The organism is Bacillus cereus group sp. BfR-BA-01522 (assembly GCF_022662635.1).
GTDB lineage: Bacteria > Bacillota > Bacilli > Bacillales > Bacillaceae_G > Bacillus_A > Bacillus_A cytotoxicus.
The window spans coordinates 1-48,569 of the sequence record NZ_JAKUDY010000022.1 but is presented as its reverse complement, the minus strand read 5'-3'; the positions used below and the strand labels follow the sequence as shown (position 1 = coordinate 48,569).

Sequence of the window (48,569 nt, the reverse complement as noted above, 5' to 3'; positions counted from 1 at the left end):
CCGCCAGCGTTCATCCTGAGCCAGGATCAAACTCTCCAATAAAGTTTGTCTAGCATCATAAATAAAAATTGACGTTTCACGTTGTTTGTTTCGTTCAGTTTTCAAAGAACTTGTTTGTCGCAGAAGCGACTTTACCAATATAACATTCCGTTACATTTTCGTCAACAACTTTTTTTATTTAAAAATTGTTTTCTTTTTTGTTTCTCGCGTTGTCTCTCGTGACAACGAATATAAATATATCAGTTCGCTTATTAAAATGCAATAGTTTTTTTAATAAAATTTTTAACCTAATAAAAAAGTATAAAATCAATACCAATCCACTATATAAAAATACCTTTCTCATTTCTTTTTAAATCTTAAGATAAGAGATCTTACTCTCTATAAATAGTAGGATTAAAAAAAGCTTTGGAGAAATCTCCAAAGCTTAGTCTTGTTTATGACGCATTGTAGGGAATAACAATACATCACGGATAGATGGTGAATTTGTTAATAGCATAACAAGGCGATCAATACCAATACCTAATCCACCAGTAGGAGGCATACCATATTCAAGAGCTTCGATATAATCATCGTCCATCATATGCGCCTCATCATTTCCTTGTTCACGCTCTTTTAATTGAGCTTCAAAACGTTCTTTCTGATCGATTGGATCATTTAATTCAGTAAATGCATTTGCATGTTCGCGTGCAACAATGAATAGTTCAAAACGATCTGTAAATCGTGAATCCTCATCGTTCTTTTTCGCAAGAGGCGAAATTTCTACTGGATGCCCGTAGATAAATGTAGGTTGAATTAACTTTTCTTCTACTTTTTGTTCAAAGAATTCGTTAATGATGTGACCAACTTCCATTGTATCTTTAATTTCTACATCATGTTCTTTCGCTAATGCACGCGCTTCTTCCACGCTCATTGGTTTCCAGAAGTCCACTCCACAATATTGTTTAATTGCATCTACCATATGAAGACGCGTCCATTCTGGTTCTAAATTAATTTCATGTTCACCATATTGGATTGTTGTTGTACCCAACACTCGCTTCGCAATATGAGCAATCATATTTTCTGTTAGTTTCATAATATCTTTATAGTCAGCATACGCTTCATATAATTCAATCATTGTAAATTCTGGATTATGACGTGTTGATACACCTTCATTACGGAAAACACGGCCAATTTCATATACTTTTTCTAGGCCGCCTACAATAAGACGTTTTAAATGCAACTCAATTGCAATACGCATATATAATTCCATATCTAATGCATTATGATGCGTAATGAACGGACGAGCAGATGCACCACCTGCAATTGTATGCATCATTGGTGTTTCTACCTCAAGATAGCCATTATCATCCAGATATCTTCTCATTTCACGGATGATTTTACTGCGAGTAACAAATGTTTCGCGACTCTCCATACTTGTGATTAGATCTAAGTAACGTTGACGATAACGTTGCTCAATATCTTTCAATCCATGGTATTTATCCGGAAGTGGACGAAGAGATTTCGTTAATAAAGTAAATGATGTTGCTTTTACAGAAAGTTCTCCAACATTTGTTTTGAAAACTTTCCCTTCAATTCCGACTAAGTCACCTAAATCAGCCGTTTTAAACAATTCATATTCTTCATCTCCAACGGCATCCTTACGAACGTAAATTTGAACTTGTCCATGTAAATCTTGAATATGCGCAAAACCAGCTTTCCCTTTACCGCGCTTTGTCATAATGCGCCCAGCAATAGAAACAGAAATTGCTTTTTCCTCTAATTCTTCTTTAGAGAACTCTCCATACAAGTTCAGTAACTCTTTTGATGAATGTGTACGTTCAAAACGTTTACCAAATGGATCGATACCTTGTTCACGTAAGTTATGTAGTTTCTCACGACGAACAAGTAATTGGTCGTTTAATTCTTCATGGTTCATGTTATCCATGGTATTGATATCACTCCAGCTCTATTTAATTTTACAATATATACAGTATATCATTTTCTATCCAACTAGAAAAACTGCCAGTAAGTAACTGACAGTTCTTCTTTCTTTCACGTAATTATAGGAAGCAAAAGACAGAATGTCAATCATTCCCTCTCGCTTCTCAACTGATATGAATATTTTCTTGTTTCGCTTCTACCTCTTCTACAAATGCACCTAATAGTGAAGCAAGATCTTCACGAGTATTACAAGCATTGATCCCATTGCGCACTCTCGCATTTCCGCGAACACCTTTTAAATACCAAGCTGCATGCTTCCTCATTTCGCGTACTGCAATATGCTCATTCTTTAAATCGATGAGACGATCTAAATGTAGCATACATACATCAACTTTCTCACGCGCTGTTGGTTCTGGCATTAATTCTCCAGTTTCTAAATACTTCACAGTACGATAAATCATCCACGGATTTCCAAGCGCTGCACGCCCAATCATAACCCCATCTACACCAATTTCATCTAGCATACGCTTAGCATCTTGCGGAGTTTCCACATCACCATTACCGATAACAGGAATATTCACCGCTTGTTTCACTTGTTTAATAATATCCCAATCTGCTTTACCCTCGTACATTTGAACACGCGTGCGTCCATGAACTGCTACAGCTTGACCTCCCGCACGTTCAACCGCTCTAGCATTTTCAATTGCGAAGATATGATCTTCATCCCAGCCAATACGCATTTTAACCGTAACTGGTTTTTCCACCGCATCAACAACTGCTGCTACCATTTCATATATTTTATTTGGGTCTAAAAGCCACTTTGCTCCCGCATCACATTTTGTAATTTTCGGAACTGGACACCCCATATTAATATCAATAATATCCGCCGTTGTATTTTGATCTACATATTTTGCAGCCTCAACAAGCGTCTCTTTCTCGCCGCCAAAAATTTGTAGACTTAGCGGCTTTTCTCTCTCATCAATATATAACATATCTAATGTTCTTTTATTATTAAATAAAATGGCCTTGTCACTTACCATTTCAGCACATACCAATCCCGCACCAAATTCCTTAACTGTTAAACGGAATGCAGAATTGCATACTCCCGCCATCGGTGCTAGTACCACTGGGTTCTTCATCTCAATGTTTGCAATCTTTAACACTCGACTAGCCCCTTTCATTATCCTTACTTTGGCATTAACTCATCTATTGAAATGTTCAATGTCTTTGCAACTTCTACAACAAAATCTTGAGAAGGTGATCTATTCCCTCTCTCAACTTCTCCTAAAACTGATACAGATACCCCTAATTCCTTCGCAAAGCTTTCTTGCGTATAACCTTTCAACTTCCGAAAAGCACGAATGCGTCTTCCCCATTTTTCTGCTTCCATACCGTTACTCCCTCTCGCCTTTTCATTTCTTCTACTTGTGAACGTGAAATATTTTGTTCTATATCTTGATTAATTTCTAACAACGGAACGATAACAAAAGCTCTTTCAAACATCCGCGGATGCGGAACAATAAGATTCTCTGTTTCAATATTGTCTTGATTATAAAGTAGAATGTCAAGGTCGATGGTCCTTGGACCCCATCTTATCTCCCTTTTTCTTCCTAATTCATTCTCAATCTTTTGTGTTACTGTTAATAGTTCTTGCGGCAATAAATTGGTAGAAATTTTTATGACTATATTTAAAAAGCGATTTTGATCTGTATATCCCACTGGGTCTGTTTCATAGACTGAAGAAACATCTTCCACTTGAACATTAGAATTCTTATCCAATAAATCAACCGCTTGCGTTAAGTACGTATAGCGATCACCAATATTCGATCCTAAAGCAATATAAACTGTATTTTTCATGTTCGTTCTCTCGTTATTTCTACCGCTACAGAACGATAATGTCCTGGTATGGGAGGATCAGGTTTGATAACTTTTACTGTGCAACGCATCACACTTCCATACTGTTCCAATATATTTGCAGCTATATTTTCCGCTATACTTTCCACAAGTTTATATGTTCGTTCTTCTACAATCTGTCTACACAATTCAAACAGCTTTCCATAATTGACAGAATGCTCTAAGTTGTCACTTTCACCAGCTTTTTTTAAATCTAGTTCTACCGTTAAATCTACCTTAAATCTTTGTCCTAATTTATTCTCTTCCGGAAACACCCCGTGATAGCCGTAAAATTCCATATCATGAATATAAATTTTATCCAATCACTTTCCCCCCTTGCCAATCATTGCATCCATCATCTTTGCCATACGGGCCATTTCTTTCACATCATGAACACGAATCATTTCACAACCTTTAGCAATCCCAAGGCAAACTGATGCTCCCGTTCCTTCAATACGCTCTTCTACCGGTAAATCTAAAACATGTCCGATAAAAGACTTCCTTGAAGTTGCAAGAAGAACCGGATACCCTAATACATTCAATTGCTCTAAATTACGCATAACTTCTAAATTTTGTTCAGGTGTTTTAGCAAAACCAATACCTGGATCTAAAATAATGTTTTCATCACGTACGCCTGCATTTTTCGCAATCTTAACACTCTCATATAAATCTGCAATCATATCGGACATTACATTACGATAATTTGTATGATCGCGATTGTGCATTAAAATAATCGGTACATCATAATGAGCTGCTACTTCTGCGATTTTCGGCTCCGCTTTCGCTCCCCAAATATCATTAATAATGTGAGCTCCAGCTTCAATAGCCTGCTTTGCTACCTCTGCTTTATAAGTATCAATAGAAATAGGCACATTCACTTTCTTCGAAACAGCTTGTATAACGGGTAATACACGTGCTAATTCCTCTTCTACTGAAACTTTTGCAAAGCCTGGGCGCGTTGATTCTCCACCTATATCAATTAAATCCGCACCAGAACTCACCATTTCCTTCGCATGGCGAACAGCTGTTTCTAATTCATTATAACTTCCGCCATCAGAGAATGAATCTGGTGTTACATTCAAAATCCCCATGACTAATGTTTTTTCATTTAAATTTAATGTATATTCACCACAGCGCAAATCATAGTTCCATTTCAAGTTCTATATCTCCCCTCTACAATTCATTTCGGCTCCAAAGATTCTCTCTATGCATCTCATATACACCAATTAATTTTTTTGTAATCTCTCCCTCTTTCCCCGGGAAATCTCTTCCTTCTATATGGAGAAGCGGCACAATTTCTTGAATCGAATTTGTTACAAACACTTCTTCCGCTGTAAGTAATTCTTCTTTTGTAAATAAGCCTTCTTTTACTTTTATATTTAACATTTGGGCAACTTTTATAATAAATGCACGAGTAATTCCATTTAGAATTCCTGTATGAAGAGAAGGCGTATATAAAGCTCCTTCTTTTACAAAGAAAATATTTGAAACAATTCCTTCTGCTACGTAACCTTCCTTCGTAAAGAAGATTCCTTCTCTATTCGTTGCATTGCCAATTTCACGTTTTCCTAAAATATTATTTAAATAATGATGCGATTTCAAACGGAAATTTCCCTCTGGTGTATTTCGCACCTGTTTTAAAATAACCCCTTCCTTTTCTACTACTATATCTGGAGGGGTTAAAGGTTTGATAAATACAATGACAGATGGATTTTTGTATACGCCTGTTTGTAATCCTATTTCATCTATACCAGCTGATACATTAAAACGAATATAAGCATGCTTTAATTCGTTCCTTAAAAGCAACTCTTTAAGGATAGTAAGCATATCTCCTTTCTTCATATCCCATTCGATTTGCAGAGCAGCAAGAGCATCCATTAAACGTTCATAATGATCATCTAATAGAAACGGATGCCCATTATAAATGCGAAATGTCTCAAAAACACCAAGTCCATACAGGTACCCGTGATCATACGGAGAGATTTTCGCTTCCGTATCTTCTACATATGTACCATTCACATAAATTAACATGACACTGCACTCGAGCTATATTTCTGAATAAAGTTTTCCAATAGCTCTTTTCCATGAGAAGTCATTATCGATTCCGGATGAAACTGCACGCCTTCAATCGGCAATGTCTTGTGACGAAGCGCCATAATCTCTCCTTCTTCTGTCCAAGAAGTTACTTCTAAACATTCAGGCAATGTCTCTTTCTTTACAATTAAAGAATGATAACGAGTTGCTGTAAATGGATTGGGAATATCAGAAAAGATTGTTTTTTCATCATGATACATTTGTGAAGTTTTCCCATGCATGAAACGTTCCGCACGAACGACTTCTCCTCCAAATACTTGTGCAATTGATTGATGTCCTAAACACACACCGAAAATAGGAATTTTCCCAGCAAAATGTTTAATAACTGCCATACTAATACCAGCTTCATTCGGACTACAAGGACCAGGTGAAATCATTAAAAAATCAGGTTTCATATTCTCAATATCCGCAATGGTAATTTCATCATTACGCTTTACGACAAGTTTTTGTCCAAGCTCTCCAAGAAACTGCACTAAATTAAATGTAAAAGAATCATAATTATCGATCATTAATATCATTTCTCTCACCTAACCGTTTCTTCACTACGTTCTTTCGCACGCCATAAAGCGATTGCTTTTTTCAACGATTCTTTATACTCATTCTTCGGACTTGAATCAATGACAATTCCCGCTCCAGCTTGTACATATGCTTGACCATCTTTTGCAAGCAACGTTCGAATCACAATATTTAATTCCATATCTCCAGAGTACCCTATCCAACCTATTGATCCTGTATAAATACCGCGTCTTACAGGTTCTAACTCTTCTATAATTTCCATTGTACGTATTTTAGGCGCTCCCGTAATGGTACCACCAGGAAATACAGCTCTTACTAAATCAAAAGCATCCTTATCTTCACTCACTAAACCGCGAACATTCGAAACAATATGCATAACATGCGAGTATTTTTCAATTACCATAAATTCATCCACTTCAACTGTCCCATACTCACAAACTCTTCCTAAATCATTCCGTTCTAAGTCAACAAGCATTACATGTTCTGCACGTTCTTTTTCATTTTCAATGAGCTCCTTCGCTAATCTTTCATCTTCTTGTTCATTATCCCCGCGAGAACGTGTTCCTGCAATCGGTCTTGTACTCACCTTATTTCCTTGTTTTTTAATTAATAATTCCGGTGAGCCGCTCACAATTTGAAAATCCCCAAGTTCTAAGTACCCCATGTATGGGGATGGATTGATTTCCCTTAAGCTTGTATAAATTTCAAAAGGGTGTGTTTGCAGTGTTTTTTCTTGTCTTGTAGAAAGGTTCACTTGAAACACATCTCCTGCTCCAATATACTCTTGAATACGCTCAACCGCATGTATAAATCCTTCTTCTGTGAAAGCTACAACTTCTTTTTCGTTTGCCTGGCTTTCAAATGGAATTTTCACTTGAGGGGCTTCCTTCATCCAAAGTTCTTCCCAATCTCTCAAGCGTTGTTCTGCATTTTCACGTTCCTCTACATAATGCGTAATAATCCATAATACCTTTTCATGATGATCGTATACAAACACATCATCAAATAATAGAAAGAATATGTCAGGTATATCCACATCATCCTTTGCAATTGAAGGCAATTTCTCAATGTAACGAATACAATCATAACTAAAATATCCGATTGCCCCCCCTTGAAATGGCGGATAATCTGGATTGTGATCTGTTTTCCATTGCTCCATATATTTTTGCATTAAATTTAATGGATTCCCATATTCTATTGTTTCCTTACCATTTTCACTTATATGCAACGTTTCATTCTTCCCACGAATGACCGCTACAGGATCGAGTCCTACAATACTATAGCGACCTCCGCGCCCACTTTCTAACAAAATATGTTGCGTCTTGTACTGAGAGAGAAACTTATATTGCTTAAAGAAATCAAAATGATATGGAATAGAGAGCGCCAAAGATTTCCTTTGCTGCATATCAACACCCCATCTTCTTTTATCCCACTCCCCTAGTCTGATTATCTCAAATCACCAATAACTGATATGAAACACTCATCCATGAGAGCTAATGAAAATAAAATAACTTTACTACTTATTTTACATGAAGTTTTCTAGTCATTCACTCTTTTCCTATTTCCAAAAGAAAAAAGCATCCCTTTTCAGGAATGCTTTTTTCTAGCAACACAAATTATGATTCAAATTGGTAAAGAGGGGTACTTAAATAGCGTTCACCGTTACTTGGAATGACCACAAGAACCTTTTTCCCTTTACCAAGTTTTTTCGCAACTTCTGTTGCAGCATAAATAACAGCACCTGAAGAAATACCGACTAAAATCCCTTCTTCACGAGCTACTTTTCTTGCATATTCAAATGCTTGTTCTGTCTTCACTTGAATGATATCATCATATATTTCTACGTCCAATGTTTCCGGAACAAATCCAGCTCCAATTCCTTGGATTTTATGTGGACCTGGTTTTCCACCCGATAGTACAGGAGAGTCTGCTGGCTCGACTGCATAAATTTTAATGTCTTTATACGTTTCTTTTAATACTTCCCCAGCACCAGTAATTGTGCCGCCAGTACCAATTCCTGCGATAAATGCATCTAATTGGTCACCCATCTGCTCAACAATTTCTGGACCTGTTGTTAAACGATGAATTTCTGGGTTTGCTGGATTTTGGAATTGTTGTGGCATGAAATAACCGTTCTCTTTTGCTAATTCCGTCGCCTTACGAATTGCGCCACCCATTCCTTCTGAACCTGGAGTTAGTACCAATTCTGCCCCGTAAGCTCGAAGTAAATTACGGCGTTCCATACTCATTGTCTCCGGCATTACTAAAATTGCTTTATATCCTTTTGCAGCTGCCACCATCGCTAAGCCAATCCCTGTGTTACCACTTGTTGGCTCAATGATTGTATCGCCTTCTTTTAATAAACCTTTTTTCTCAGCAGCTTCGATCATAGATAATGCAATACGATCTTTCACGCTACTTCCAGGATTCATAAATTCTAATTTTAAATATATATCTGCACTGTCTTGCTCTACGATGCGGTTCAACTTAACGATCGGCGTTTTCCCGATTAATTCTGAAACTGATTGTGCCACTCGCATTCCTGTCACTCCTAACACCTAGTATTTTTATTGGTTTTCTCCACATTAATATCTTGTCAGAAAATTCTTCATTTGTCAATCTATTTAAACAACATGTTATCTCTATATATTACTCATATTATAGTGTTTCAATTAACTGTTTAATATCATCTTTAGAAAATTTATATCGCTCATTGCAAAAATGACAATGTACTTCAGTTTCCTCTTCTTCCCCACGTATTTGTTCTAATTCTGCCTTACCTAAACTAATCAGCACACTTTCAATACGCTCTCGTGAACATGTACAATTAAATTGTACGTCCATCGTTTCTAACACTTTTACGTTTTCTTCTCCTAATATCTCATTTAAAATCCCTTCAGGAGAAAGTCCTTTTTCAATCATTGTTGAAACAGGAGGGATTTTTTGTAGACGCTCTTCAATAAATGAAATTGTCTCTTCTTGCGCTCCCGGCATAATTTGCAAAATGAAACCGCCCGCTGCTAATATACTATCATCACCATTCACAAGAACACCAACCCCTACTGAAGAAGGAGTTTGTTCAGAGACAGCAAAATAATACGTAAAATCTTCTCCTAGTTCACCTGATACAATCGGAGACTGTCCAATAAACGGTTCACGCATACCGATATCTTTAATTACTGTTACATTCCCTTCTGTACCTACCGCTTGATATACTCTCAATTTCCCTTGTTCTGTTGATTCAAAATCAACATGTGGATTTGTTACATATCCGCGCACATCACCATTCGCATGCGCATCGATGACAATCGGACCAATTGGGCCATTCCCCTCTACTTTAATTGTTAATTTTTGCTCCCCTTTTAACATGGCCCCCATCATTGCACCAGCTGTCAAAGAACGCCCAAGTGCAGCAGAAGCTGTTCTCCATGTATCATGTCGTCTTTGCGCTTCACTGACCATATTTGTTGTACGCACACTATATGCACGGACTTCCCCATCAAACGCTAACGCTTTTACTAAATAATCTTTCATAATTTATTCACCTTTCTCATGTTGTAAAATTGCATTACGCTCATATAACATGTATAAACCTTTTAATGTTAAAAATGGATCGACAATATCAATTACATTAGATTCTTCAGCAATCAATTTTGCTAATCCTCCTGTCGCAATTACAGTAGGTTCTTGCTTAGCTTCTTCTTTCATACGCTTCACAATACCTTCTACTTGTCCAACATACCCATAAAGAATTCCCGCTTGCATTGCACTTACAGTATTTTTACCAACAATGCTACTTGGTTTTGTTATTTCAATACGAGGAAGCTTGGCAGCTCGGCTATATAAAGCTTCTGCAGAAATCATAATTCCAGGTGTAATCACACCACCCATATAATGTTTCTCTTCGTTAATATAGCAATATGTAGTAGCTGTACCAAAATCAACAATAATAAGTGGGCTTCCGTATAATTGAATACCAGCTACAGCATTTACAATGCGATCCGCCCCAACTTCACGCGGGTTCTCATATTTTATATTTAAGCCTGTTTTGATTCCTGGGCCTACTACAAGCGGTTTAATTTTAAAATACTTCTCACACATACGCTCTAAAGCAAACATAATTGGTGGTACAACAGAAGAAACAATAATCCCTTTTATATCTCCAAAGGAAAGACCTTCATGCTCAAGAAGTTGCTTTATCAGCATGCCATATTCATCTTCTGTTTTATGACGGTCTGTTTCCATACGCCAATGCTGACAAAGTTTTCCTTCCTCAAACACGCCAAGTACCGCATTTGTATTCCCTACATCCAATACAAAAATCATATTCTCACCACTTATCTTATTTAATCTATATTTGTGTAGTATGTACAAAACTTATAATGCCATCATATCACACATACCCATATAGTCGGCTTCTCCATCTTCCCCATTTTACAAAAAGATTGTTCATCATTTCAATTTTTAATATGCGCAACTCTAAAATATATGTACCTGTATGGTCACATATCCAAAATAAAAAGGAGTGACAATCGTCACTCCTTCGTTTCACCTTCATCCTCTGCATTTTCATCATCTTTTTTCATCGTAATGTTTACCTTTACATCACTTTCAGATGATTTTTTACGCTCAGGTAAAGTGCCATGTTCATATAAATGATTGATTTGCTCCGCATCTAACGTTTCTACTTCAAGTAACGTTTTAGCGATAATATCAAGCTTATCTCGTTTTTCAGTTAGGATTTGTTTTGCACGAGCATAACATTCTTTCATAATGTTTTGCATTTCCATATCAATTTGATGTGCAATTGCATCACTATAGTTTTGCTCAGAATGGAAGTCTCTTCCTAAGAACACTTGACCACCCTGCGAACTACCAAATTGCATTGGACCTAACTTATCACTCATACCAAATTCTGTTACCATACGTCTAGCAATACCAGTCGCACGTTGGAAATCGTTATGAGCTCCTGTACTTACTTCACCAAATACAATTTCCTCAGCCACTCGACCACCAAGTAAACCGGTAATCTTATCAAGCAATTCTGGTTTTGTCATGAAATAACGATCTTCTTTTGGAAGCATTACTGCGTATCCACCAGCTTGACCGCGAGGAACAATTGTTACTTTATGAACGATATCTGCCTCATCCAGCACAACACCAATGACAGTGTGTCCTGCTTCGTGGAAGGCAACAATATTTCGTTCTTTTTCAGAAATAACACGACTTTTCTTAGCTGGACCTGCAATAACTCGATCCGTTGCTTCATCAATATCAGACATGTCAATTTTCTTCTTATTTTGACGCGCAGCCACTAATGCCGCTTCGTTTAATAAGTTCTCAAGATCTGCACCAGAGAATCCTGGCGTACGAGTTGCAATCGCTCTTAAATCGATATCTTCATCAAGCGGTTTATTACGAGCATGTACTTTCAATACTGCTTCACGTCCATTCACATCTGGACGATCCACTGTAATTTGACGGTCAAAACGTCCTGGACGTAATAACGCTGGGTCAAGAATATCTGGACGGTTTGTCGCGGCGATGATAATAATACCTTCATTCGCACCGAATCCATCCATTTCTACAAGAAGTTGGTTTAACGTTTGTTCACGCTCATCATGACCACCGCCAAGACCCGCGCCACGTTGACGACCTACTGCATCAATTTCATCAATAAAAATGATACAAGGTGCATTTTTCTTTGCATTTTCAAATAAATCACGCACACGAGAAGCACCGACACCAACGAACATCTCTACGAAATCAGAACCACTAATAGAGAAGAATGGCACGCCAGCTTCACCTGCAACAGCACGTGCAAGCAATGTTTTACCAGTACCTGGAGGTCCAACTAATAGAACCCCTTTCGGAATACGAGCACCTACTTCAGCGAACTTACGAGGATCTTTCAAGAATTCAACAACCTCAACAAGTTCTTGCTTTTCTTCGTCAGCTCCAGCTACATCTCTGAAGCGTACTTTTTTCTTTTCGTCATTATATAACTTCGCCTTACTTTTACCAAAGTTCATAACACGACTACCGCCGCCTTGTGCTTGGTTTAGTAAGAAGAAGAATAAAATGAAGAGAATAACAAACGGAATGATTGAAGTAAAGAATGTCACCCAAGCACTTGTTTCTTCTGCTGGTTGATACTTCACTTCTACTCCTTTCACCTTCTCATTAATTTTCTTTTGTAATTCCTCAGTATTAGGTGCATAAGTAACGAATTGTTCACCTTGACTAGAGTTAGTGAATTGTCCTTTTACTTCAAATACACCATTTTTTGGTTGAAGTTGCACATTACGCACTTCACCTTGTTCAAGTCTAGCAATGAATTTGTCGTAGCTAACTGACGTCGTTTTTTGCGTTGAACCATTGAAAAAGCTCACGATTCCAATTACTACTAAGAATATCAGTAAATAAAAGATGGTATTACGGAAGATACGATTCATTCCTAACCTCCTCTCACGGCATAAACACTATAGTAAATCGTAACATAGAAAAACTTTCCTATACAATTATAACGCCTGTATTTAATTAATTTGAGTAAACATTTGGTTTTAATACTCCTACATAAGGCAGATTACGATATTGCTCTTTATAATCTAAACCGTAGCCTACAACAAATTCATGTGGAACAGTAAATCCAACATAATCCGCTTTAAGGTCTACTTTTCGACCAGTTGGCTTATCTAGAAGCGTAACAATTTTTACAGATTTTGCTTTACGATATTTGAATAAATCTACTAAGTAGCTTAATGTCAGACCGCTATCAATAATATCTTCAACGATTAAAATATCGCGACCTTCTACAGAAGTATCAAGGTCTTTCAAAATCTTCACTTCACCTGTTGAAACTGTAGAATGACCGTAACTAGATACAGCCATAAAATCCATTTCAAGATATGTATCTGTTCTCTTTAATAAATCTGCCATAAAAGGCATTGCCCCTTTTAATACACCGATTGCAAGAGGTACGGTATTCTTATACTCCTCCGCAATGATTGCACCTAGTTCGCGCACCTTTTCCTGTATTTGCTCCTCAGAAATTAATACTTTTTCAATATCTTGATTCATCATTTCATTATCCTCCCGGAAGACTCCTTGCTTTTGTAGTGAATAATTATATATTTATCTTTGTTTGCTACTTTTGGCGAAATAGCAAATGCAGATCGTTTCAACAAGGGAACCCAAATAATGTTTCCACTTGCATCACAAACAATCGGCCATTCTTCTCTTTTTTCCTTTGGTACTTTCGCTTCGATAAAGATAGTTTTTATCTTTTTTGTGCCGCTCATACCTTGTATTGACATACGATCTCCATTTTCTCGAGAGCGAACCAAAAGAGGATATGACATATCATTATACTTAGCGACAAATACCATTTCATTCATGTCACTCGGTATTTCCTCTATTACTTCTGCTATAAGCTTATCTCCATTCGCTAATGTAACTGCACCAGGTATGGATAAAACTTCAGAAAAAGGGGTAACAATTTCTTGTTCAAATCGGAAACTGCATTCTTCATATGAACGAACAATTTTTAAACCTTCTGGGAAATCTAGCGATCCTGATGGTTGTATCCGTTTGAAAAACGCAATTACTTTGTCAATATGTATAGAAGAAAGCGAAGATGGAATCTTATATTCATAAAGATAGTTTAATATTAGTTGAATCCCTCTCCTTTGTAAAGGCATAGACAAGGATTCAAAGGCAGGAATTGATAAGACAAGATATTTATCACTTTTTTTCGTAATTACTTTATTCATCTTTTCAAAAGCTAATTCCTGCAAATAGGCCTCATCCTCTTGCATAAGCTGACTAAATTTTTGAAAGTGCTCATGCACCTGAGGATTTTCTTCTTTTAAATAAGGCAAAACATACTTACGTAGTCGATTTCTTGTATATACTTCTTTTTTATTACTTGAATCTATACGCGGCATAATGCCTAACTGGTCGCAGTAATCTAAAATTTCTTCCTTTGTCACTGCCAATAAAGGCCTAATTAAATATCCATTATGAAAAGGGCGCTTCACAGCAATACCAGCATATCCTTGCGGAGTACTCCCGCGCACGAGACGCATCAGAATCGTTTCTACTTGATCATCTCCATGATGACCAAGCGCGACATATCCTGCATCATATTTCCTCATTATTCTTTCCAAAAATGCATATCGACATTCCCTTGCAGCTACCTGCGCATTCATTCCATGTTGCTGTTGATATTGCAAAACATTAATTCTTATCGTTTCACAAAGAATCCCAAGTTCATGGCAAAGATTTTCTACAAATTGTAAATCTTCGTAGGATTCATCTCCTCTAAACATATGATCTACATGCGCGACAACAATTGTTAAATTCTTCGCTTCTCTTTTTTCTAACAAATAATATAGTAGAGCTAAGGAGTCAGGTCCTCCTGAAACTCCTACAACAATGGTTGAATGTTCCTCTAATACACCATGCTGCTTTGCAAATCTATCCACTTTTTCAACAAATGAATTTTTCAACTTCGCATTCACCCTTCATTAAAGCCAAACAATAACATACTTTACCTTGATTATAATGGTACAACTTTTACAAACTTTGTGCAAAAAAAAGATGTACAAAAATCATTTTTTATCTTACATCCTTTATTACAATAAAAACCATATTTCTCTCATACAAAAAGGCCTAGAGCTTCTAGGCCTTACGACAATTTACTATTGCGCCTGCATACCTACAATGGGAATTGTAGCCCATTTTGGCATATTTTTCTTCACCTTTGCAACTACAATTGTCATATCATCATGAATATACCCATCACCCGAGCGAATGACTTCTTCCATAATAATGTCAGCAATCTCTTGTGGATCATCTGTTTGCAGCTCTTTAATTTTACGCTTCATCCATACTTCATGATTTTCAACATGTTGCGCCCCTTCGAAAATCCCATCGCTCATCATAATGAGAATATCCCCTGTTTTTAGTTGTTCACCTACAACATCTACTTCAACATCCTCAATAATCCCCATCGGTAAATTACTTGCTTCTATTTTTATAATGTTATTTCCACGCTTCACAAAGCTTGGTGTTGAACCAATTTTTAAAAACTTAGCGCTCGCATCTCGCAAATCTACCATAGCTAAATCAAGCGTCGTAAACATTTCTTCAGTTGTTCTTAAAGAAAGAATCGAATTAATAGCTTTAATTGCAATCTCCTCATCAATACCAGATTGCAATATTTTGTGTAGTAGTTTTACCGTCTCCTTACTTTCCATATGAGCTCTTTGTCCATTACCCATTCCATCGCTTATGGCTAGAGCATATTTTCCTACACTTAAATCCATCATTGCATAAGAGTCTCCAGATACAAATCCTCCCCCCTTAGCTGCTGTGGCAAGTCCTGTATCAAGTGAAAATGTTTTTGCAGACCCAAATGAGATAAGACTATGACCATTTGGATAAGCAGATCGCTCTTCATGTTTAACAACAATATTCTCTTTTAAAATATCAGAAAGCATTGGGGCAACTAACTTTTCGCATTCTCCATGCTCGTTAGACATAGCTGGAATCATCATTTCAATATCGATACTTCCCCTATCTAAACAATAAATATCCACATGCTCTATCTCAACACCAAAATCTCGTAATGCTTGTAAAATTTGTTCTTCTTGTGCTTGATGATTCTCTCTTTCTTTCTGAATTTCTTTCGCAAAGTCCTCCATGACCTTTGAAACACCTAGTAGCTGCTCCGCAACAATTCTACGATTTTCCTTCATTTGTCTTCGCAATTTTTGCCCTTCATAAAAATGATCTAATTCACTCCCTACTAAATCCGTCACTTTCTTTCCTCTTACACAATACTTGTCCCACTCACGAACTAATTTACGATTATGTTGAAGTGTCCCAGCCTCGGTTTCGTCCATAATCTGTTTCATATAATCGTACGTCTTATCAAAATTCACAACCCAACATTGATCTTTCTTAAAACAAGTTTGACATGTTTTCGCAGTAACGGTACTTAAAAACAAATCTGCTTCTTCCTCTTTATCTTCTTCTCCTACATATCCATACACCGAAAAACTATTTGACAATGCGGAAAATACATTTGCAAACTGATTAATTTTATTTGCTGTAACGTCACGCATTCTCCGTAAATATTGCTGCTGATCCTGCGAATGTTCTTGTGTCCCTGGCATAAACTTAGCAATTCGATCTATTATTGTTTTTGGTGTTAACATAAACAACACAATTGCTATACCGGATTCTATTAACGTTGTAATAATACTTGTTTGTTTATCTACATACAATGTAATTAAGCTTGTACCAATCAATAACCCTAAACTTACTCCAATTCGCTTTCCTTCTCTTAACAATCCTCCAAGCAATCCAGAAAAGGCTAATAAACTAAGTTGGGATAGGCTGGATACATTCGCCAAACTTAATATCAATCCAGTTACAACACCCACTGTTGAACCAGTCGCTGCTCCTGCAACGAAGGCAAACAATAATACTAAATATCTCGTAAAAATATGCTGAATAGAAGCGTCATAAATAAACCAATCTGTTGTACCTGTAAGTACAGACGCTAATAATATAATCAAGCAAACAATTTCTTCGGTTTCTAAGGCTTGTTGCTTTCCCCTTCTTTCTGTTAACAACGGAACGCTTTGTAAAAAAATCATCGTCAATACAAAACTAAGTCCTGCTTCTATTGTACTTACAAGCAAATCGTACATGGTAACTGTTTGTTGTGCGAAATAAACAACAATAAGATGTGCGGTTAATGCGGAGATAAAAACTTGAAATGGTACAAGTCCAACAGTTTTGCGTGTAAATCGCTTAAAGAAGATATTATAAATGAAGAAAGTAAAAATAGATGAAAAAGTAAAAAGTAAATTATCTATCGAAACAGAAAGCGCTCCACCCATAAGAGCTAAAAACGCAAGTGCCATCTTATCTCGTTTCATTACATATACAGCAGCAAAAAACGGTAATGCGAATGGTAAAATATTCGTTAATATATATGCTCGTCCTAAAAGAAAGCCGATTAAAACGATTACAAACCCCCATCTAAAGAATACATGCTCCAACTTCATCCTCACCTTACTTGTCCACCTTATTGCGCTAAACTGACCATCACCCATCGCTAATACACTTGTATTCATTGTATCCCGTCCTGCTTTAGGCATATTTTTAACACCACCTGCATAGTTTAATTATTGTCATTATAAAAGATGATGTTTAGGATTTTTGTCAAAACAACAGATATTCTCCTCATAATCGTTCGACTTTTTATTCAAAATAAACCTATATATATACAAATAGCCAAAAAAATAAAATAGAAAATAAATTTTTTCCTGAAATTAAATGGTGTTTTTGTAGAATTATCGAATATATTTATAAAAAAAAGATCATGCAAATTTGCATGATCTTTTTTTAGATGACCCGTACGGGATTCGAACCCGTGTTACCGCCGTGAAAGGGCGGTGTCTTAACCACTTGACCAACGGGCCGTTAAATTAAAATATAGCGGCGGAGGGGATCGAACCCCCGACCTCACGGGTATGAACCGTACGCTCTAGCCAGCTGAGCTACACCGCCATGTCGTCTTATTTAACGGACAATTAGTATCTTATATCAAATTCATTTCAAAGTCAACATATTTGAAAAAGTTTTTTATTCTTTTTTTCACAAATATATTCATATAAAAAAGCGCCCTAAGTAAATTACCCCGGGCACCTCTCTATATGTTAGAAATAAAATGGTTTTATCCGCGACGCGCGCCTCGGCCACCACGTTTAGATTCTGTATTACGCTTTAAAGAAGTTAATCGATCTTCACTATCTTTTAAAAAGCGTGCCATTTTTTGCTCAAACGTTTCTTTCTGGTTGCGGCTATCATTACCACGGTTATCTCTGTTAAAAGAGCGATTGCGTTGTGGACGTCCAGAACGTTGTTCACCGCGTGGACGATCGCCCTCAGTTTTTTCACGTTCTTTAGCTTTCTTTATAGACAGGCCAATTTTCCCATCTTTTTCAACATTAATAACTTTTACTTCTACTTCGTCGCCAACTTTTAAATGATCATTAATATCTTTTACATAATTATCAGCAACTTCACTAATATGAACAAGACCTGTTAAGCCTTCTGGCAGCTCCACAAAAGCCCCAAAATTTGTAATACCTGTTACTTTACCCTGTAACTTGCTGCCTACCTCAATTGACATAAAAAAAATGCTCCTCCTTAGTGGTTAAAAAGTCAAATTTTACTTTATTATATATAATCCTAAAATATAGTGTCAATAAGACATACTCTACTTAGAAACAGGAAAAATTATCTCTCCTTTTCCAGAGAAGAAATAATCCCTTCTAGCAATCTTTAAAACATACTCTTCATCATTCAACTTTTGAATATCACTTTTTAATTTTTTTTCTTCCTTCGTTAGTGCTTCCAATTCCTTCTTCATGTCTTCAACCTTTGCTTCTCGAGCTTTAATAGAACTATTTTGCTGATAAAATGTTACACTAACACTTACAATAATTGTAAAAGCAAAAACAAGAAAAACCGTTAAACGGCGATAAAGTCGCTTCCTGTTGTCATTTGTTTGTATTATATGTTCCCTTACAGAATTTGGATTCTTTTTTTCAATCACTCTTTGTTTCAGTTCCCTCATTTCCGAGGTCCCCCTAACTTCTGTTTTAGCTGCCTCCATATCTTGAAAATATATTCTTTCCATTTCTTCAAATATTCTAGGAGTCCCGCATATTTCTCTATAAAAAGTTTAACATGGTTAGGGAGAAGTTTCCATATGAGTGACGCAATAAATCGAAAAGGCCAGAAAAAAACTTTCCACACAAAAAGTACGATTAAAGTCAAGAACTTCCATAAAACATGTCCGACAGAAAGTAGCATGCGAAATAAAAATAATATAAGTGCAATCATAAGCTGCGTCATGACAACAACCGGCTTGATCAAGAGCTGTTTAATCATTTGAATAGCAAATTGAATCATTTGCATAGAAATGTAAATGAGAAAGTTCAATACCTTCATGTACAATGATTTCAGTAGACTTTGATATGCAGCAAAACCACATAGTAACGCAACAAATACATAAACACGCAGTTCTGCTTCATTTACAAGTAATAATATATAAAAGACAAATAGTGCTTGGACAATCCAAAATAGTATATCATTCATAAATACAATCCATCGTTTACGCTGTTGGCGTTTTAAAAAACGTTGGTATGTATCTAAAGACGCACCAATCCAAGCGCCCATCCCAATCATCGAAAGCATTGTATACAATTGCACCGTTAGACTCATTTAAACAACTTACTAAAGAAGCCTTTAGCTTTCTCCCCTTGATTCTCATCAATATAAAGCATCTCATAAATTTTCCCTTTAATGGATACAATCCCTTTTTCAACATCTAAATTTTTCATCTGCAAATTTTGACCACGAATCGTTAAAAACCCCATGACAGTCTCTAACAAAAATTCTTCACTATCAAAACTCTCTACTTGTTTTACACCGGTAATATCAATTACACGTCTCCCACGCATAATAATATCATGCTCTACAGACCCGTTTTGCTGGTTAGAAGATATAGTTGAATAACTATTATTCACGAAGAATCCCCCCATAGCTTGATATTAGCTAATAGTAATGTATGAGGGGAGAAATAAATTTAGAACAAGCCTTCTTCAGCTTTTACTTTTTCTTCACGAATGACAGTATACATATTAGCAGCATCTTCTTTTTTCGTCGTTTCTTTTAACTCATTTATTTTCACAGTTACTACTTTTTGACCAAATCGAATTGTAAGTTCATCTTCTACCTTCACAACTGAACTTGCTTTTGCAACTTGTCCATTAATTGAAATTCGTCCTTGATCTGCCACTTCTTTTGCCAATGTTCTTCTCTTAATTAAACGTGATACTTTTAAAAATTTATCTAAGCGCATCTCATTTCCCCCTATTTATTCTCTACTTGTTTTGCTTCCTCCCACAAAACGTCTAATTGTTCTAATGTGAATTGTTGTATTTCTTTATTCATCTCAGCTATTTTTGCTTCCATATATAAAAAGCGGCGCATAAATTTTTCATTTGTAACATGAAGTGCTTCTTCTGGATTTAAATTATAATAGCGAGCTATATTAACAAATGCAAACAATACATCACCAAACTCACCTAACATTTTTTCTCGATCCATTTTCTCTACTTCTTGTTGAAACTCTTCCCATTCCTCTAATGCTTTCTCTTTCATCGGCTGAACATCAGCCCAATCAAATCCAACTTTCCCTGCCTTCTTTTGGATTTCATAAGCACGCATTAGTTGCGGTAAGCCTTTCGGTATACCTGCTAAAACAGACTCTCTTACATTTCCTTTTTCTTTCTTCTTAATTTCTTCCCAATTTGAAAGAACGTCCTCCTCATCTTTAACATCTACTTCACCAAATACATGTGGATGACGACGCACCATTTTCTCAGATAGCGTTTGAATGATGTCATCGATAGAGAACCACCCTTCATCTTCTCCAATTTGAGCATGAAGCATAACTTGTAATAATACATCACCAAGCTCTTCAACTAAGTGATCATCGTCTTCTTCATCAATTGCCTCTAATACTTCATATGCTTCTTCTATTAAGTATTTCTTTAAGGATTGATGTGTTTGTTTTTTATCCCAAGGGCAACCATTTGGCCCGCGAAGTTCCGCAATAATTTCGCGCAGCACATCGAATTGTTGATACAACACTTTCCGTTCTTTCACTGGAGGTACATACACACTCGTTAAATTGTTCAGCCTTGTCTCATGATCTAACATATATAACGGTACTTTTTTCACTTCTTCAAAAGATGTCCCTGCCGCTGTTACAATATATACCTCATATTCATCAGGCAACATTTCCATTAATGTCAACTTTACATCCGATGCGACGAATACATCATATACTTGACAAAAAATCAAATGGTGTCGCAATTCCAATTGCCCGCGTTCAAATGAGGTAGCATCAACAAATTGAAATCCCTCAATCGGATCAATTTTCAAGCTAGAAAACATCGGATCGAGAAAGCTTTGTCCACCTTCAATCCGAATCTCAACTTGCTCTTGTTTTCCCTTTTCTAATAGTAATTGAACGGTTCTTTCTGCAACAAGCGGATGACCGGGTACCGCATAAATAATTTCCGTATTTTGCGCTTTTTCTAGCAGTTCTTTTACAATTGTTTCATATACAATTTCAAATGTATCATGCGCTTCATATATATGATCAAAAGCTGTGTACTGAATCCCTTCTTTTTCTAATTCTTCAATCACAGGGTGTTCTTTTGTGCGCACATACATATGCGATGCTTCTTTTATCTTTTTATATACACCCATTGTTAGCTGGTCTAACTCACCAGCTCCTAATCCTAACACTGTAATTACTCCACTCACAGAAGTCACCTCTATCCACTCTTCTTCAAGGAATCTTTTATTTTATCTTGCTTCATAAAAGTTCCCAGTTCTTCTTTTGTAAAAACAGACATTTTCAAAATGAAAAATCCGTATATAAGAACGCCAACTCCTACTCCTAATAAGGCCTCAACTGATGCAAAAATTCGGCTCATATGACCTAAGCTTTCAAATATATTTATAAAAACCATCAATGTAACAGCCATACCTATACCGCTAATCATTACTTTCGTCAATTGCCGCTTTTCAATAAGTGCTTCGTCTACAATTCGAACAAGTAAACCACCGTTTAACAATGCGATACTAAGAAGTGCTAGTACAGTTGCAATCGCAGCCCCTGCTATTCCTATATATGGCATCAATATATAATTAAGTACTACCTTTAAACAACTTCCTAGTACAACAAAAAGCGCTGGCTTTAACGTTTGCCCTAATCCTTGTAAAATAGACGCAGTTGTAATAGATAATGAACTAAATAAAATGGATATAGCTAAAATCGCTAATACACCTGACCCATTACTATTCTCAAATAACATCATATTGGTTGGCTTTATAATGCAAGCTAGTCCAACTGCTGCTGCAAGTCCAATGACAATCGTTATTTTTATCGCCAACTTTACCTTTTCTCTAATAAATACGTAATCTCCTCTTGTTCTTGCCGCTGTAATAAGCGGAATAAGCGAAAGCGAGAACGATGTCGTTACAACTGTCCCAAGCTGCATTAACGGAATACTTCTATCATAAACCCCTTTTAACATTTTAGCGATTTCTGCTGGTTCTCCAGCATGAATAAGCAAAGTATAAAAAGAGAGGGAATCTGCCATTTGAATAAAAATTAAAACTAAATTACTTACACAAATACCAATTCCTTGCCAAAAGAGCATACGAATTATGGCTTTTTTATTTCGAATCCTTTTCCATCTTTGCAAGAAAATTGATTGGAAATCTTGGCGCATATAAAGAAGCAGTATAATCATACCAATCAGCCCACCAGCAACTGATCCAAACATTGCTCCAGCCCCAACTGTATATAAATCAAATCCATGAGCTATAAGAAATAATGATAACAATACAATAATAGATACACGAACACTTTGTTCCATTACCTGCGAAACAGCTGTCGGCATCATCTCATTAAATCCTTGAAAGTATCCTCTTGCTACAGATAAAAAAGGCATCAATAAAAACGAAAACGAAATAACTCTCAGCAATTTATATAGTTGTATATCTCCCATCACTAACGCAATAGTATGAGCACCAAAAAATAAAGTGAAAAAGCCAAGGCTACCAATTCCTAATAAGAACCAAAAAGAAACACAAATGATTTCTTCTGCTTCCTTTCGCCTACCTTGTTCCAAACGTTCCGCTATCATCTTAGAAATAATGATTGGAAAACCATACGTAGCTAGGATTAGGCAAAATCCATAAAAGGGGTAAATCTGCTGATAAATATAAAACCCGATATCCCCCGCTATATTTTGATATGGAATACGGTAAAAGGCGCTTAACACTTTTGTAACAAAACTGGCAACTGTCAATATAATTGCCCCGCGCCAAAAGGCTTGATACTTCTTCGCTTCCATACGAGAAAACTCCTTTTCTATTCTCATCTTCCGTATTATATCACAAAGAAAAAAGCAGAATTCTATTTGAAACAATCTCATCCTGAGCGGATAAAAAATAATAAATATACGAGGAATATAAAAAAGGTAGCAAAAGTAGCTACCCTTTTTATAAATATTTATCTTCACACAACAGTTATATTTTCTAATAAGGAAAAATTCTAATTAGGAAAGGTTATTATTTATAAATGGTTATATTGCTTATTGCTCCATTTGCTTAGCTAAAAAGCCTGCAGCAGTATCTACAGCTTTATGCTCTACCTCAGTTATAACTGTATCCTTCGAGAAAATGATAACAGCTCCAATTGGATCTCCATTGGCGACAATAGGACCAATCGTATAAGAATGAGCCTTTTCAGTTACCCCTTCAATAATTGAAATTTCACTTTCATCTGTCATAATAACAGACTTTCTTTCTTCCATTATCCTTTCAATTAAATCACCGATGCTTTTATTTAAGTATTCTTTTTTAGATACCCCCGCTACAGCAATAACGGAATCTCGATCACATACGAGTACATTATGTCCTAAGCTATCATATAAAGCATCTGCATATTCTTTTGCAAAATCACCTAATTCACTAATTGGAGAATATTTTTTTAAAATCACTTCTCCATCGCGATCAACAAATATTTCTAGTGGATCTCCCTCGCGAATACGTAAAGTTCTACGGATTTCTTTTGGAATTACCACCCTACCTAAATCATCAATTCGACGTACGATTCCAGTTGCTTTCATTCTAATGCTGCCTCTCTTTCTACTGATGATGAAAGTGGTGAAATTACCTGTTCATGTAAAAATCACCAACTGTTAAACATAGTATTTTACACATTAGTTCTTCTATGCACGCCGAATTGCATTTTTTATTTTATTTTAAGCATTTATTGTCTCTTTCTTCACGTCTGGTAAGCCTTTTAATAAATTTTCAGCAATCGTTAACCATTTTGATGTTTCTAATCCATTTATTTTCATACTAACTTTCAAGTGTGGTCCTTCCATTCCAAGTCCAATCATACGTCCAAATTTATTTCCAAGCATAAATAGTTTTCCACCATCAATATTTTGACTTGCTTGTTCCGAGAATAAGAATGTCACCTCAGACTTCGTTTGTTTAATTAATTCAATCTGCTCTTTCATTGCCAACACTTTAATATTTGCAATTTGTAATAAATATCCTACCTCTTGCGGATAATCACCAAATCGATCAATCATTTCTTCTTGTAATTCTTCAATATCTTCAAGTGTAGAAACACCTCTAAATTGTTTGTACATCATAATTTTTTGTTTACTATCTGATATATAGCTATCCGGTAAATATGCATCTACTTCTAAATCAATTTCAACATCAATTGTATTTTCAATGCCCTGTTTTCCTTTTCTTTGTTCAATGGCATCTTTTAACATTTGGGAATATAGATCAAATCCAACCGAATCAATAAATCCATGTTGTTCCGCTCCTAATAAATTCCCTGCACCACGAATAGATAAATCTCGCATTGCAATTTTGAAGCCTGATCCAAGCTCCGTAAATTCCTTAATTGCTTGCAGGCGCTTCTCAGCAACTTCAGATAACACTTTGTCGCGCTTGTATGCAAAATATGCATAAGCAACACGATTTGAACGACCAACTCGGCCACGAAGCTGATACAACTGTGATAATCCCATACGATCTGCATCATACACGATTAATGTATTTACATTGGGAATATCAACGCCCGTTTCAATAATTGTTGTACTTACTAGAACATCATATTGTCCCTCTAAAAATGACAACATGACAGATTCAAGTTCACTTTCATTCATTTTCCCATGTGCATATGTTACACGGGCCTCTGGAACTAACATAGAAATTTCATCTGCTTTTCTTTCAATATCCTCTACACGATTATATAAGAAGTAAATTTGACCACCTCGGGCAAGTTCTCTTTCTATCGCTTCCCGAATTAGTGCAGGGTTATATTCCACTACATACGTTTGTACTGGGAAACGATTTTCTGGCGGTGTTTCAATAACCGATAAATCCCGTACTCCAAGCATAGACATATGAAGTGTACGTGGAATTGGAGTTGCTGTTAACGTTAAAACATCAATATTTGCCTTCAATTGCTTAATTTTTTCCTTATGCGTAACACCAAATCGTTGTTCTTCATCAATAATAAGAAGGCCTAAGTCTTTATATGTTACATCTTTAGATAAGATACGATGTGTCCCAATAACAATATCGACAGTCCCATCTTTCAATCCTTTAATCGTTTCATTTTGTTCTTTACGAGTACGGAAACGACTTAATAACCCGATGTTAATCGGATAGTCTTGAAAACGCTCTCGAATTGTTTCATAGTGTTGTTGCGCAAGAATGGTTGTCGGTACTAAAATTGCAACCTGTTTTTCATCCATAATCGCTTTAAAGGCCGCCCTAATCGCTACTTCTGTCTTTCCATAACCAACATCACCACAAAGAAGACGATCCATTGGTCGACTGCGTTCCATATCTTTTTTAATCTCTTCAATGGAGCGCAATTGATCTTCTGTCTCTTGATATGGGAAAGAAGATTCAAACTCCCGTTGTTCTGCAGTATCTGGTGTAAACGCATATCCTTTTGACGCCTCACGTTCTGCATATAATTTAATCAAATCATCTGCAATATCTTGTACAGATTTTTCTACCTTTGTTTTCACCTTTTTCCAATCATTACCACCAAGTTTGTAAACTTTCGGGTCTTTACCTTCCGACCCTACATATTTTTGAACTTGATCAATTTGTTCAATTGGAACGTATAATTTATCATTTCCTTGATATTTAATATTTAAGTAATCTTTATGAACACCATTAATCTCTAGTGTTTCTATTCCTAAAAATTTACCAATACCATGGTTTACATGAACAACATAATCCCCAACTTTTAGTTCGGAATAGCTTTTAATTCGCTCGGCATTTGATAACTTTTGCTTGCGTCGCGACTTTTTCACCTTTTTATGGAACAGTTCTTTTTCTGTAATGACAACAAGCTTTTGCATCGGCATTTCAAATCCTGCATGTAAATCACCTACAGCAATTTGCAAACGTCCAGGAAGTAATATATCTGTCGATTCTATAATATCTGCCTCAATATCATAATCACTTAATATATGTTGTAATTTCTTGGCACGCTCTTCATCTGTTCCTAAGATAACTGTTGTAAATTGCCCCTCATTCCACCTATCAATTTCTGTTTTCAAGAGTTGCATTTGCCCATGAAAATCCTGCATTGTTTTACATGTCACATTGACAATATTTTGTGGGTGTGTATGTGCAATGTGACGTAAAAATAATGTTAAATACACAAAACTTCTTTTTTTATGGCGCAAAAATTCTTCAAAGGAATGAGAGAATACCAAGTCTTGAATAATAGCCCCTTCACTAAGAAGTGATGTATACCACTCTGCCTCTTCTGTCTCAAGATGCGATGCTGTCTCTTGAACGCGTGAAATTTCATCTAAAATAACTACACCGTTTTCAGGTAAATAATCTATTAGACTAGCAGGTTCCTTGTAGAAAATAGATAAATACTTAAACATTTGCTCTATATTTTGACCATTCTTTAATAACTCTATCTCATGACTAACCGTTTCTAATACTGCTGTCTTAATCTTGTCATCAGATAATTTTTGCATCGTCTTCATTAGCCCTTTTTCAAGATGCTCTATACCTACACGCAACTCTTCTGGTGAAAATACAAACTCCGTCGCTGGTCCAAACTTTACACTTTCTCTTTTATCTTGAGATCGTTGTTCTTCAACATCGAATAAGCGAATCGAATCAACCTCTGTATCAAAAAATTCAATACGAAACGGCAATTCCTCTGTTAAAGGATAAATATCCAATATTCCCCCGCGCAAGCTAAACTCTCCTGGAGCCTCTACCATTGATTTACGCTCATAACCAATATGATGTAAAGTATGAAGCAATGCATCTAAATCAACCTCTTGCCCTAGATTGATTTCAATTTGCTTTTGCTTCCATAACTCCTTCATAGGCAAAAATCTTCGTAATCCAGCAACAGGGGCAACAATGATACCATTCTCTCCCGCCGCTAAACGATTTAACACTTCAATTCGCTGTGCTTTCAGTTCAGGGCTGGCAACACCAACTTCTGATGCAATTAATTCATTCACAGGATACAGCCAGACGTCCTTTTCACCAAGTAATGATACTAAGTCTTCATAGATTTTTTGTGCTTGATATAAATTGTGTGTCACAACAAGTTGAGACTGCTTTGTCTTTTTATATAAAGCAGCCATTAATAAAGAACGGGAGGAAGTTGCCATCCCTGATACCAGTTGCTCTTTTAATCCTTCTTCTAAACCATTTATAATGGATTGAACCTCTTTATTTTTATAAAATTGCTCTAATAATCCTATCATTTTCAAAACTCCTCTCAACGCAAAGAGCAAGTTACTATATTTTTATGCAAATATTTCAGAAAAAGAAAATAGAAAAATGCTTTGGACACGCCAAAGCGATACGATTTATTGCAAAAACTTTTCATATTCATAATACTCAGGGTAAGATGCAAGTGTTTCTTGACATAATTCACAAATTGTTTTTATATATATATTTCCATTCTCATGAAAATGAATCATATTCAATCTTTCTTGCTCTGTCAGTTGAAACAAAACATCGCTGTATACTTTTTCTGCGGTAATGGAACCTACGTGACAACCACAATGCCCACAATAATAATGTCCGTCCATACTATCCTCCTAAAGGTACAATTACTACTAGTATGGATCAAAACATGATAAAATATTCCAATTTATAAAATTAGTTATTAAAATCGTTCATTACTTGAAGAAACGATTTGTTAAGCCACTCCTCACATGCATTAGCAGCTTTCTCAATAGCATGATTTACATCTACCATTTCTTCCGCTGTAAAACGTCCTAGCACATAGTCTACTACCTTCATTCCATTTTTAGGGCGATCAATTCCCATACGAATACGTTGGAACTCTTGTGTTCCTAAATGAGCGATTGTCGACTTTACTCCGTTATGACCACCCGCACTTCCTTTCATACGAAGGCGTAATTTCCCTACAGGAAGATCTAAATCATCATACATAATAATAAAGTCTTCTAAATCAATCTTATAATAATCCATAAGCGGACGGATGCTTTCTCCAGACAAATTCATATATGTAAGCGGCTTTAATAAAATCACTTTTTCGCCATTCACAAAACCTGCTCCAAACATCCCCTTAAACTTTTGTTCATTTAAAGAAATGTTCCATCGCTTCGCAAGTTCATCAATCGCCATAAATCCAATATTATGCCTTGTTAATTCATATTCTCTACCAGGGTTCCCAAGTCCTACTATTAATTTCATTCTTCCACCACTACTTTCTTTCTACGATACGAAAAGACGTAACCAAATTTGGTTACGTCTCATTCTATCCAATTAATTGAATAATACACTTACAGATTCTTCTTCGTACACACGAATGATTGCTTCTCCAATTAATGGAGCAACAGAAAGTTCGTGTACTTTGTCAATTTTCTTCTCTTCTGGTAATACGATAGAGTTCGTTACTACCAACTCTTTAATATTTGAATTTTCAATGCGCTCAATTGCTGGACCAGATAAAACTGGGTGTGTACAGCAAGCATATACTTCAGAAGCACCATTCTCAACAAGAGCGTTTGCTGCTAATGTAATTGTACCAGCTGTATCAATAATGTCATCAATTAAGATTGCTGTTTTTCCTTCGATATTACCGATAATGTTCATTACCTCAGCTACGTTCGGACGAGGACGACGCTTATCAATAATAGCGATTGGCGCTTTTAAGCGATCAGCCATTTTTCTTGCACGTGTTACACCACCATGGTCAGGAGACACAATTACGATATCTTTAAGACCTTTGGACTCAAAGTAATCAGAAAGAATTGGTACACCCATTAAGTGGTCAATTGGGATATCAAAGAATCCTTGAATTTGTGGAGCGTGTAAATCTAGAGTAATTACACGAGTTGCACCTGCTGTTTCAAGCAAGTTTGCTACAAGTTTCGATGTAATCGGTTCACGAGAACGTGCTTTACGATCCTGACGTGCATAACCATAGTAAGGAATTACAATATTAATTGTTTTTGCAGAGGCACGTTTTAATGCATCAATCATAATAAGTAGTTCCATGATATGTTCGTTTACTGGAAAACTTGTAGATTGAATAATGAATACATCACAACCACGAATACTTTCTTCAATGTTAATTTGAACTTCTCCATCGCTAAAACGGTCAACAGAACATTTCCCTAACTCAACTCCAATATGCTTTGCAATTTGCTCAGCAAGTTCCTTGTTAGAGTTTAAAGAGAATACTTTCAAATTAGAATTTAGATATTGAGTTGACATCTAGATTAACCCTCCACATTATGATTTTTTCTTATTCAGCAATTGATCAACATAATCTTCTTTGTTAACTTGACGCGCACGTGCAATTGATAATGCTTTTGATGGAACATTCTCTGTAATTGTAGAGCCTGCTGCCACATACGCACCATCTTCAACTGTTACAGGAGCAACAAGGTTTGAGTTACAACCAATAAATACGCCATCTCCAATAACTGTTTTGAATTTATTCTTGCCATCATAATTCACTGTAATTGAACCACAACCAAGATTCACGTTTTCTCCAATTTGTGCATCCCCGATATAACTTAAGTGTGAAGCTTTACTTCCATTACCAAAAACAGTTTTCTTGATTTCTACGAAATTTCCAACGCGTACTTCATTACCAATAACGGAATCTGGACGAATATGTGCAAATGGACCAACTGATACTTCTGTACCAATCTTGCTGTCATGCACAGTAGATTGACGAATTGTTGTACCGTCTCCAATTTCACTATCACGAATAACCGTATGTGGTCCAATTTCACAATCAGACCCAATTACAGTCTTGCCCTCAATAATTGTGCCTGGATGAATAACTGTATCACTACCAATAATTGCATCTGCAGAAATATATGTGTTACTTGGATCTATAATTGTAACACCATTTACCATGTTCTTATGATTGATACGATTCTTCATAATGACTTCCGCTTGCGATAGAGCGACTCTGTCGTTTACACCTAACGTTTCATCAAAATGCTCCGTTTGATAAGCCGATACAATATGCCCTTCACCTTTCAAAATTTCAATAACATCTGGAAGGTAGTATTCACCTTGTGCATTATCATTTGAAACTTTAGAAAGTGACGCAAATAGCGCTTTATTATCAAAACAATACGTACCTGTATTAATCTCTTTAATAGTTAGCTCTACTTCATTTGCATCTTTGTGCTCAACAATTTTTTCAACATGACCATTTTCATTACGAACAATACGACCATATCCAGCAGGCTCTTCTATGTATGCCGTTAGCACTGTAGCTTTAGCTCCTGCTTCCTCATGATGTTTTAACAATGCTTCCATTGTTTCTGCAGTTATAAGCGGCGTATCACCACAAATAACCAAAGTTGTTCCTTCTTCATTTGCAAGGATATCAGCAGCCCGATCGACAGCGTGTGCTGTACCAAGTTGTTCTGCTTGTAATGCAAATTCACTTACGTTTCCTAGTTGTTCTTGTACTTTTTCAGCACCATGTCCCACTACCGTCACAAGTTTCTGCAATCCTAATTGAGATACTTGATCCACTACATGCTGTACCATTGGTTTTCCGCATACAGGATGAAGCACTTTGTATAGCTTGGACTTCATACGCGTGCCCTTACCTGCAGCCAGAATCACTGCAAATCTGTTTGACATATAGACCCTCCATCGCAACCTATTTATCCATTAAAGATATTATCCTAAATCATTATATATTTCAAGAAACACAGCATAACTATTAAATTTTACCATAATTCTTATAAAATGGTTTACTCTTGCGTATCTTTTTTTAGAAATAAGCCATACTATTTTAATGGAGTCGAACTTTCTCCATCTTCTTTTCAGTTTGAGGAGGTAACCATCTCGGTTAAAATGGTAAAAAAAAACAAACCCCTGTAAACAATTACAGGAGTTTGTTACAAAATTATAGAGCTCTCATTTTATGAAAAGAGCCCTTTTTATTCGAATTTTACGAAGCTCCAGCTTCTTCAAACTCAACCTCTTCCAACTCGCCTAAACGGTGATACTCAGTTAAAACCGCATCTTGAATTTTTGAGCGTGTGTTAGAATTAATTGGATGAGCAATATCACGAAACTCTCCATCTGGAGTACGTTTACTTGGCATTGCTACAAATAATCCATTATTGCCATCAATTACACGAATATCATGAACAACAAACTCATGGTCTAGAGTAATAGAGGCAATCGCCCTCATACGGCCTTCTGTGTTTACGCGGCGTAATCTTACGTCAGTCACTTCCATCTTGTGTTCACCACCCTTTTCTAAATAAGCGATATGTTTGTATAAATTCCACAAATTTTCTATTTCTCCTCCAATTTTTTAAAAATTTTTAAGATAAAAATTTTTAAAAGAATGGAATATGAGGATTAACAATAGATATCGCTTACAACGATTTATTTCAAAAGGGCAATTACTTCTATCTCGACAGAAACATCTTTCGGTAATTTCGCAACTTGTACACAAGAACGAGCTGGTTTATGCGTAGAAAAATAAGATGCATATACTTCATTCACATCATTAAAATCATCCATGTCTTTCAAAAATACAGTTGTTTTTACTACCGTATCCCATGATGCCCCAGCTTCTTCTAATACAGCTTGTAAATTTTGAAATACTTGTTCAGTTTGTACTTTTACATCTCCTGTTACAAGTTCCCCATTTGCCGTTAAGGGAATTTGACCTGAACTGTAAAACATATTGTTCACAACAATTCCTTGTGAATATGGTCCAATGGCTTGTGGCGCCTTATTTGTTTGAACAATTTTCATCACTTTTCACCCTTTAACTTTTTATTGTTATACAAATACCCTACCTACACAAATTCATGAGTCTATAAACAGAACGAAACTTGCTAGTAGGCGATAGAGCTTTAGTTATTACAGAAAGTCCTATCGTCTACTAGCATCTTTAACTATAAAAAAGATAAAGCCCTTTGCCTTACCTTTTTTATTCTGCTCCTACAAGTTCCTCATCAAATGGGACAAGTGAATAGTTTCCCTTCTCCACTTGAATTGTTTTTTCTTTAATATCTACTTCTGACAAACGAATCAATGAGACAAAATTATTAATGAGTCTTTCTTCGATGTCTGTAGATTCTACTAACACACCAATTCCGACTACATTCGCCTTAAACTCTTCTAACATGCTAATCATACCTTGAATCGTTCCGCCAGCTTTCATAAAGTCATCAATAATTAACACATTAGCTCCTTCTGGTAAGCTGCGTTTTGCTAATGTCATTGTTTGAATTCGCTTAGATGAACCTGATACGTAATTAATACTAACTGTCGGTCCTTCTGTTACCTTATTATCTTTCCTTGCAATGACTACCGGTACATCTAAATAGTTTGCTACTGCGTAAGCAAGTGGAATTCCCTTCGTTGCTACAGTCATAACTGCGTCGATAGGTTGTCTTGCAAAAACAGAAGCAAATAAACGCCCTGCGCCATTAATATGACGCGGATTACTCAAAAGATCAGTCATATATAAGTATCCACCTGGTAAAATACGATCTGGATTCTCAAATAAACTACATAGTTCACTAATAACCAGATTCGCCTCTTCTTCACTTATATATGGAATATATTTCACTCCTCCTGCTGCTCCTGGTATCGTTTGCAATGTGCCGACCCCTTGCTGTTCAAACGTTTGCTTAATAATAACTAAATCTTCACTAATAGAAGATTTAGCGGATTGATACCGTTCAGCAAAAAAAGTGAGAGAAACTAGCTGACGAGGATTTTGTAGCAAATAATAAGTCATATCGACTAATCTTGTACTTCGTCTAATTTTCACACTCTCACCTCAAATCACGAATATTCTAAACAAATAATAACGTATTATACGCCTTTATTCAAGCGTTTCTCGCTCTCCTAATAGGCGTACAGCATATACCTGTTCACAAAACCCTTTTAATCCATTATAGATACGATGCATTCTCGAATCATGATGCACAAGTCCAAACACCGTTGGACCACTGCCGCTCATTAAAACCGCATCTGCCCCAAATCGCTTCATCCGTGTTTTAATACGTGCAACTTCAGGATGCATCGCAAATGTCACATCCTCCAATACGTTGCCAACAGCATTACAAATCCCCTGATAATCACCACGATTAATCGCTTCGGCCATTTGATCGACGTCAGGGTGTGTAACACGATTCAACTTTAAATTTCCATATACGTCAGCAGTCGACACACCGATATGCGGCTTCGCTAAAATAACCCAGCAAGATGGAGGTGTTTTTATATGTTCAATCTTCTCTCCTCTTCCTGTTGCAATTGCCGTTCCTCCATACACACAAAAAGATACATCGGATCCAATCTCTGCGCCAAGTTCCGCTAGTTCATCCATTGTAAGTCCTAAATTCCATATTTTATTAAGGCCACGTAATGTAGCAGCTGCATCGCTGCTTCCACCTGCTAACCCTGCTGCCACCGGAATTGTTTTTTCAATCGCAATAGATACACCTTGTTTTACCTGATATTTTTCTTTTAATAATTTTGCTGCCTGATAAGCCAAGTTACGTTGGTCGTCTGGGACATATCGATTATGAGACACGATTTCAATACGGTCTTCCGTTAACTCTGTTAGCTCTAAACGATCGGCTAAATCGATTGTTGTCATAATCATTTTTACTTCATGATAGCCGTCTTGTCTTTTTCCCAGTACATCTAACGACAAATTAATCTTTGCTGGTGCTTTCACTAGTAGCTTCAATCTATTCACCCACTCTATGTACTCAATCTTTTATCGTTTATTTTACCATAAATTTATAGTAAGACGATGACACTTCCCTAATTATAACGAAAAGCATGTAGAATGAAACTACTTATGCAAAATGATGACACCTTTTGGCGTGCAAAAAGCCGAGGATTTTCACCTCGGCTACCGCAGCATAGGAATATGTTACAACTACTGATTTTGTTTCATTAATTGCTTCTCAGCAATTTCAATAGCCCGTTTCACCATATTACCAGCATCTTTCGCACGAATTCCGCCCCATCCTTCTTTCTGAACAACATCGTAAAATCCAAGCTCTTTTGCCAGCTCTTCTTTAAATCGATTTGACATGACTCCTCTTCGTCTACTCAATGCAAATTACCTCCTTATTTTGCTACGGTATAGTTAGTATGCAAAAACATAAAACGTTTCATTTGTGGGAAAATATGTAACACGTCATATAATTAACCTAAAAACACCTCATTATGAGGGTCATCATAAAATGTTAATTCCACTGTTTCTGTTAAAACATCTGCATAACTATAGGAAACACGCTGTAATGTATCTTCTTGTTGATCGAGCTGCACAACAAACACAGAACGATATGTCTCTGCTAATACACCCGATTGCTCTACCGTTTTTCTTCTACCACTATTCGCCTTTAACATAAGACGCTTTCCAAGATGATGATCTAATTCGTTTTTAATTTCATCTAAACGTTTTGCCATATGCTTAGCTACACCTCGCTGTAATTTAGAGTGAATACTTAAGAACACATGATCCCTCTATCCTAATGATACAGTGCAACTTTAATGAGTGGGTGCTTTCTTCATCCCCACTCATTATAAGCTCTCACCAATCGGGCTGTTACAGGCAGTAAGGATCCCACCTATCTTCCTTGCTTCTCTCTGGATCTTGAGGTAGGATTGCCCATTCATGCTGGATAAATTACACGAACAAGCCCTATTATTAGCTGCGCTTACTGCCTTTGAATAGATAGAAGAAGTACTATATTATAAAAGTATTATTTATAGTTTGTTCGTTCCTATCTTCTTTTATCCAAACACCCATAAAACATTAAGTATAGATATATAATTATAGGCATTATATTCCACCTACTAAAAAAGCAAGATACCTATGTACCTTGCTTACTCATCATAATATTGAAATGGTAGCCCTGTTCGTAAAATACCTCGCGTTTCAACGCCACCAAGACCTTTTTCACCAGTAATTGTATTACGCACAACATCCCATACGTTTACACGTTCCATAAAAGAAGTAAAACTAACTTTTCCTACTACATATACAGGATCCAAAGCATGAATATTAATACGGGAAGGAGAACTAGCAAAATTAGCACCTGCTCGAATTAAAGCTTCAAAGTGTGATTGACACGCTCCCGCAAAAATAACAAGCTGATCTAATGATGGATATTTTTTTCTTACTTCACGAACTGCCTGTACAAAGTGTCTAGAATGCCTGTAGGCTGCTAAATCTCCCATTACCCCTTTTGACTTTGTATACGCATCATGACCTGTTATGACTAAAATATCTGGTCGAAAATGATTGATTAAATCCACTACCTTTTCATGCATTTCTGTTTCCTTACAATGAATTCCTTGCACTGGAACTCCTATCTTTGTATATAAATCTAAACATTTCCGTAAATATAATGGATCCCCATCTATATGCAGTACCCTTCCCGGCATTTGAAAGTAACTCACCTCATTCGTATAGCCACCTGTGGAAGTATGTTCATGCCGCTCTTTCATGAGTACATAATCTTGTTGAAATAGACGATATGTGCGCTCCATCTTCTCCTTTTCGCGCTTTTCTCTTTTTTTATACTCACGCTGATTAATAATAATTAAATCTTCAAGTGGAGCGTCCGCAACAAGCCTAACTTCTTCTCCAAATAAAATTGCCATTTCTCCTTTTATCTCTATAATACGAAAAAGTATATCCCGATTATACGATTGTCGTTCTACTAAATCTCCAACATGTACAGCCATTCTCCTACCTCCAAACTCATTAGGCCATCTCACTAACCATCTTCTGTTCATAACCTATGAGCTTAGGAGAGGAAAGGTGACAAAAAGGACAGCTCTATTTAAGCTGTCCTTTATTATTTATTTAAATTTTTATCCGCTATTTTATAGTAGCTGGTTAGTGCGAGCTCCTAGTCAGCGAAGGATAACGCTCCACACTGATTCATACTTTACTTCATCTTATGAGGAACGAGCGCATTACTTAACATTGCAAATTCTTCAATGGATAACGTTTCACCTCGACGTTTCGGATCAATTCCTATCTCTGTTAAAATTCGCTCTAACAATTCTTTATCTTTCGGAAAATCATTTAAGTTATTTGATAAATTATTCATTAATGTTTTACGGCGTTGTGCAAAGCTTGCTCGTACTACCTCAAAGAAAAACTTTTCGTCTATTACTTCTACAATTGGCTTCGGACGTTTTAAAAGACGAATAACGGATGAATCCACATTTGGTTGTGGAACAAATACCGTACGCGGAACTGTCATAACTGTCTCTACTTCTGTATAATATTGAATTGCAATGGATAAAGAACCATAATCTTTTGTTCCCGGCTTAGCAGCCAAACGATCTCCTACCTCTTTTTGCATCATCACTACAAACCCACGAACAGGGAGCTTTTCTTCAAGCAATTTGAACAAAATTGGCGTTGTCACGTAATATGGTAAATTAGCTACCACCATTACGTCTTGTCCTTCTTCGAATTGTTCTTGAAATACTTCGTGCACATTTGCTTTTAAAACATCTTTATTAATAATCGTCACATTATCATATGGGGCTAACGTCTCATCTAAAATGGGTAATAGTCTTTGATCAATTTCAAAAGCTACTACTTTTTTGGCACGTTTCGCTAATTGCTCTGTTAAAGCTCCAATACCAGGACCAATTTCAATAGCTCCGCCTTTAGGGCCGATCTCTGCATAATCAACAATGCGATTTAATACATTTGTATCAATTAGGAAATTTTGTCCCAAACTTTTTTTAAATGAAAATCCGTACTTTTCAACAATATCTTTTGTACGATTTGGCGTTGCGATATCCTTCATTTCTTTTCCTCCTGTAATACTTGCTTATAAGCTGTTGCAAATGCCTCCTTAGAAACTTGAAACATTTGTAACCGTTTATGTAACTGCTTCGCATTTGTATAACCAATCTTTAATAGCTTACCCATTCTTTCCCGACGACTTTTTGCCATCTCTCCGCCCACTAGGCCAGCATCAACTAGATCGCTCCAACTAATTTCACTTGTGTAATCTTCCATTTCTTCATGAACATTTTCTAATGCACGGCGAATAGATTCATTAGAAGCATGCTCAATACCGACACCTTTTTTTCTCTTAGCCAGTGCTTCCTCCTTTGGTAAAAAAGCATGCTTACAGCCCGGTACTTTTTCAGATAAGATTTTTCGAATACGCTCTCCAGGATAATCTGGATCAGTAAAAATAATAACGCCCCGTTTTTGTTGCGCTAATTTCACTTGTTCAATAACATGACTACCAATTGCTGAACCGTTCGTTTCAATTGTATCTGCATCTACAGCGCGTTTAATGGCAACTGTATCATCTTTACCTTCTACAACGATAATCTCTTTTATTTTCATGACTGCCTCCACACTCATTTCGTCTCTACTTAGTAAAACAAAAAAACGGATACTTTTCCATTATTATTTTCACATTCACACAATTAAAAAAAGGAAAAGAATGGGTAATCTGTACCCTTTGTAAAGGACATTTTAGGGCACCCCCATTCTTTTTTTATTTCACACCAAACAAAGCCTTTGCATTCTCCGTTGTTATTTTTGCAACTTCATCATATGAAATACCTTTTAGATTTGCAATTTCTTCTGCTACAAGCTTAACATAGCTTGGTTCATTTCGCTTTCCACGGAACGGATGTGGTGTTAAATATGGACAATCTGTTTCTATTAATAATTTTTCCATTGGAATTTCCGTAGCTACTTCCTTCGGTTTTTTTGCATTTTTGAATGTTACTGGCCCTCCTAATGAAATGAGGAAATTCATATCAATGCATTGCTTTGCTACTTCTACACTTCCACTAAAACAATGCATAATGCCTCCTACTTCAGCTGCATTCTCCTCTTGTAAAATATCGACAATGTCTTGTGTCGCTTCACGATTATGAATAATAATTGGTAATTTTACTTTCTTAGCTAATTGAATCTGTTTGCGGAATACTTCTTTTTGCACTTCTTTCGGAGACTTGTCCCAATGATAATCTAGCCCCATTTCACCAAGGGCAACTACTTTCGGATGAGCAGCTAACTCTTCTAACCAAACGATATGCTCTTCCTTCATATCAATTGCATCAACAGGATGCCAACCAACTGCTGCATAAATAAAGTCATATGTTTCTGCAAGTTCAATTGCCTTCTTTATCGTTACTTCATCAAAACCAACAACAACTGTATACGCTACCCCAGTCTCTTTCATCCTAGCAATAACTTCCTGTAAGTCTTCCTCAAATTGCTCTGCGTTTAAATGTGAATGCGTATCAAACAACATGTCAAATAACTCCTTTTATTTAAAATAAATGCTACTAAAAAACACTTTCTAACGATAGAATGCCGGTAATATTACAATATAAGTCAAAAGTGAAATCCTTAGTAAGAAAAAAGATGCTTCACGAATGTTACACGTGAAACACCTCTTTTTTTGTCATAATTACTTGATTTTTGTACCATTTGGTAAGTTTTGATCAACTGTTGCTAACGATAGGACACCGTCTTCTTCACCCGCTAAAATCATACCTTGTGATAATTCACCACGTAATTTCACTGGTTTTAAATTCGTTACACAAATAACTTTTTTACCTTTTAAGTCTTCTGGTGTATAGAATTTCGCAATTCCAGATACAACTTGACGTTTTTCTGTCCCTAAATCCAATTGGATTTTTAGTAATTTATCTGCTTTTTTCACCGGTTCTGCTTCGATTACTTCTGCCACACGCAATTCTACTTTAAAGAAATCATCAATCGTAATTTCTTCTGCTTTCGGTTCTTCTTTCTTCTCTTCAACTTTAGGAGCAGAACCCTTCATTTGTTCTTTAATATAAGCAACTTCTACTTCTACTTCTAAACGTGGGAAAATTGGTTGTCCTTTTACAACTTTTGTACCAGTTGGGATACATCCAATTGTAGAAAGGCTCTCCCAAGATTGATATGCCTCATCAGTAATACCAAGTTGTTCAAAGATTTTACCTGATGTTGTTGTTAAGAATGGCATAAGCATGATACTTGTTTGACGTAACATTTCTGCTAAATGTGCCATAACAGATGCCAGTTTCTCTCGATCTTTCTCATCTTTTGCTAATACCCATGGCTGTGTTTCATCGATATATTTATTCGTACGACTAATGAATTGCCAAATAGAACTTAATGCTACCGAGAATTCCATATTTTCCATTGCTTCTTCTACTTTTTGTAATGTATCGGTTGCAAAATTTACTAACGCTTCGTCAAATTCTGTGACCTTTTCTTTAAATGCAGGGATTTGACCGTCAAAGTACTTATCGATCATTGCAACTGTACGATTTAATAAGTTCCCTAAGTCATTTGCAAGGTCAAAGTTAATCCGTTCAACAAAACCTTCCGGTGTAAATACACCATCTGATCCAAATGGAACTTCGCGAAGTAAGTAATAACGTAATGCATCTAATCCATAACGATCAATTAATGTAACAGGATCAACGACATTCCCTTTCGATTTGCTCATTTTTCCATCTTTCATTAAAATCCAGCCATGAGCAAATACTTTCTTCGGAAGTGGTAAATCTAGTGCCATTAAAATAATTGGCCAATAAATTGTGTGGAAACGAACAATTTCTTTTCCTACTAAATGAACATCTGCTGGCCAAAACTTTTTATACTTCTCTGCATTTTCTGTTCCATATCCTAATGCTGTAATATAATTTGATAATGCATCTACCCATACGTAAATAACATGTTTGGGATTTCCTGGGACACGAATTCCCCAGTCAAATGAAGTACGTGAAACAGCTAAATCTTCTAATCCTGGTTTAATGAAGTTATTAATCATTTCATTTTTACGTGATTCTGGCTGAATGAAATGAGGATTCTCTTCATAGAACTTTAATAGTCGATCTACATATTTACCCATTCTAAAGAAATAGGATGCTTCACGAACAAGTTCTACAGCATGTCCACTATCAGGGCTTTTTCCACCAACTACTTTACCATTTTCCATAATTGGATCAACTAATTGATGTTCCGTATAGAATGTTTCATCCTGTACAGAGTACCATCCTTCGTATTCATCTAAGTAAATATCACCTTGATCAACTAATTGTTTGAAAATCTTTTCTACTACTTCTTTATGACGATCTTCTGTTGTGCGAATAAAATCATCATAAGAAATATCCATTTTATTCCATAAATCTTTAATTCCCGCAACAATGTCATCAACATAAGCTTGTGGTGTTACTTGTAACTCTTCTGCTTTCTTTTGAATCTTTTGTCCATGTTCATCAGTACCTGTTAAGTAATGAACATCATACCCTTGCATGCGTTTGTAGCGTGCCATTGCATCTCCTGCTACTGTTGTATAAGCATGTCCAATATGGAGCTTTCCGCTTGGGTAATAAATTGGAGTAGTAATATAAAAGGATTTTTTTTCCTCTGTCATTATTTTGAACCTCCCAAATGACCTCATATGTATTTATAAACAGTATATCAAAAACTGACGCATAAAAACGAATTAATGCTCGATATCTTTATCATCTATTACTCATATTTCACGAAAATATACAAAAAGGAGAAGAAATATCATCATTATGGAACTTCCCCTATCTTCTATTCGCTTAGAGGCGAGAGTTTTTCAGCTAAGATGATAAAATACTTGCGCAAATATTGTCGATTCTATTATAAATAAGAAGTATAAAAAATCTAGAATTTAAGAATTGACGGAAATGTAAATGATTGGTATCATATGTTCATAGGGTATTTTGTCGAAAAATGACGAATTAAAATATAGACTCGAAAAATTACAAACTATGAGGAGGATAACGAATATGAAATCTACTGGTATTGTTCGTAAAGTTGATGAATTAGGCCGCGTGGTAATTCCGATCGAACTACGTCGTACATTAGGTATTGCAGAAAAGGATGCTCTTGAAATTTACGTGGATGACGAAAAAATCATCCTAAAAAAATACAAACCAAACATGACTTGCCAAGTAACTGGTGAAGTATCAGATCATAACTTATCTTTAGCTGACGGTAAAATTATCTTAAGCAAAGAAGGCGCTGAGCAAATCTTAAACGAATTACAACACTACATTCAATCAGCAAAATAAGCTTCTCAATTATGAGAAGCTTATTTTTTATCAATATGATAGATTTGATAGACATCTCGTTTCGATAGGTTTCGATCTTTTGCAACTTGTTTTATTGCATCCTTTGAGGACATGCCTTGCTCGTTTATATACTGTTCAATATGATCATATACTGAAATAGTTTCCCACCATTCCACCTCAGAAACAGCTTCCTCTTTTGATCCAGATACTAATATACAAAATTCGCCACGTACTTCATTCTTCCTTGTCCATTCGATCGCCTCTTCAATTGATCCTCGAATAAACTCTTCAAATTTCTTTGTTAATTCTCGGCATAATACAATTTCCCTATTACCGAATACTTCTTTCATAGAAAGTAACGTATCGTCTAATCGATGCGGTGCTTCATAGAACATCATCGTAGTTGAAACATACCGTAGTTTCTCTAATTCTGCTTTACGTTCTTTTTTATTTCTTTGTAAAAATCCATAGAAATAAAAATGTTTCGTTTCTAACCCTGATGCAATGAGTGCTGTAAGAGCAGCATTTGCTCCCGGAAGTGGAATAACGTGATATTGTTTTCCCACAGCCTCTACTACAACATCATATCCTGGATCAGAAATACAAGGCATACCAGCATCGCTTACAAGAGCTATTGTCTTTCCCTCTTCTAGCTTAGCTAAAATCTTTTGACCACTTACTCCTTTATTATGTTCATGATAGCTCATAACTGGCGTTTCAATTTCAAAATAGTTACAAAGCTTTTTCGTCTGCCTTGTATCTTCAGCAGCAATAATATCAGCCTCTTTCAATATTCGAACCGCTCGAAATGTCATATCTTCTAAATTGCCAATTGGAGTTGGTACTAAGTATAAAACTCCCTCTTCAGTCTGTTGAAAGCTTTTTTGCTGCCACATAACGTTCTCCTTTTTGCATATATTCTTCTTTGTCTTTCCTCTTTAACTGCTTAAAATAATATTCAGCTTGCATAGCTGTTCGTTTTTCTTCATGAACTTCGAGATATTTCAATACAACTGGAAGCCTAGCACGCGTATATTTAGCTCCCTTTCCATTGTTATGAGTCTGAATTCGCTTTTCTATATGATTTGTATAACCTGCATAATAGCTACCGTCTGAACATTCCACTACATAAAAATAATGTTTATTCTTCTCCATACAAAATGCTGCGCATCTCCTTCGTATATTCATTGTTCTCATCATATACAAAAAGCGGTGGTAAAATCTTCAGATCAGCGCTACCATCCTTAATTCCTTCAATTAATAATGTATTTGCTTCCTTACCTGCTTTTGGATATACAAATTGTACACGTTTTGGCTCAATTTTATATTTCCTCATTAACGTTACAATATCGAGCAATCGACCTGGTCGATGTACAAAAGCTACTTTTCCGCCTTGTTTCACCAATTGACTACTAGCACGTACCACATCTTCTAATGTACACATAATTTCATGCCGTGCGATTGCTAAATGTTCATTTATATTTTTCTCCGATGATTTTGGTGTTTGAAAATAAGGAGGATTGCACGTAACAACATCATATTGATGATGCCCTAATGTTTGCGGCATATCCTTTAAATCCCCATGAATTAAATGAATTCTTTCTTCTAAACGATTGTATTGAACACTTCTTATTCCCATATCATATAATCGCTCTTGAATTTCTACACCAGTGATTTTCCCTTTTGTTCTTTTACTTAATAACAGTGGAATGACTGCATTCCCCGTACATAAATCAAGCAAATTTCCTCTTTGAATCGGAACCCAAACGAAATTTGCAAGTAACACTGCATCTAAAGAAAAATTAAATACAGACGGACTTTGAATAATTTTCATCTCTTCAGTTAGTAAGTAATCTAAACGCTCATCTCCATATAACTCCATATATGATATCCTTTCTTTCAATTAACCTATCCTACTTCATTATCCATTAACGTAAAATTAAAGTTTATTTTGTCCAATCTTACGCTCATGTATAAAAAATTACCTTTCCAATACATTGGAAAGGTAATTTTATTTTTTATTTAAAAATGACAGACAGAATAAACAATCTCCCTCTTTACGTACACTTCCATAATGTAAATTACAAATGTGAAACCCCTCTTGATACAAGCGAGCTAAATTATCATATCCTTCGCCAATATCTGTTTTAGGTTTTACTTCTTTACGTTTTTGAGTTTTTTGCTTTTCCTTAGTCTGCGCTTCCTCAAAACGACGTCGCAAATTCTCATTTTCCATTTTAATATGTTGGTTTTCTTCCAATAACTCGGCAAGATGTTGTTTTAATTCTCCCAACTGCTTATATAAATGTCCAATTTGCTCTTCCATACTAGAAACCGCTCCAAAAATATCTTTTTTCTCCACAAGCACCCACCTCGTTAATCTGTGGTTTGACTCGAAACGACCCCTTCATTTATTAATTCATCTAACGTATATTCAACTATCCGTTCCTTGTCTACTAGTTCCACCTGTATTAATCTTTCTAAAATATTTAATCCGATGACACGTCCAAGACCATTTGGTGTTTGTATGCGCTGATCTAAATCAGGAAGTTGCTCCTTTGCCGCCTCATATTCATCATTCTCATATTTTAAGCAACACATTAAACGACCGCATAAACCTGAAATTTTCGTAGGATTTAATGATAAATTTTGATCCTTAGCCATCTTAATAGATACAGGTTCAAAATCTCCTAAAAAAGTAGAACAACAAAGCATACGACCACATGGCCCAATACCGCCTAGCATTTTAGCTTCATCTCGAACACCAATTTGTCTTAATTCAATTCTTGTTCGGAAGATTGCTGCTAAGTCTTTTACAAGCTCACGGAAATCAATTCGCCCATCCGCTGTAAAATAGAAAATAATCTTATTGCGATCAAACGTATACTCTACGTCTACCAATTTCATATCAAGGTTGTGGTCCGCCACCTTTTGTTGACAAACTTGATATGCTTCTTTTGCAGCATGCTTGTTCTCTTCAACAATGGTCCGATCATTTTCATTTGCAATGCGAATAACTTTCTTTAGTGGTAATACAACATCATTTTCATCTACTTGTTTTTTTGTAATAACCACTTTCCCATATTCAATCCCTCTTACAGTTTCTACGATTACAAACTCATTTTCCGAAATATCGAATTGATTGGGATCAAAGTAATATACCTTTCCGGCCTTCTTAAAGCGAACACCTACTACATCATACAAAACGGTCATCCCTCCTGTAACCGCAACACTAACTGCTCGAACACAAGCTGCGCATTTACATTAGCGTTGATTCTATTTTTTGCCTCTAATATATATAAAAGGGCTGATACAATGCGCTTCTGAGCATAAGAGAAAGTTGCAAACATCTCCTTCTGCTCTTGAAAAACGAGACGATCTTCCTCTCCTAGCTGAACATATAATAAATCCTTATAAATAAGGAGTAGCATATCTAAACCTAGTTGTAATTGTTCCTTCTCTCCAAAGTGTTTCCCCCATTTTTCTTGTACAAAAAAAAGAGAGGTTTTATCTTTTTCGAGCGCTTCACATAATTTTATCACTAAAGTTCGTGCTTGTGCAAACCATTCATCATTGCACAGAGATAATGCTTCTTCAAAACTATTCGTAATTTGAGCTGCAAGAGTAGATAAGGAAACCGTTATTCCTTCATCCTGTAATCTCTTAATTAAAGATGCTGTAGGAAGTGACCGAAAAGTCACTACTTGGCAGCGAGATAAGATTGTATTTAATATTTGATGACTTTGTTCCGTAAGCAAAATTGCAGTCGTATCACTACTTGGTTCTTCTAAAAACTTTAATAGAGTATTGGCAGCATTGGCTGTCATTCGGTCTGCATGCTCAATAATATATATCTTCTTATTTGCTTCTAAACCTGTTTTTGAAAACTCTTCTTGTAAGTCATGGATTTGTTGTTTTTTAATAGAAAGTCCATCTGGCTTTACAAGATGTAAATTAGGATGATTCCCCGAATCAATCCGACGACAATTGATACATGTATGACATGGTTCTACACCACTTCTTTGCATACAAAGAAAACTTTTTGCCATTTGAATTGCCGTTGCAAACTTTCCAGTTCCTTTCGCGCCTTCTAACAAATAAGCATGGGATATACGCTCTTTTGCAATACTATTGATTAACATCTTTACACCGATGGGTTGTATAGCAGAAAGCTGCTCCCACGTCTTCGTCATAATGCATACCTCACTTATCCTATACTTTCCTTCTATTATAACAATTTACTTTCTATAAGCTGAATAACTTCTTCTACTACATTCTCCATTGGCTGATCTGCATTCACTACTACAATGCGATCTTTGAACCGTTCTACAATTTGTAGATAGCCCTCACGTACAAGACGATGAAATGCAATACTTTCCATATCTAAACGATTCACTTCTCTTGCAGCATCTTTTTCAATACGTGCCAAACCAACTTCTGGCGCAATATCTAAATAAATTGTTAAGCTCGGCATACAGTCTTCTGTAGCAAAGCGATTCATTTCATATACTTTATCAATCCCTAATCCTCTTGCATATCCTTGATAAGCAAGAGAGCTGTCAATAAAACGATCACACAATACAAGCTGATCTGCCTCTAATGCTGGCATAACTTTTTCTACTAAATGTTGCCTCCTTGCTGCTGCATATAATAAAGCCTCTGTACGAGCTTCCATCGTTGTATACTCTTTTTTATGTAAAATCGTTCGAATTTCTTCTGAAATAGCAATTCCACCTGGTTCTCTTGTTGCAATTACTTTCTGTCCCTTATTTTCAAAATATGGTAATAACTTTGTAATTAATGTTGATTTTCCTGACCCTTCTGGTCCTTCAATTGTTACAAATAATCCCTTCATCCTAAAACCTACTTTCTCTCTATAACATATACCTTTATATACGCTGGATTCCCTTGAAAACGAGCTCCAGTTCTTTCTAAATGGGCCATCTCTCTTATATGCTCTAAGCGAATTGTTTCCCCATACATAATCAGTGGTATTCCAGGTGGATATGGAATAACCATCTCTGCTGCTATCATACCAACAGCTTCTTCTATAGGTACTCGTTTCGTCTCATATTCCTCTAAATGTTTATATGTAAACGGTAAAAGAGAAATCCCTCCTTTATAAGTATAACGAATAGAAGGTCTCTTGTCTGTTATCTTATAATGGCTTAGCAGTGATCGCATGGTTTCTATTCCTTTCATGTATTTCTCATTTACTTGTAACGGTAAAATAAACAGTACGTTATACGGATCTGCCATTTCTGCATATATACCAGCCTGTTCAAACAGGGACTGTAATTCATACCCAGACAATTGACAACGACTTTGTACAGTAACCTTGAGTTCATCCTGTAATGGATATTGCAAAATCTTTATTTGCGGAATAGAATGTAATGCCTCTTTAAATTGATTGATGAACTCAATAATGGAATGATAACCCTTTTCTTTCATATTTGCTAATGCAAAACGAGCGATATCCAAAGAAGCCATAATTGGATAGGATGGGCTACTAGATTGTAACATATTTAAATAACGAAAAACTTTCTCTCCATTTATTAAATCACTATTTATATGTAAATAAGACCCCATCGTCATTGCAGGTAATGTTTTATGTGCAGACTGCACTACAATGTCCGCACCATACGCGACCGCTGATTGAGGAAATGGTTCCCCCAAACAAAAATGTGCCCCATGTGCCTCATCTACTAATACAGGTATTTGATGCTGATGCGCATAGGCGATACTTTCTTTTAAATTGACGCCCATACCATAATAATTAGGGTGTGTTAAAATAAGTGCTTTAGCATTTGGATACTGGTCAATAGCCTTTTTTATGGTTTCATTATGGACGCCAACAGGCACATGATATACCTCATCAATCCACGGGTCTAAAAATACTGGATTAGCACCTGCTAACTTTAAAGCATTTATAATGGATTTATGACAATTTCTTTGTACAAGAACAATGTCCTCTTCCCCGCAGCAAGATAAAACCATTGCTAAATTTCCAACTGTAGAGCCATTAACTAAAAAGTAACTTTTCTGCACTTCATATACATCAGCCAGCAATCGTTGTGCCTCGTCTATACATTCAGAGGGACTATGTAAATCATCTAATCCTGTTAATTCAGTTACATCAATAGAAAGTATATCTTTAAAGCTGTCGATCGCTTCTTTAGGGAAATTCAAACCATTTTTATGACCTGGAACATGTAAAGATAACGGTTGTTGTTGTTTAAAGCGTACTAATGCTTCATATAACGGTATTTGATTTTGATTCATATGTACCTCTTCCTAACTTTTCTTTCTCCATCTATTATACTCAAACCAAAAAAAATAATAGGCATATGCCTATTTAAAAATATGATACTTCTATTTTCTTTAATTGTTTCAAATAATATATATATTTTGGATCATTTGTCTCAGTATTCACCATATCCTTTTCACATTCATCACAAATGAAACGATCTTGAACATATATCCCTTCATTTCTTTTATGCTCACATATAATGCAAATTTCATTTAGCGGTTCCATACTTTATCCTCCTTCCAATTCAACTGAATATATTTTACATTTCTATTCCTTAACACTTTTCAGAAAAATATACGCCCTTTTGTTATATATAATATGAAGTGCTTCTAGGCAATGTGTTTGTATTTCATACAATGCTGAAAAACTTCTGCTATGTTTTTCTCAAATTCCTTTTTAAAACAAAAAACACGAATCGATTGATTCGTGTTTAAATTGCTTGGCGACGTCCTACTCTCACAGGGGCAAGGCCCCAACTACCATCGGCGCTAGAGAGCTTAACTTCCGTGTTCGG

Annotated in this window: 50 protein-coding genes, 2 tRNA genes and 1 rRNA gene; 1 reads left to right on the top strand and 52 read right to left on the bottom strand. The window is 36.1% G+C overall.

The features are described 5' to 3' along the window. Positions 1 to 424: 424 nt before the first annotated feature. The 42 genes from lysS to metG form a co-directional block, all read right to left on the bottom strand. Positions 425 to 1,924, bottom strand: coding sequence for a lysine--tRNA ligase (lysS, locus tag MR059_RS20475; RefSeq protein ID WP_011983216.1), 1,500 nt, complete (start codon positions 1,922 to 1,924; stop codon positions 425 to 427). Between the two features lie 160 nt (positions 1,925 to 2,084). Then, positions 2,085 to 3,083: a tRNA dihydrouridine synthase DusB gene (gene dusB, locus MR059_RS20470; RefSeq protein WP_011983215.1), complete on the bottom strand. Its 999-nt coding sequence runs from the start codon at positions 3,081 to 3,083 to the stop codon at positions 2,085 to 2,087. Positions 3,084 to 3,106: 23 nt separating this feature from the next. After that, positions 3,107 to 3,310, bottom strand: coding sequence for a helix-turn-helix domain-containing protein (locus tag MR059_RS20465; RefSeq protein WP_041809355.1), 204 nt, complete (start codon positions 3,308 to 3,310; stop codon positions 3,107 to 3,109). Further along, positions 3,262 to 3,777: a 2-amino-4-hydroxy-6-hydroxymethyldihydropteridine diphosphokinase gene (gene folK / locus MR059_RS20460; RefSeq protein WP_011983213.1), complete on the bottom strand. Its 516-nt coding sequence runs from the start codon at positions 3,775 to 3,777 to the stop codon at positions 3,262 to 3,264. Before folK ends, MR059_RS20465 begins: the two co-directional genes overlap by 49 nt. Further along, complete coding sequence (folB, locus tag MR059_RS20455; RefSeq protein ID WP_011983212.1) at positions 3,774 to 4,136, bottom strand: dihydroneopterin aldolase; 363 nt, start codon at positions 4,134 to 4,136, stop codon at positions 3,774 to 3,776. Before folB ends, folK begins: the two co-directional genes overlap by 4 nt. After that, positions 4,137 to 4,970 carry a dihydropteroate synthase gene (gene folP, locus MR059_RS20450; RefSeq protein ID WP_011983211.1) on the bottom strand — a complete coding sequence of 278 codons (834 nt, stop codon included), beginning with the start codon at positions 4,968 to 4,970 and terminating at the stop codon, positions 4,137 to 4,139. It lies immediately after the preceding gene. A 16-nt stretch (positions 4,971 to 4,986) separates the two neighbouring features. Next, positions 4,987 to 5,844, bottom strand: a complete 858-nt coding sequence (pabC, locus tag MR059_RS20445) for an aminodeoxychorismate lyase (RefSeq protein WP_011983210.1) — start codon at positions 5,842 to 5,844, stop codon at positions 4,987 to 4,989. After that, positions 5,838 to 6,425, bottom strand: a complete 588-nt coding sequence (pabA, locus tag MR059_RS20440; RefSeq protein WP_011983209.1) for an aminodeoxychorismate/anthranilate synthase component II — start codon at positions 6,423 to 6,425, stop codon at positions 5,838 to 5,840. The genes pabC and pabA overlap by 7 nt, the downstream gene beginning before the upstream one ends. A 5-nt stretch (positions 6,426 to 6,430) precedes the next feature. Beyond that, positions 6,431 to 7,828, bottom strand: coding sequence for an anthranilate synthase component I (trpE, locus tag MR059_RS20435; RefSeq protein ID WP_011983208.1), 1,398 nt, complete (start codon positions 7,826 to 7,828; stop codon positions 6,431 to 6,433). A gap of 211 nt (positions 7,829 to 8,039) precedes the next feature. Then, positions 8,040 to 8,963: a cysteine synthase A gene (gene cysK, locus MR059_RS20430; protein ID WP_011983207.1), complete on the bottom strand. Its 924-nt coding sequence runs from the start codon at positions 8,961 to 8,963 to the stop codon at positions 8,040 to 8,042. Positions 8,964 to 9,081: 118 nt separating this feature from the next. Beyond that, positions 9,082 to 9,957, bottom strand: a complete 876-nt coding sequence (gene hslO / locus MR059_RS20425) for an Hsp33 family molecular chaperone HslO (RefSeq protein WP_048721177.1) — start codon at positions 9,955 to 9,957, stop codon at positions 9,082 to 9,084. A gap of 3 nt (positions 9,958 to 9,960) precedes the next feature. After that, the gene (locus MR059_RS20420; RefSeq protein ID WP_011983205.1) at positions 9,961 to 10,749 is read right to left on the bottom strand and encodes a type III pantothenate kinase; all 789 of its coding nucleotides are present in this window, start codon (positions 10,747 to 10,749) and stop codon (positions 9,961 to 9,963) included. 209 nt (positions 10,750 to 10,958) lie between these two features. Further along, complete coding sequence (gene ftsH, locus MR059_RS20415; RefSeq protein ID WP_011983204.1) at positions 10,959 to 12,878, bottom strand: ATP-dependent zinc metalloprotease FtsH; 1,920 nt, start codon at positions 12,876 to 12,878, stop codon at positions 10,959 to 10,961. Between the two features lie 85 nt (positions 12,879 to 12,963). Beyond that, positions 12,964 to 13,506 (bottom strand): hypoxanthine phosphoribosyltransferase, encoded by a 543-nt coding sequence (hpt, locus tag MR059_RS20410; RefSeq protein WP_048721181.1) that lies wholly within the window; start codon positions 13,504 to 13,506, stop codon positions 12,964 to 12,966. Continuing rightward, a complete protein-coding gene (gene tilS / locus MR059_RS20405; RefSeq protein ID WP_011983202.1) occupies positions 13,503 to 14,933 on the bottom strand; it encodes a tRNA lysidine(34) synthetase TilS in 1,431 nt (476 codons plus the stop codon). Before tilS ends, hpt begins: the two co-directional genes overlap by 4 nt. A gap of 192 nt (positions 14,934 to 15,125) precedes the next feature. Further along, positions 15,126 to 17,597: a stage II sporulation protein E gene (gene spoIIE / locus MR059_RS20400; RefSeq protein ID WP_140388374.1), complete on the bottom strand. Its 2,472-nt coding sequence runs from the start codon at positions 17,595 to 17,597 to the stop codon at positions 15,126 to 15,128. Between the two features lie 252 nt (positions 17,598 to 17,849). Beyond that, positions 17,850 to 17,921 (bottom strand) — tRNA-Glu (locus MR059_RS20395). A gap of 14 nt (positions 17,922 to 17,935) precedes the next feature. Continuing rightward, positions 17,936 to 18,009: transfer RNA gene (locus tag MR059_RS20390), tRNA-Met, on the bottom strand. 166 nt (positions 18,010 to 18,175) lie between these two features. Further along, entirely contained in the window at positions 18,176 to 18,634 is a 459-nt protein-coding gene (locus tag MR059_RS20385) for a S1 domain-containing RNA-binding protein (RefSeq protein WP_011983200.1), read from the bottom strand. Positions 18,635 to 18,721: 87 nt separating this feature from the next. Then, complete coding sequence (gene divIC, locus MR059_RS20380; RefSeq protein ID WP_011983199.1) at positions 18,722 to 19,081, bottom strand: cell division protein DivIC; 360 nt, start codon at positions 19,079 to 19,081, stop codon at positions 18,722 to 18,724. Further along, the gene (gene yabQ / locus MR059_RS20375; protein ID WP_041809349.1) at positions 19,078 to 19,731 is read right to left on the bottom strand and encodes a spore cortex biosynthesis protein YabQ; all 654 of its coding nucleotides are present in this window, start codon (positions 19,729 to 19,731) and stop codon (positions 19,078 to 19,080) included. The genes divIC and yabQ overlap by 4 nt, the downstream gene beginning before the upstream one ends. After that, positions 19,728 to 20,036, bottom strand: coding sequence for a sporulation protein YabP (gene yabP, locus MR059_RS20370; protein ID WP_011983197.1), 309 nt, complete (start codon positions 20,034 to 20,036; stop codon positions 19,728 to 19,730). The genes yabQ and yabP overlap by 4 nt, the downstream gene beginning before the upstream one ends. 59 nt (positions 20,037 to 20,095) lie before the next feature. Continuing rightward, positions 20,096 to 20,371: an RNA-binding S4 domain-containing protein gene (locus MR059_RS20365; RefSeq protein ID WP_011983196.1), complete on the bottom strand. Its 276-nt coding sequence runs from the start codon at positions 20,369 to 20,371 to the stop codon at positions 20,096 to 20,098. Positions 20,372 to 20,382: 11 nt separating this feature from the next. Next, positions 20,383 to 21,846, bottom strand: coding sequence for a bifunctional methyltransferase/pyrophosphohydrolase YabN (gene yabN / locus MR059_RS20360; RefSeq protein ID WP_011983195.1), 1,464 nt, complete (start codon positions 21,844 to 21,846; stop codon positions 20,383 to 20,385). 11 nt (positions 21,847 to 21,857) lie between these two features. Beyond that, entirely contained in the window at positions 21,858 to 23,447 is a 1,590-nt protein-coding gene (locus MR059_RS20355; protein ID WP_011983194.1) for a putative polysaccharide biosynthesis protein, read from the bottom strand. A 240-nt stretch (positions 23,448 to 23,687) separates the two neighbouring features. Then, positions 23,688 to 24,224, bottom strand: a complete 537-nt coding sequence (gene spoVT, locus MR059_RS20350) for a stage V sporulation protein T (RefSeq protein WP_011983193.1) — start codon at positions 24,222 to 24,224, stop codon at positions 23,688 to 23,690. Positions 24,225 to 24,359: 135 nt separating this feature from the next. Further along, the gene (mfd, locus tag MR059_RS20345) at positions 24,360 to 27,890 is read right to left on the bottom strand and encodes a transcription-repair coupling factor (RefSeq protein ID WP_011983192.1); all 3,531 of its coding nucleotides are present in this window, start codon (positions 27,888 to 27,890) and stop codon (positions 24,360 to 24,362) included. A gap of 105 nt (positions 27,891 to 27,995) precedes the next feature. Beyond that, a complete protein-coding gene (locus MR059_RS20340; RefSeq protein ID WP_011983191.1) occupies positions 27,996 to 28,220 on the bottom strand; it encodes an anti-sigma-F factor Fin in 225 nt (74 codons plus the stop codon). Positions 28,221 to 28,290: 70 nt separating this feature from the next. Then, positions 28,291 to 28,851 carry an aminoacyl-tRNA hydrolase gene (pth, locus tag MR059_RS20335; RefSeq protein ID WP_011983190.1) on the bottom strand — a complete coding sequence of 187 codons (561 nt, stop codon included), beginning with the start codon at positions 28,849 to 28,851 and terminating at the stop codon, positions 28,291 to 28,293. A gap of 72 nt (positions 28,852 to 28,923) precedes the next feature. Further along, positions 28,924 to 29,877 (bottom strand): ribose-phosphate diphosphokinase, encoded by a 954-nt coding sequence (locus MR059_RS20330; protein ID WP_011983189.1) that lies wholly within the window; start codon positions 29,875 to 29,877, stop codon positions 28,924 to 28,926. An 18-nt stretch (positions 29,878 to 29,895) separates the two neighbouring features. Then, positions 29,896 to 31,275 (bottom strand): bifunctional UDP-N-acetylglucosamine diphosphorylase/glucosamine-1-phosphate N-acetyltransferase GlmU, encoded by a 1,380-nt coding sequence (gene glmU, locus MR059_RS20325; protein ID WP_011983188.1) that lies wholly within the window; start codon positions 31,273 to 31,275, stop codon positions 29,896 to 29,898. A 313-nt stretch (positions 31,276 to 31,588) separates the two neighbouring features. After that, the gene (spoVG, locus tag MR059_RS20320; RefSeq protein WP_000454042.1) at positions 31,589 to 31,882 is read right to left on the bottom strand and encodes a septation regulator SpoVG; all 294 of its coding nucleotides are present in this window, start codon (positions 31,880 to 31,882) and stop codon (positions 31,589 to 31,591) included. A gap of 152 nt (positions 31,883 to 32,034) precedes the next feature. Then, complete coding sequence (locus MR059_RS20315) at positions 32,035 to 32,409, bottom strand: RidA family protein (protein WP_242162000.1); 375 nt, start codon at positions 32,407 to 32,409, stop codon at positions 32,035 to 32,037. Between the two features lie 178 nt (positions 32,410 to 32,587). After that, a complete protein-coding gene (gene purR, locus MR059_RS20310; protein ID WP_011983186.1) occupies positions 32,588 to 33,436 on the bottom strand; it encodes a pur operon repressor in 849 nt (282 codons plus the stop codon). Between the two features lie 54 nt (positions 33,437 to 33,490). Next, positions 33,491 to 34,360, bottom strand: coding sequence for a 4-(cytidine 5'-diphospho)-2-C-methyl-D-erythritol kinase (ispE, locus tag MR059_RS20305; RefSeq protein ID WP_011983185.1), 870 nt, complete (start codon positions 34,358 to 34,360; stop codon positions 33,491 to 33,493). A gap of 195 nt (positions 34,361 to 34,555) precedes the next feature. Then, positions 34,556 to 34,735 (bottom strand): acid-soluble spore protein SspF, encoded by a 180-nt coding sequence (sspF, locus tag MR059_RS20300; RefSeq protein ID WP_011983184.1) that lies wholly within the window; start codon positions 34,733 to 34,735, stop codon positions 34,556 to 34,558. Positions 34,736 to 34,827: 92 nt separating this feature from the next. Continuing rightward, positions 34,828 to 35,091 (bottom strand): biofilm formation stimulator Veg, encoded by a 264-nt coding sequence (gene veg, locus MR059_RS20295; RefSeq protein WP_041810172.1) that lies wholly within the window; start codon positions 35,089 to 35,091, stop codon positions 34,828 to 34,830. Between the two features lie 420 nt (positions 35,092 to 35,511). Further along, complete coding sequence (gene yabG, locus MR059_RS20290) at positions 35,512 to 36,375, bottom strand: sporulation peptidase YabG (protein ID WP_011983182.1); 864 nt, start codon at positions 36,373 to 36,375, stop codon at positions 35,512 to 35,514. Between the two features lie 206 nt (positions 36,376 to 36,581). Next, positions 36,582 to 37,460: a 16S rRNA (adenine(1518)-N(6)/adenine(1519)-N(6))-dimethyltransferase RsmA gene (gene rsmA, locus MR059_RS20285; protein WP_011983181.1), complete on the bottom strand. Its 879-nt coding sequence runs from the start codon at positions 37,458 to 37,460 to the stop codon at positions 36,582 to 36,584. Then, positions 37,457 to 38,014: a ribonuclease M5 gene (rnmV, locus tag MR059_RS20280; RefSeq protein ID WP_011983180.1), complete on the bottom strand. Its 558-nt coding sequence runs from the start codon at positions 38,012 to 38,014 to the stop codon at positions 37,457 to 37,459. The genes rsmA and rnmV overlap by 4 nt, the downstream gene beginning before the upstream one ends. Before the next feature lie 154 nt (positions 38,015 to 38,168). After that, entirely contained in the window at positions 38,169 to 38,936 is a 768-nt protein-coding gene (locus MR059_RS20275; protein ID WP_011983179.1) for a TatD family hydrolase, read from the bottom strand. Between the two features lie 159 nt (positions 38,937 to 39,095). Next, positions 39,096 to 41,075 carry a methionine--tRNA ligase gene (gene metG / locus MR059_RS20270; protein WP_011983178.1) on the bottom strand — a complete coding sequence of 660 codons (1,980 nt, stop codon included), beginning with the start codon at positions 41,073 to 41,075 and terminating at the stop codon, positions 39,096 to 39,098. Positions 41,076 to 41,460: 385 nt separating this feature from the next. Here metG and MR059_RS20265 point away from each other — a divergent pair, with 385 nt between their 5' ends. Next, positions 41,461 to 41,745: an AbrB/MazE/SpoVT family DNA-binding domain-containing protein gene (locus MR059_RS20265; RefSeq protein ID WP_011983177.1), complete on the top strand. Its 285-nt coding sequence runs from the start codon at positions 41,461 to 41,463 to the stop codon at positions 41,743 to 41,745. A 20-nt stretch (positions 41,746 to 41,765) separates the two neighbouring features. Here MR059_RS20265 and rsmI read toward each other — a convergent pair whose 3' ends face one another. From rsmI to rrf, 10 genes are all read right to left on the bottom strand, one after another. Then, positions 41,766 to 42,641, bottom strand: coding sequence for a 16S rRNA (cytidine(1402)-2'-O)-methyltransferase (gene rsmI / locus MR059_RS20260; protein WP_011983176.1), 876 nt, complete (start codon positions 42,639 to 42,641; stop codon positions 41,766 to 41,768). Then, a complete protein-coding gene (locus tag MR059_RS20255) occupies positions 42,610 to 42,900 on the bottom strand; it encodes a GIY-YIG nuclease family protein (RefSeq protein WP_011983175.1) in 291 nt (96 codons plus the stop codon). The genes rsmI and MR059_RS20255 overlap by 32 nt, the downstream gene beginning before the upstream one ends. Beyond that, complete coding sequence (locus MR059_RS20250; RefSeq protein ID WP_048721201.1) at positions 42,887 to 43,627, bottom strand: tRNA1(Val) (adenine(37)-N6)-methyltransferase; 741 nt, start codon at positions 43,625 to 43,627, stop codon at positions 42,887 to 42,889. The genes MR059_RS20255 and MR059_RS20250 overlap by 14 nt, the downstream gene beginning before the upstream one ends. A 129-nt stretch (positions 43,628 to 43,756) precedes the next feature. After that, positions 43,757 to 44,107 carry a DNA replication initiation control protein YabA gene (gene yabA / locus MR059_RS20245; protein ID WP_011983173.1) on the bottom strand — a complete coding sequence of 117 codons (351 nt, stop codon included), beginning with the start codon at positions 44,105 to 44,107 and terminating at the stop codon, positions 43,757 to 43,759. 14 nt (positions 44,108 to 44,121) lie between these two features. Further along, positions 44,122 to 44,949 (bottom strand): PSP1 domain-containing protein, encoded by an 828-nt coding sequence (locus tag MR059_RS20240; protein ID WP_011983172.1) that lies wholly within the window; start codon positions 44,947 to 44,949, stop codon positions 44,122 to 44,124. A 5-nt stretch (positions 44,950 to 44,954) separates the two neighbouring features. After that, entirely contained in the window at positions 44,955 to 45,938 is a 984-nt protein-coding gene (holB, locus tag MR059_RS20235; RefSeq protein ID WP_011983171.1) for a DNA polymerase III subunit delta', read from the bottom strand. A gap of 35 nt (positions 45,939 to 45,973) precedes the next feature. Continuing rightward, complete coding sequence (tmk, locus tag MR059_RS20230; RefSeq protein WP_011983170.1) at positions 45,974 to 46,600, bottom strand: dTMP kinase; 627 nt, start codon at positions 46,598 to 46,600, stop codon at positions 45,974 to 45,976. Between the two features lie 8 nt (positions 46,601 to 46,608). After that, positions 46,609 to 48,027 carry an aminotransferase class I/II-fold pyridoxal phosphate-dependent enzyme gene (locus MR059_RS20225; RefSeq protein ID WP_011983169.1) on the bottom strand — a complete coding sequence of 473 codons (1,419 nt, stop codon included), beginning with the start codon at positions 48,025 to 48,027 and terminating at the stop codon, positions 46,609 to 46,611. A gap of 73 nt (positions 48,028 to 48,100) precedes the next feature. Next, positions 48,101 to 48,280, bottom strand: coding sequence for a sigma factor G inhibitor Gin (locus tag MR059_RS20220; RefSeq protein WP_011983168.1), 180 nt, complete (start codon positions 48,278 to 48,280; stop codon positions 48,101 to 48,103). A gap of 212 nt (positions 48,281 to 48,492) precedes the next feature. Then, positions 48,493 to 48,569, bottom strand: a 5S ribosomal RNA gene (gene rrf / locus MR059_RS22525); the annotation flags it as partial.

Bases quoted from the DNA above. Each gene is read 5' to 3' on its own strand.
- lysS (WP_011983216.1), bottom strand. From the start codon at position 1,924: ATGGATAACATGAACCATGAAGAATTAAACGACCAATTACTTGTTCGT.
- MR059_RS20465 (WP_041809355.1), bottom strand. From the start codon at position 3,310: ATGGAAGCAGAAAAATGGGGAAGACGCATTCGTGCTTTTCGGAAGTTG.
- folK (WP_011983213.1), bottom strand. From the start codon at position 3,777: ATGAAAAATACAGTTTATATTGCTTTAGGATCGAATATTGGTGATCGC.
- pabC (WP_011983210.1), bottom strand. From the start codon at position 5,844: ATGTTAATTTATGTGAATGGTACATATGTAGAAGATACGGAAGCGAAA.
- pabA (WP_011983209.1), bottom strand. From the start codon at position 6,425: ATGATATTAATGATCGATAATTATGATTCTTTTACATTTAATTTAGTG.
- trpE (WP_011983208.1), bottom strand. From the start codon at position 7,828: ATGCAGCAAAGGAAATCTTTGGCGCTCTCTATTCCATATCATTTTGAT.
- cysK (WP_011983207.1), bottom strand. From the start codon at position 8,963: ATGCGAGTGGCACAATCAGTTTCAGAATTAATCGGGAAAACGCCGATC.
- hslO (WP_048721177.1), bottom strand. From the start codon at position 9,957: ATGAAAGATTATTTAGTAAAAGCGTTAGCGTTTGATGGGGAAGTCCGT.
- MR059_RS20420 (WP_011983205.1), bottom strand. From the start codon at position 10,749: ATGATTTTTGTATTGGATGTAGGGAATACAAATGCGGTACTTGGCGTG.
- ftsH (WP_011983204.1), bottom strand. From the start codon at position 12,878: ATGAATCGTATCTTCCGTAATACCATCTTTTATTTACTGATATTCTTA.
- hpt (WP_048721181.1), bottom strand. From the start codon at position 13,506: ATGATGAATCAAGATATTGAAAAAGTATTAATTTCTGAGGAGCAAATA.
- spoIIE (WP_140388374.1), bottom strand. From the start codon at position 17,597: ATGCCTAAAGCAGGACGGGATACAATGAATACAAGTGTATTAGCGATG.
- MR059_RS20385 (WP_011983200.1), bottom strand. From the start codon at position 18,634: ATGTCAATTGAGGTAGGCAGCAAGTTACAGGGTAAAGTAACAGGTATT.
- divIC (WP_011983199.1), bottom strand. From the start codon at position 19,081: ATGAGGGAACTGAAACAAAGAGTGATTGAAAAAAAGAATCCAAATTCT.
- yabQ (WP_041809349.1), bottom strand. From the start codon at position 19,731: ATGAGTCTAACGGTGCAATTGTATACAATGCTTTCGATGATTGGGATG.
- MR059_RS20365 (WP_011983196.1), bottom strand. From the start codon at position 20,371: ATGCGCTTAGATAAATTTTTAAAAGTATCACGTTTAATTAAGAGAAGA.
- MR059_RS20355 (WP_011983194.1), bottom strand. From the start codon at position 23,447: ATGGAAGCGAAGAAGTATCAAGCCTTTTGGCGCGGGGCAATTATATTG.
- spoVT (WP_011983193.1), bottom strand. From the start codon at position 24,224: ATGAAAGCAACTGGAATCGTACGTCGAATTGATGATTTAGGTAGGGTG.
- mfd (WP_011983192.1), bottom strand. From the start codon at position 27,890: ATGATAGGATTATTAGAGCAATTTTATAAAAATAAAGAGGTTCAATCC.
- MR059_RS20340 (WP_011983191.1), bottom strand. From the start codon at position 28,220: ATGGACGGACATTATTATTGTGGGCATTGTGGTTGTCACGTAGGTTCC.
- pth (WP_011983190.1), bottom strand. From the start codon at position 28,851: ATGAAATTAATAGTAGGACTTGGGAACCCTGGTAGAGAATATGAATTA.
- MR059_RS20330 (WP_011983189.1), bottom strand. From the start codon at position 29,877: ATGTCAACTCAATATCTAAATTCTAATTTGAAAGTATTCTCTTTAAAC.
- glmU (WP_011983188.1), bottom strand. From the start codon at position 31,275: ATGTCAAACAGATTTGCAGTGATTCTGGCTGCAGGTAAGGGCACGCGT.
- spoVG (WP_000454042.1), bottom strand. From the start codon at position 31,882: ATGGAAGTGACTGACGTAAGATTACGCCGCGTAAACACAGAAGGCCGT.
- MR059_RS20315 (WP_242162000.1), bottom strand. From the start codon at position 32,409: ATGAAAATTGTTCAAACAAATAAGGCGCCACAAGCCATTGGACCATAT.
- veg (WP_041810172.1), bottom strand. From the start codon at position 35,091: ATGGCAAAACGTTTAGATGAAATTAAAAACGAATTAGATCATCATCTT.
- yabG (WP_011983182.1), bottom strand. From the start codon at position 36,375: ATGGCTGTACATGTTGGAGATTTAGTAGAACGACAATCGTATAATCGG.
- rsmA (WP_011983181.1), bottom strand. From the start codon at position 37,460: ATGAAGGATATCGCAACGCCAAATCGTACAAAAGATATTGTTGAAAAG.
- rnmV (WP_011983180.1), bottom strand. From the start codon at position 38,014: ATGAAAATAAAAGAGATTATCGTTGTAGAAGGTAAAGATGATACAGTT.
- MR059_RS20275 (WP_011983179.1), bottom strand. From the start codon at position 38,936: ATGTTGTTTGATACGCATTCACATTTAAACGCAGAGCAATTTGAGGAA.
- metG (WP_011983178.1), bottom strand. From the start codon at position 41,075: ATGACAGAGGAAAAAAAATCCTTTTATATTACTACTCCAATTTATTAC.
- MR059_RS20265 (WP_011983177.1), top strand. From the start codon at position 41,461: ATGAAATCTACTGGTATTGTTCGTAAAGTTGATGAATTAGGCCGCGTG.
- rsmI (WP_011983176.1), bottom strand. From the start codon at position 42,641: ATGTGGCAGCAAAAAAGCTTTCAACAGACTGAAGAGGGAGTTTTATAC.
- MR059_RS20255 (WP_011983175.1), bottom strand. From the start codon at position 42,900: ATGGAGAAGAATAAACATTATTTTTATGTAGTGGAATGTTCAGACGGT.
- MR059_RS20250 (WP_048721201.1), bottom strand. From the start codon at position 43,627: ATGGAGTTATATGGAGATGAGCGTTTAGATTACTTACTAACTGAAGAG.
- holB (WP_011983171.1), bottom strand. From the start codon at position 45,938: ATGACGAAGACGTGGGAGCAGCTTTCTGCTATACAACCCATCGGTGTA.
- tmk (WP_011983170.1), bottom strand. From the start codon at position 46,600: ATGAAGGGATTATTTGTAACAATTGAAGGACCAGAAGGGTCAGGAAAA.
- MR059_RS20225 (WP_011983169.1), bottom strand. From the start codon at position 48,027: ATGAATCAAAATCAAATACCGTTATATGAAGCATTAGTACGCTTTAAA.
- MR059_RS20220 (WP_011983168.1), bottom strand. From the start codon at position 48,280: ATGGAACCGCTAAATGAAATTTGCATTATATGTGAGCATAAAAGAAAT.